Here is a 54751-nt window from a genome sequence, read left to right as displayed (position 1 = left end):
CCGCTGCCGCCCCAGCCCCCCGATCTCCAGCTCGACCACGTCCCCGGCCCGCAGGTACGGCTTCGGCTCGGGCCGCCCCATGGCCACCCCGGCCGGCGTCCCCGTGTTGATGACATCCCCCGGGTACAGGGTCATGAACTGGCTGACGTACCGCACCACTTCCCCCACGGGGAAGATCTGCTCGGCGGTCGTGCCGTCCTGCTGCAGCTCGCCGTTGACCCACAGCCGCAGGGACAGGTCCTGCGGGTCGGGCACCTCGTCCGCGGTCACCAGCCACGGCCCCAGCGGGTTGAACGTCTCGCAGTTCTTGCCCTTGTCCCAGGTACCGCCGCGCTCGATCTGGAACTCGCGCTCCGAGACGTCGTGCGCCACCGCGTACCCCGCGACGTGTCCGAGCGCCTCCTCCGCCGAGCCGAGGTAGCGCGCCGTACGCCCGATGACGACCGCGAGCTCGACCTCCCAGTCGGTCTTCGTCGACCCGCGCGGCACGAGCACCGTGTCGTTCGGTCCGACCACCGTGTCCGCCGCCTTAAAGAAGATCACCGGCTCGGCGGGCGGCTCGGCACCGGTCTCGCGCGCGTGGTCGTGGTAGTTGAGGCCGATACAGACGATCTTGCCGATCCGGGCGAGGGGCGGACCGATCCGCAGCTCCGCGCCGTCGGCACCGTCGGCCCCATGGGCGCCGTCGGCACCGTCGAGCACGGGGAGTTCGCCGGGGGCATCCGCCGCCGCCCGCACCCGCCCGAGCGCCTCCTCGTCCGCGAGCAGCGCCCCGTCGATGTCCGGTACGACGCCCGACAGATCCCGCAGCACCCCGTCGGCGTCGAGCAGCGCGGGCCGCTCCGACCCCGCCGCACCGACTCGCAGCAGCTTCATGATCCCCATCTCTCTCAGTGGCCGGCCAGTGGTCGGAGGACTGGTCGATCGTCCAAGGCGATGGTCCGGTCCGCAAGACCTCACTCACGGACCGGACCCGGACCGGCCCCGCAGCCGCGCGCCCTGCCGTCACGGATGGAGCAGCGCCCGCTCCACCGCGCTCCACGTCGTACTGGTCACCACGTACAGCGCGGCGGCCAGCGGGACGACGGCGACCGTGACCAGGGTCAGGAAGGACATGAACGGCATCACCTTGGTGACCGGGGCGAGGCCGGGCAGCTGCTCACCGCCGCCCCCTGCGGAAGCGGCGGCGGCGCTCGATGCCAGCGACCGCTTCGTACGCCGGTAGGTGAACGCGGCGACCCCCGCGACGATCACGAACAGCCCGGCGTACACGAGCCCGGACGCGCCCAGCACTCCCCCGTCGCCCAGCGCGTCGGTCCAGCGGCCGCCGAGCGGCGCGGCGAACAGCGAGTGCGACAGCAGGGTGTTGCTCTCCCCGCCGATCGTGGAGCTGGAGAAGAGTGAGTAGAGCAGGAAGAACGCCGGGATCTGGCACAGGCTGGGCAGGATGCCGGCCAACGGCGACACCTTCTCCTCGGCGTGCAGTTCGAGCAGCGCCGTACGCAGCCGCTCCGGACTCCTCCCGTGCTTCCTCCTCAGCTCGGCGATCTTCGGCTGCAACGCCGTCCGGGCCCGTTGCCCACGTGCGGCGGCCCGGGACAGCGGGAGGACGAGGAGCCGTACGAGCGCGGTGAACAGGATGATCGCGGCGGCGGCCGCGGAGGCGTGGAAGAGCGGCTGGAGCAGTGCGGCGAGCTGCTCCACCAGGGTGGCGAAGGCGGACAGGACAGCGGACATGGGTGAGCCCTCCGGGGGTCTCGTCGTGCCGGATGAGGTGGCGGCATGACGACCCGCGCGGGGTCACCCACAAGGCCCACGAGTGACCGGCCCGAGACCGGCCCGACGGTGGATGCCCGACGGTGGATGCCTGACGGTGGATGCCCGACGGTGGATGCCCTACGCGGCGGTCGTCCGGAGGACACGCCCGGGCGCCCTGGGCCGCGTCCGGCCCCTGGCGTCGGGATCTCGCTGGGGCAGGAACGCCGTACGGCGCTCGCGGTCGCGCATCGCCGTCCGCACGCGCGTGGGCGCCACGACGGGCGCGCAGCGCGCGGCGATGAGCGCGCAGACGGCGAGTGCCGAACCGGCCGCGGCGGTGGCGGCGAAGGCGACCGCGGCGGAGAGGGAACCGGCGTCGGGGACGGCGCCCTGGAAGAAGAGGGGAAAGAGAAGGAGGGAGCAGAGGACGAGGGGGAACAGCAGCACGGGAACGGGCTGCAGAACGGCGCGGCTACGCATCAAGGCCCCTCCCCTTCTTGCCCCTTGGCCCTTGCCCCTTGCCCCACAGAAACACGTGCAGCAAGCACACGATACCGGGCTACGCCCACCCGATCACCGGTTCACCAAACACCCGTTCAACCGGATCACCCGATCACCGATCGCTCGATCACCTGATCGCCCGGAAAGCGCCGTCACACACCTCGACAACCACACACCTCACCCCCGACCCGGCCGGGTCACCGGCTGCTCCGGCGGCGCGCTCCGCCGCCGGCACACGGCCGCCTCCCCGTCCGGCGACGACCGACGACGACGCACACGCCGCACGTGGTACGGCTCTGACCCCTACCGGTCTACGGCAGTACGGTGTCCGCATGCGCCCCGACACCTCCCCCGAGAACGTCGACCACACCGCCGAAGCCGCCCGTCTGGAACGCACCGCCCGCCTTCACCCCGAGGACGCCGAACACCTGCTCGTCCAGGCCGCGGCCCACCTGGAACTGTCCGGCGCCCGCGCCGAGGCCTCCGCCCTCTACGACCGCCTCCTCTCCGCTCCCGAAGCCCTGGACCACCCCCACCTCGTACGGGCCCTGAAGGCCTCCAACCTGTGGGAGTACGGCCACGAGGCGGAGGCAAGGGCGATCATCGACGGCATCCGCACCGCCGCCCCGCGCGACCCGGCCCCCTGGGTGATCGCGGCGGAGTCCCTGGAGGCCCACGACGAACTGGAGGCGGCGCAGGAGACGTTCACCGAGGGCGCGACCCTGCTGCTGAGCGGCGTCACCGAGCCGCCCTACTCAACCCACCCGCTCCTCTTCGGCCGCCACCGGGTCCGCAGAATGCTGGGCGCGGCGCACGACGACTGGGACGCGCTGGCGGACACGCTGCACGCGGCGTCCGTGTCGTCCGTGCCCCTCGACGAGCTCCACGACCCGAAGCGCGTCTGGTCCCTCGGCTCGGACAACCCGGCGGAACTCAAGGCGGAGATCAGCCGCCTCCGCGCGGAACTGGGCACGTACCGCACGGCCCTCTCCCGCCCCTTCCCGGTCGCGGTCCTGCACTGGCCGGAGGACGAACTGGAGGAGCTGCTGACGGCGTACCCGACCCTGTCCGCGGAGTACCCCTCCCACGACGAGCACCTGACGACGATAGAGCGCAGCCTCCGCGAACTCGCCGCCTCCGGCACCCCGAACCTGGGCATCGTCTCGGGCACGGTCCCGTCGTACGAGGCCTTCGCAGCCTCCGAGTCCTCGTCCCCCTCGGACACCGTCCTCCTGCCCCAGTACGCGACGACGCTCGCGGCGCGGGGACGGGCGGTGGAGTGGCCGCCGCAGAAGGGGGCGGGGTGCTGGTGCGGGTCGGGGCGGGGGTACGGGGAGTGTCACGGGACTCCGGGGACGGCGACGGCCTGACCGGATTCCCGTGATCGATCGGCTTCGGGAACGGGATCGGGATCGACCGAGGAGGACTCCGTGACGCTGCGTACGAGGATGGCCGCTCAGGCTCTGCTCCCCTTGCTCGCGGTCATGCTGTCCGCGGTCACGGCCTGCGGTCCCCAGGAGGACGACCGGTCCCCGGGAACATCGCAGGAGCACCGCCTCCCGGAGGAGCCGCAGCCCGTCATCAGCAGCGGAGAGGCGTACATCCCGGCTGACTGAAAACTCGTCGGCGGTGCCGGTACCAGTACCAGTACCCGTGCGGCTGCACGCCGTCAGCCGGAGTTGTACCCCCACCGGGCCCGGCCGTCCTTGCCCATGAAGCACTTGGCGGGCCGCCCGTCGGCGGTCGTCACGGTGGCTCCCACGGGAGAGCAGAACTGCCCGAACTGAACACCGGCCCCGCCGCCGGTGGAGCCACCGTTGCCGCTGCCGGACGAACCGCCGCCGCTGGCGCTGCCCCGACCGGTACTGCCTCCCGTACTGCTTCCCGTACTGCTTCCTGCGGAGCCTCCCGTGGAACCGTAGGAGGGCTGAGGGTCCGGCTTGGGCTTCGGCTCGGGCTTGGGCTTCGGTTCCGGCTCGGGTTCGGGCTTCGGGGTCGAAGTCGGGCTGGGTTCGGCACAGGCTTCACCGGCACCGATCAGCCACAGTTCGACCTGCGTGTTGATCGAGACCTTGACCCCCGCGTCCGGCTGCTGTCGGCACACCTGCCAGCCGTCCGGATCCATTTGCCCGTCGTCCAGGCGCTTGCCGGTATGCGCATGGAGACGGACCACCCGGTCGAGTCCGAGGTCGTTGAGGGCGCGCGTCGCATCGTCGAACCGCTTGCCGACGAGATCGGGCATCACCACCTGGCGCTGGCCGTACAGCCGCGTTGGGCACTCCTCCTGCTCCGGGACCGCGTACAGCGTCAGCACCCCGCCGGATGGGCGGACCGTCTCGTCGCGGGACGGGGTCTGGAAGCAGACCCGCCAGCCGGTATCAGTGGTCTCCACCGACCGAAAGGCGGACGACGCGTCAGCCGCCGCCACCTTCAGCCAGGGGTCACGGCCGGCCTCTGCAACAGCCGCGGGAAGAGCAGCCCCCTGGAAGTCGGACACGACCACCTCCCGCTGCGCGTCCGCACGACTCTGCGCCACCGCCTCCTTCCCGTTGGACGCCCCGCCGGACGCCCTGGTGGAGGAGTCGTCGGACGGGCCGCCCGCCATGCCGGAGAGAGCCATCGCGACCACGGCCGTGGACATGAGAAGATGGTGCCGACGCACCCACGTGAGCAGCCTTGTTCCCTGCCCGGGGCGCAACGGAGAGTACGGAGGCAGCACTTCCCCCGCGCCTTCGAGCAGCTCCCCCTCCGGATCGAGCTTCGACCCGTGCAACTTGTGCGGCTTCCCGCCGATGAGGATCTCGGTGGACTTCAACAGGCCGTACCCACGCCGGAGAACCAGCAGTGGCCCAGGCACTCGCGTCGCCTTGGGCGCCACCAGGTTCCGGAGGAGAATGAGCCCCTTCTCCGTGAGCACGGCGTAGCCCCAGCCGTTGTGATAGATGGCCCGCACCACTTCACTGCGCCCGAGCTCCTGCAGCAGCACCTTCGCGAAGTCATCGGAGAGGGAGATGGTCTCACCGGCAGCGGCGGTGGCGGTGCGCGGGTCCTTCGCCAGGAGGCGCTGCGCGGCAGTCTCGGACATGCGGGGATATTAACGGCTTCCGGCCTGCGGACGATCATCAGCACGGACCATCCCATATGCCCCACCTGAACCGACTCTGCCGCCCGATACCGCCACGGCCGCGGTCTCAGACCTTCGGCTGGGTGAAGCGGATCCGGTTGCCGAAAGGATCGCGGAGCCCGCAGTCGATCCCGTACGGCCGCTCCGTCGGCTCCTCGGTGAACTCGACGCCCCGTTCCAGCAGCGTCTCGTACGTCTTACGGCAGTCGTCCGTGGTGAGGATGAGCCAGCCGCCCATCGCCCCCTTGGTCACCAGGTCGCGGACCTGCTCCGCCGTCTCCTCGGACATCGCCGGAGCGCCCGGCTTCTCCAGCAGGATCTGCCGCTCGGGGTGACCGGGGACGCTGACCGTCAACCAGCGCATGAAGCCCATGTCGATGTCTGCGGTGACCTCCAGGCCGAGCGTGCCGGCGTAGAAGTCGAGGGCCTCGTCCTGGTCGAGGACGTATATCTGTGACTGCGTGATGGCGTTGAACATGGGGACGACGCTAGTGGGCGGGCAGGACGAAGACTTATCCAGAACTGCTCAGCTCACAGCCTGCTCAGCCCACAGCCGCGGAAAGCGGACGGCCATCAGTCACTCGGCCGCGTCCAGGCCATCGTGAAGCACGTGGGCACCCCCGCCGCCACCGCTGCCCTGCGGTACTCCCTCGGTGACCGGCCGACGATGTCGCGGAACGTCCGGCTGAAGGTCCCCGTGCTGTTGAAGCCGACCTCGAAGCAGATGTCCGTCACGCTCCGGTCGGTCTCCCGCAGCAGGAACATCGCCCGCTCGACCCGCCTCCGCTGCAAGTACCGGTGCGGCGTCTCACCGAACACGGCCCGGAAGGTCCGCGAGAAGTGCGCCTCCGACACATGCGCGATCCGGGCCAGGGCGGGCACGTCCAGCGGCTGCGCGTAGGCCCGGTCCATGGCGTCGCGGGCGCGGAGCATGCGGCGGTTGGTGTCTTCGGTGGAGCGGGGCACGGGGGTATCAGATCACGGCTCAGTGCCGACCGTACTCGGACGACAATGCACGGCTCCCCACCCACGATCCGCTACCAGGCCCCGCTCGTGAACAACCCCCGCCTCCCCCGCCACTCAGGCCCCACCGCTGCCCGGCCCCCAACATCTCAGACCATCACCTCGTCCGTGGCTCCCTGATGGTGCTCCGGTACTGTTCCGTCGATCCACGCCGCATTGTGGTCGTCCGTACGCGGAAGGCGCACACGCCGACGGAGAGCCAGGTGTAGGAGGCGGTGATGTGTGCATTCGGGGTGGCCTTCGCGATGTGATCGTTGATGTGAGGTACGAGCTGGACGGGGAAGGACGTCTGCAACAGCCGACGAACGACCGACAGAATCACTTGCGCCGAGGCAGCTCACAGAGGTCTACCCTGTGAGACGTGTCCGATGATCCACAGTGGGAAGCACCGGCAGGTTCCTGGGCTTCATCCGCGGCCCGCCGCCGAAACATGCAGGCGATCCGCAGCCGTGACACAAAGCCCGAGAGGCTGATTCGGCAGCTAGTCCATGCCCGCGGGCTCCGCTACCGCGTCTCTGCACGCCCCCTGCCACACCTTCGCCGGACAGCAGATCTGGTCTTTCGCCCGGCGAAGGTGGCCGTATTCATCGACGGCTGCTATTGGCATGGTTGCCCCGAGCACTACGTGCCCCCGAAGACGAACTCCGGCTACTGGTCGGAGAAGGTGCTGCGCAACGTAGAACGTGACCGGGACACCGATCGGAGACTCACTGAGGCGGGCTGGCTTGTACTGCGATTCTGGGAGCACGAATCAGCAGAGGAATGCTCCAACGCAGTCTGTAAAGCAGTCACCTCACGGAGAACAGCCCGGTCTGAGCGTTCCTCGAGGTCGAGTGCGGCACGCGTGCATACGAACAACGCCGACTCCGCAGAGCCCTGAGCTTCTGCTTTCGGTATGGGGGCACGTGTCATGAGTGTCCCCTTCTCCCCTACTCTGTCATCTCGAGCGAGCACAGCACCATGAGTCACTCTCGCGAAGCAAGCTGAGTGGCTGACGCATGAGGGCCACAGAGAGTACGGACGATCCATCCAGGTCCGTACGGGAAGGTGGGGGTAAGGGATGGCGGTTGAGCGCACAAACCGGGATGTCCGAACACTTATCTCGCAGATTGCGGCTGGGGAGATCATGCTCCCCGAGATCCAGCGCGGATACGTGTGGAAGGCGTCACAGGTGGCTCGGCTTATCGAGTCGCTGTACCGCGGGTATCCGGCAGGTTCCCTTCTCTTCTGGAAGACCGGGCAACCTGCGGAGACCCGGGAGGCAGCACTTGGGGCTCCCCAAGAGCTACCGAGCGTGATGCCCCTCTACCTGCTGGATGGGCAGCAGCGCCTCACCTCACTATTCCGGGTCCTCACCGACCACCCGGAGGCCCAAGTTGTTTTCAACATTGAAACGGAGGCCTTCCAGAATCAGAGTGCCGCCACGCGCCGTAATGGTAAGTGGATCAAGGTATACGACGTAGTCGGCCCGGACGCTGACATCTTCGCAGTTCACGGCGAACTTAAGAGGGTTGGGCTCGCCATCCCAGACTCGGAGATCGGACGCCGCCTGAACGCGCTGCAGAAGATTACTCAGCGCGACTTTCACATGGAAGTGCTGCACGATTTCGAGTACGAGGAGGTAGCGGACATCTTCGTGCGGGTGAACAGTGGTGGACGGGCGCTTAAGACAACGGACCTTGCCCTCGCGACGCTATCCGCACGCGCTCCTGGCTTCCTTGGGCAGGTGGAAGCCGAATCTGCCCACTGGCACGATCGCGGTTACGGGGCACTGGACGTCAGCTTCCTCATCAAAGCCCTAACTCTTAGTCTGTCAATCTCCGGTAAACGGCTCTCGTCTGTTGCGAAGCTGACGACGGCAAGTAAGGAGTCAGTTGAGTCCGGGTGGGCAAACGTCCGACGTGGGCTTACCCACGTCATACCTCTGCTTCAGGAGAAGCTCCTCATACCGACGACAGCACTGCTTCCGTCACTCGCCGCACTTCACCCCCTGATCGTCTACTACGGGCGTCAGCCAGAAGCAGTAAAGGTCGACAGGGAAGTTGAGGATGGCCTCCTGTACTGGTTTATGGCCGCGACGGCCCGGAACCGGTATGGTGGCTCGACCGACACTGCGCTCACACAGGACATCAAGGTGCTTGACACCGAAGCCCCCGTGAGAGAACTGCTCTCGAATCTCGGCATCGGTGAGAACGGTGTTGCCGTAAGCGCCCGGGATTTGGCCGGACGAAATCACCAAAGTCCCTACCTCATGTTCTGCTATTTGGCCGCTGCTCATGCCCGGGCCACCGACTGGTGGGATGGCCGCCCAATCTCAGACACAGTCGACGAAGCAGGTAAGCCGCAGTACAGCCTTATTCACCCTGCTGCGGAACTGCGCAAGAACGGCAGTAACTATTCCTCGACGGAAATCAATGACCTTGCGAACATTGCTTTCGTCTCTCAGGAAACAGCTAAAAATATCATCGGCAACCGCTCCCCTGCCGCCTACCTGCAGAGTGTCTCCGCTGAGGACCGCAAGGCCCATGCGATTCCGGACGATCCCGCTGTCATGGAAGCCGACGGGTACCGCGGATTCCTCACAGCCCGCAGGACGCTGCTGGCCGCACGAATCACTGAGCTCCTCGACCAGTTCAAGCCCAGCTACCTGACGCGGGATAAGGTGACGGACGACTCGGCCGCGTCACGGTCTCTAGTATTCACTGGGTATGCCGGAGCTGGACGCAAGGTGCTGGTAGCTACAGCGGAAACTGGTGACCGAAGCTGGACCGGATGGATTGATCCCACCGATTTCGAGACGGCGCTTGGCGCTGCCGCCGCAGGACTCGCCAGCGATATCGCCGTTGGTAGCGAAGCAGCACCAGTGCGAGTCGACCAAGAGGGAAGTGTAACCGTATCTCTTGGTCCTTACCTCATTCGCGGCACATTTGACCAGTGGAGGACCGCCGTTGAGGACGCCCTTGAGGAGGCACAGCCTCTCGCGGAATGCCCTGAACCGAATGATGATCAATGGCCCGGTGATCCTGCGGAGTTTCTGCTCTCGGACGCCGGAGTACGGCTGCCTTAAGGCGCATAACCGCCGATCAGCACCTCCTTGAGTAGCTGCGGCGCCGCCTCTCGCAGCATAGGAACAACGCTAGGGATACCTGGCACTGGCACTTCAGAAGGTACCTCCAGCCGGCACGACTCCCAGTGTCCCCGCGAACTTCTATCCGCGGGGACATGTGCCACAATCCACTCCTTCGGCATAACTGCAACAGTTTTAAGTTTCAAATTCGGGCTCAGGCAGACAGTTACGAGCTCCCACGCCTGGTCCCGCAGCATCGTCTCGTATTCATTCCGCGAGAGGTGAAAAGCGAGACGGTGCCGACGAAGGGTGCTCTTCACCTCCAGATGGGCACTGCGCTGTCCAGTGTGCACAACTATGTCGTAGCCATAACCATCGGACCATGCGGCAACGTGTTCCACTCGAGCGTTTACTGAGACTTCAAGCAGTTCGACCAGGGCAAGCTCGCCGGCCGCCCCAATGCGCGTGCGCTCCTCGGTATCGACTTTGCCCCACGTCGCGTGCACCTGCGCGTACGCTTCCTCTGCCGTAAGCCCCAGCGCCTCAGCTGCGCGCAGTGCGTCCTCCGGTAGTTCGTCAGCTTCACGAACGAGGGAATCGGCGTCTTGGAACCAAAATGCTCCGCTGCTAACCATCGCGGCGTCGAAGACCATGTGTGACGCGGGCTTACCGCTGCTTAAGTCGGTGATAAGCCCGGTCTCTTCAAGCCATTCGTAAGCGGCGTCGTACTGAGTCGGCGTGATGTCACTGAAGTCCGGGTGATTCAGGAAGAGAGCACGGATACGCGAAGCGCCGCTGGCGGAAAGCCTGTCCAGCCAGCGGACCGCTGCGCGCAGGACCGGATTAGGCGGTACGGGCACGGAGGTGCCCCATCAGTGCCTGGAGGTCACGTTGGTCCAAGTTGCCGCCCGCTGCCGGCTCTTCGTCAAGGTCGCCGAGCTGCCGGACGGAAGGATCGTCAAGAATGGAGCCCATAAAGTGAAGCTTGTCATTCAACCTCTGGGCGACCACCTCGTCGATGGTTCCTTCAGACGCTAGGACTGTCACCCTAGTCTCCGTCTCGGGCGGCAGACCAAGGCGATGAATTCGGTCGAGACTCTGCAGGAAGCGCCCTGCGGCGAAATCCCGGTCGACATAAACAGCGTCGTGACAGTGATGGTGCAAGCTGATGCCTTCACCAAGCGTGGCGGGATTTGACAGCAGCACCATGCAGTCTGGATCGTTCCGAAACCTATCGATTTCTGCTTCGCGATCCTCTGTGCCTCCGTGGACCATCGCGGGCGAGAATTCCCCGAGTATACCCCTTAGGGTATTGAGACTCCGGATGAAGGTCGACCAAACGAGCGTCTTACGTCCGCAGGCTGCATTCTCGGCAACAATCGCCAGGACCTCGCGATATTTCGGCGACATCTCATAGCTGGGCAGGTCTCGCATCAAGTCGAACAGCGGAGTTCCTTCCGGTACGGGAAGCGGCGGTACCTGGTAGGCCAGCGGTTCGTGCCGTGTCGTTCCAACAGCAAGCAGGGCGGGACTTGTCGCAGCCATTAGCATATAGACGCTAATTTTTCCCAAGGCGAGGAAATCTCCCTCTGCCCCCGCAGCTCGGGCAGAGAATCGCCCAATGAGCGCCTCGTACGCTTCTCGATGGATGGGAGGCATGGGAACGGTTCGCAGGCTCGTGGCTACAGGCGGCAGACTGAGCTCACCTTTGGTGGTGCGGGTGAACAGGGGGCGCAGCACCTGGCTTGCCTTAACGAGATCTCCTCCGGCAACAGCCTGAATAACCTTTTGGCGCCCATGGCCAGGCCATACGAAGCCGAAGAGATTTTCCAGGTCTTTCACGCCGTTTGGAGCCGGAGTACCGGTAAGAATGAGGCGATGCCGACTGCGAGGCCCCAGAGCAAGACACGCCGCCCCATCCGTACCATCGGCTCCACGCTTCATTCGGTGCGCTTCGTCAAGCAAAAGCATCGATGGCCGAGCAGCGAGCCACTGACCTAGCTCATTAACATACCCCTCCTGACGCAAACGCTCGTAGTTCACAATGAGCGACTCCGCAGCGGGATCAGCATCCCGGGCGAATACACTCATGTTCAAGGGATCAGCCAGGCACTGCTGGTTCTCATATTGCCACGACTCATAGCAAGATTTCGGGCCGACAATAAGCAGCCGCTCGATACCTTTGTTACGCCTCAATGCATGGAAGACAGCCAGACCGACGCGGGTCTTGCCAGCACCTGGGACGGAGAAGTTCGCTCCGTGGCGGAGGGATAGAAGCTTGGCGATGTCTCTGCGCTGGAAAGCAGTGAGGCCAGCTATCCAGCCAGGGCCAAGGAGGTCATATACCTGCTGAGGGTCTACCTCTCCATCGGTGTCGGCAGCTGGGTCCAGTCGCTTTGCAACAGCCTGCGCATCGAGTGCGGAGTCCTTCGCCAGTACAGCCAGCTGGGAATCCCAAGCCACACTATTTGGCTCGGGCCATGTGGCGAGCGCGACCAGGTTCGTGAGAAGGTCGTCGATCTCCACCTCCATAGTCCCAGGCGAGCGCTGCACACTGCTATTGAACCGGAGGGCAAGGCGGCGCAGTTCGCTTTCGTACCCAGTGCCGGCCCGGAGGCGCGCACGCGTTACGACATCAGCGAAACCGATCTCCAGGGTAGGCCCGAGGGGCAGCTCCGCCATCAGTTCTCCCGCGTGGCCTCGAGCAGCCAGGCAACGCCGTCGCCAGGGGAGCTGAACGTACGCCCGGCCTGCTTCGCCAACCGGGCTAGGCTGGCTTTGAGAGTGAGTAGCGCGTCATCGAAAGCGTCCTCGTCCAACGCCCGCTTGCTCTTGGCCTCGGCGAACTCCGACGCACACTGGCGTACGTGTTCCGCGGCGTCCGTCAGCCTCTCAGGAACAGCTATCTGGCGTTTACGCAGCTCGGCGTTCGTTCCCGCCAGCTTGACAGCGACATCGAAGGTCTTACGCGCTGTCTTGATGAGAGCGTCAGCCTTTGTTGCAGCGGGCTCATGCTCGCTACCGCTCTGCGCTGCAGCCTTCGCCTGGAGGAGGGTGTCCGTGAGCGCACGGACAGTCTTAACAGCCGAAGTAGCGTCCGGTATCGCAACTCCCGTCAGACCTGGGATGGACACCGCAGTCGACTCCTGAGCAGCAGGCCTCAGCTCATCAGGCAGGCGCTCGTCGAGGTACCGGCTGTGGAAGTTGGCCTCCGCGAGGCGCACTGTCGTCTTGGGGTAATTGAGAAGCACCAGGGCCAGACGCGACTCCTTGAGCTGTTCCGCAGCGTCCGGGTCGGTCTTTGCCAACTTGGCGTGGTCACGCTGGAGCTCGCGGAGCTTCTCCTGCTGCTCCTCGAAATCTACGAAGCGCAGCGCGGTACCGCTCTCGGTCGTGCTGCGCTCGATCGCGTCATTGATCAACTGGTAGACCCAGCGGTCCTGCAGAAGCGTGGACCTCTTGATGTTCCAGTCCCGGGCGACATCCTCTTCACGCCGCCCGGCCTTGAGCTCGTCTTCAATAGCGATGAGACGGTTGATGTAGGAGTACTCACGACGCTGGTCGCGACGCAGCTGCAAGGCCAGTTCGACATTGTTGATGTCGCGCCGCGATGTGTCCGCCGGCAGAACGCCAACCCGGATGTCCGGTATGCCGAGATCCCTGAGCGCCGCGCACCGGGTGTTGCCATCGACGAGGATGCCATCCGGGCTGATGATCCCGGGCTCCTTCTGGCCGAAGTCATCCAGCTCGTCCTGCAGCGCGGTGTACTCAGGGTCGGTCTGGTTCGGGTTTGAGGGCCGTCGGCGCAGAAGGTCATGCAGATACGTTTGCGCAGCTTCGCTCCAAGGCGACTCCTCCAGGATCCGGTTGCGCTTCGGGTCCAGGGTGCGCTGCGCGCGGATGCGGTGAGTGTCCGGGTTGAAGTAGAGCATGTCGACCGGCATCGAGATGACGTGCAGGTGCTTCTGCTCACCGCGCCAGTCCACGGTGATCTTGGCACCGTTCTCGGTCATGGCCTGCTTCAGCCGCTCCTCCACCAACGAGCGGATCCTCTCGCCCTCCGGCGGAACACCGAACTTCCCAGCCATACCAGAACCTCCCAGGCGCCCAACGCGTCTCTCACTCTGCATCATGACAGGGCCTACTGACAGCAAGGGCCCCGTCGATCAACAACCAGCGTCGCAAGAGCGTCTGAGAAACGGAGCACGAGGTGTCACAACCTGCCTGGGATGACCCCAAGCTCAAGGCCGGAACCATGATTCGCGGTGCACTCTGGCTCGTCCAGGTGATCGGTGAGGGCGGCAGTTTCACCAAGGAGGACATCCGCAAGGCGTTTCCGGGCATCTCTCAGGCTGACCGACGCATCCGCGACCTCCGCGACTACGGCTGGGTCATGCTCACGAGTGCCGAAGACGCGACACTCACGGCCGAGGACCAGCGCTTCCTGAAGGCCGGCGTCCCGGTCTGGGATCCTGCCGCCCGACGGGCCGCAGCGCCCCAGAAGACCCTGTCTAACAAGGAGAAGCAGGCCGTTATGGCCCGCGACGACTTCATGTGTACGGTCTGTGGCATATCAGGAGGAGAGTCGTACCTCGACGACTCTAACCAGAGCGCGGTTCTCTCCGTCACCCGCCGACGGACCGTCCTTCCTGACGGCGAAGAGAAGACCCTGCTGGTCACCGAATGCAAGCGCTGCCGTGCCGGCTCTGATGGCACCCCCGCCCGCGCCGACGAAGCGCTCGCAGCGATCAGGAATCTCGACCCCCGTGAGCAGCTCCGCCTTCTCCGGTGGATCGAGCGCGGACGTCGCGGCTCTACCCCGCTGGAGCGCGCCTGGAACACATACCGGCGGCTGCCTGCTGACGCCCGGGACGAGGTCCGGGCTGCCCTCAGAGGCTGACGTATCCACGCACTCCGCCAAGACGCACGAGACGGGTGCTTCTGAAGGGTGTCGGTGGCTGGCCGTAGACTTCACAATCCTGCTCCGGCTTGCCGTATCGATCGCATCCCCGTGGTCAAGGCCTGCGGCTATGGTGCTGCCGCAGGCTTCACCTGCAGCCGGATACCTGTTACGTCTACGGGGCCGAGCATGTGCACTGCTCCCCCCTGCGCTGACCTAGCCAGCGCATTCGGAAGGAGATCGACATGTCGGCGTCGCGGAGCGAGGGACGACTCGAGGTCGTTGAAATCTGCGCCGGCGCCGGCGGCCAGTCGCTTGGGCTGCACCGCGCCGGGTTCACTCACCGGCTTGCGGTCGAGCTGGATCACCAGGCAGCTCAAACACTGGACCACAACCTTCGCAAGCTACTCAAAGAAGATGGCGTAGACCTTCCGGACGATCACAAACTTGTGGCGATCGGTGATGTAGCGAGCCCAGATACCTGGAATCCCGACGAATACAGGAACGTCGAACTTCTAGCAGGTGGCGTGCCCTGCCCACCCTTCAGTATCGCGGGGAAACAGCTGGGAAGCAGTGATGAGCGTGACCTTTTCGCCTGGGCTATCGAGCTTTGCGGCAGGATGAGGCCGAAAGCACTTCTTCTCGAAAACGTGAGGGGTCTGAGCGCCAAGCGATTCTCAGGGTACAGGCAAGCCGTTTTGGATAAGCTACACGACTACGGCTATATCGCCACATGGAAACTGCTCAACGCTTCCGATTTCGGCGTACCACAATTGCGACCCCGGTTCGTGCTCGTCGCACTACTACCCGAGTACGCCAAACACTTTGACTGGCCTAAGGGCTCAGGCGAAGCCCCTACAGTCGGTGAAGTGCTTCGTGACCTTATGTCCTCTAACGGCTGGGGCGACAAGGAAGTAGAGGAATGGTCGGCTAAGGCGAATAGCATCGCACCTACCATTGTCGGAGGGTCGAAAAAGCACGGCGGCGCCGACCTTGGTCCAACCCGCGCCAAGAAGGCATGGGCGGCACTTGGGGTAGACGCCATGGGTATCGCTAATGATGCGCCCGACGCCGGCTTCGCGCCTACTGAAGGTGTCCCAGGCCCGAAACTGACGACTGAGATGGTCGCTCGAATTCAGGGTTGGTACGGCGAAGAATTCGAGGATTGGGAATTCACTGGCCGTAAAACCTCGAAATACCGTCAGATCGGCAACGCCTTCCCTCCGCCTGTCGCGAAGGCGCTAGGAGAAGCTATCAGGGACGCACTTCTTCAGAAGGGCGACCCGAAGCCTCTTATCGAAAACTCCAGCACTGTGCATGACCCTGTGTACAGTCTCCTGCGTCTCGCCAATCGACCCCTTACCGTAGAACAAATCATCATGAAGCTCGCGAAGAGCGGTGTGTCGATGGAGCAGAGCGAGGTTGAACGTCACCTCAATCATCTGGGACACGATTTCGAGCTGAGCAAGACGGAACGTGCGTCAGGCGAACTTGTCTACAGCCTCGGGGAGTTCAAGGCGTTCGTGGGCCAGGACGATCACCAACGCCACGCCTTGTTCACCCAGCACCAGGCTAGGATTAGCTGAGATTTCGAGTTGCAGGGTGCGATCGCCAGTGCAACGCAAGCGGAGCGCATGGCCTTGACTGAGCCCCCGCACCCAACAACAGTTGTGGCTAACTACGCTGCTTGGGCATCTGCCTCGTGCTGCATCTGAGCCCGATCCAGGATGTCGTCCGGATCCAAACCTCGCGCGGCGGTCCAGTGAAGCAGGTCGGCAATCAGCTTGACCGCTGACTCCTCGAGCCCGATTACACGTCGACCACCGGGCAGGCTGACACCGCCGTCGAGGTTCTGGTACCTCTCCAGGACCTCGACCGCCCTCTCAACGCGACGGCAGCCTCGTCGGGGGGGAAGTGCAATCTCGCACCAGACCGCTTTGCCTGCGGCCGTCAGAACCGTGCCCCAGTCGACAGCCAGGGCCGTGAGCAGATGCAGGCCACGGCCGCACTCTTCATCGCAGTGGGCAGCCCTCAGCGACGGAACGGCGCGACTTCTGTCGTGGACCTCGACACGGAGCCGCTGGTCTTGCGCTTCGAGGATGAGGGTCGCCGATGCGCCAGCTCCGACGTGCTTGAACACGTTCGAAGCCAGCTCGGTGACTAGCAGTTCCGCTTCTTCGGCAGCCTTGCAGATACCCCACTGACCGAGCTGCGCGACGGTCGCCTTTCTGAGCAGGCGCACCTCCGCCGGCTCCGCCTCAAAAGGGAAGACGCAGCGGAGCCGGGCATCGGTGACTTCACGACCAGCCATGGTTACTCCTCCTCGTCGGCCACGCGCATGCCTGCGCCAGCCGTATCCGTACGGCTGCACTGCGTAGCGACCTGGTGACGAGCATGGCACAGAGAAGTCTCGCCGTGTAACTTCTCACAAGAACCCATCGGGTGAATCTGCTGGTACGCCAACTCACGGGCCGCCTAGCCTGCTTCAGGTCTCCGGGCAGGCGCCCGGCGCAGGCGTGAAGGAGTCACATGTCCGTACGGGCCACCACACGACGTCGCCAGCTAGGCGCGACGATGCGCAAGCTACGGGCACGCAAGGGGCTGACCCTTGAGGAGGCCGGAAGGCTCGTCGGCGTCTCGAAAGCAACGGTGAGCAGGTACGAGACGCAGGCCGGCCCGGTCAAATGGCTTGTGATCGATGCGCTTTGCCGTGAGTACGGAGCGACCGAAGCTGAGCGGGAAGCTGTCGTTAGCCTGGCCAAGGACGCCAAGCAGCAGGGCTGGTGGAGTCCCTACGCCGACTCCATCTCGGAAAGCCTGAATCTGTTGCTCACCCTGGAGGACGAGGCCGTACGCGAGGATCACTTCTGCTGCGTCTACGTTCCCGGACTTCTGCAGACCCGTGGATATGTCACTGCCCTGCAGCAGGCCAACGAGGTGCGCTTGGAGCCCGCCAAGATCGAGCAGCTCGTGGACATCCGCATGAAGCGGCAGGAGATTCTCGCGCGGGAGAAGCCCCCTCATCTGTGGGCCATCATCGATGAGTCGGTGATCCACAGGGTTGTCGGATCACCGCAGATCATGAAGGAGCAGCTCAGCCGATTGCTTGAAGCCAACGAGTCGCCCCACATCACACTCCAGGTGCTCCCGTTCTCGAAGGGCGCCCACTCCGCCGCTCTCGGCAGCTTCGTCATGCTCGGTGGCCGTGAACCCGCCCTGGACGTTGTCTACGTTGATCTCCATGCTGGATCGCTGTTCCTGGAGAAGGACGAAGAGCTCGAACGGTACCGGCTTGCGTTCGAGTACCTCCGCGCACAAGCGTTGGACATGGAGGCTTCCTCCGCCATGATCCAGCGAGTCCGCAAGGAGCTGTGAATGCCCGCCGTCCCGCAGTCTGTCTCCGATCACGCCTGGTTCAAGTCGTCCTACAGCGGCGGCAACGAGACGGAGTGCGTGGAGGCCGCGCCCGTAGCTGCTGGTGTGCTGATACGGGACTCGAAGCGTCCGGATGGCCCGTGCCTCTCGGTGCCAGCGGAAGCTTGGACCAGCTTCATCGCCAACGCCTTGGATTAGCGCAACTTCCGGTTCAGCGAGAACAGTGAGGCAGCAGACTCGTAGAAGTTCATGCAAGCCAGTGGCGCTGCAGGAGCATCCGACGCAAGTCTGGCCACGTCGCCCTCACTCACGACCTCGGAGGACAACATGACGTTGCACCGGCTGGGCAAAGACCCCGAGAGTCCCAACAACGGGTCCCCGACCGTGTACCTGGACGACGAGACCGGCAACTACATCCTGCAAGGATGGCGGGTGACGGATGCCGAGCGCCTGGCACAGATGGACATCCCGGATCATGAGACGGTGATCGAGTTCCCGCGGCGCATGATGCAGTTCTTCCCGGAGGTGAACGATGGCGGCGGAATCGGCGTTTGAAGGGCTGTTCCGCTCCGCTCGGCGCAGCGCGTACCACCTGGAGATGCGTGACGCGTACGGGCTTGACGCCGACTATCAGGAGTGGGCTTCGGGTAACCGATTCGACCCGGCGGAGCGCTGGCCCTGGTGGATCGAGCTGGTCTCCGCAGCAGTCGGTCGCGGCGTGGCCGTACATCGCGCGCGTATCGTCTCCGAACCGGTCTCCCCGTACGTGCGGTACGAGTACGAGCTGACGAGCGGGCACAACGTCAAGGCCGGCGAAAGCGTGCGCTGGCTGCCTCGTCGGCGGGCTTCCGGGCTGGCGCTGCCCGGTAACGACTTCTGGCTGTTCGACGGCGGGTCGGTGCTCTTCAACCACTTCGCCGGAGACGGGACGATGACCGGTGAGGAGCTGGTGACCGACCCGGGCGTCGTGGCCCTGTGCGTCTCGGCGTTCGACGCCGTGTGGCAACGTGCGACTCCGCATGAGGAGTACCGGCCCTCCTGACCGATCGCACTCGGAACAATCGACGTGACCTCATCGTCAAGCATTCAGCAAGCCCGGGATGCCTTGGGTAAGCGCCTGCGCGAGATCCGAAAGGACTCGGGTCTGACAGCGCGGGAACTGGCCTCTCGGGCAGGCTGGCATGAGAGCAAGTGCAGCCGCATCGAGAACGGCCGCACGGCTCCCGCGGACGACGACTTGCGTGTATACGCGCTGCACTGCGGCGCCGTCGATCAGACAGCCGATTTGATCGCCACGGCCCGCAACATAGAGGGCTCGTATGTCGAGTGGCAGCGCATGGAACGGTCCGGGTTGCGCCGTGCCCAAGAGTCAGTCCTGCCGCTCTGGGAACGCACCCGGCACTTCCGGGCCTACTCGTCATGGCTCGTTCCCGGTCCCCTGCAGACACGCGCCTACATCACAGCGTTACTCAGTTCCATTCGTGACCGGCGGGGGTTGCCGGACGACTTGGAAGCAGCCGTTCAGGTGCGTGTGGGCAAACAACGGGTCCTGTACGAGGGGTCCCGCCGGTTCGCGGTGCTCCTGGAGGAGAGCGCACTGCGGCATCGCATCGGCGGCAGTGAAGCCATGGCAGGGCAACTCGGTCATCTGCTGACCCTGGCCACCTTGCCGAACGTCAGCCTGGGTGTGATTCCACTCGGTACTGACCGGACCGCGCTATGGCCCGTGGAAGACTTCTGGATTTTTGATGGGTCGCAGGTCAACGTCGAGCTGGTCTCTGCCTTCCTCACCATCACGCAACCGAACGAGGTCGGCATGTATCTGCGGACTTTCGCTTCTCTGGCGGATCTGGCGGTTTACGGTGCCGCTGCCCGGACATTGATCACAGCCGCCATCGACTCTGTCGAATGACCGCTTGCAAGTTCGCGCACGTTCGTTGAGGCTGCTTCCCCGCCGCCCCTAGCCTGTTCTCACATACCGCGGCCAATAGAGGGGCGAGCGTATATCTCACCAGCGACATCTACCGATCGGACAGTCATGGCAGGCATCGAATACGAGGCGAAGGCTCTCAACATCGACCCCGCGAAAACCGCGCGCCTCATCGTAGAGGCCGGCGGCATCCAGCAGGCTGAGCCGCGGCTCATGCGCCGCTACGTCTACGACACCATTCCAGCCGTCCCCGGCCGGTGGGTACGTCTGCGCGATACTGGATCCGGCATCACCCTGTGTGTCAAGCAGATCGCCACGGACACCGTCGACGGCACCCACGAGACGGAGGTGTCGGTCGATTCGTTCGAGGAGGCAAGCGCGCTTCTGCGCCTGATCGGCCTGACGCCGCGCAGTTACCAGGAGAACCGGCGTACCTCCTACACCCTCGGTAGTGCGCGTCTGGAGATCGATGAATGGCCTCGAATTCCGCCGTACCTGGAGATCGAGGCCGACGACGAGTCGCAGGTATGGGATACAGCTGCTGTCCTCGGCATTGACCGCGAGCACCTGACGTCCATCAACACGACCAAGGTCTATGCACTGTACGGAATTGACCTCGATGCCATCGCTGACCTGCGGTTCGAGTAGTCGGCGGTTGTTGGACCCGGCCGCAGCACCATGCCCCGGCCGGTACGGAAGGAGGCTTCATGCATGACATCAGAAACCTGCCGGTCGAGGTCAGACCGGACCGCACCTTACGCGTGAAGATTATTGACGCCTGTGGCCTCGCCTGCTCGTTCTGCCACAATGAGGGCACGCCCGTCGCCAGCGATAACGCTGGACGCTCCGCTGGCCAGTTCACCGGAGCCGCGGGCCGCTCCGGCCGTGTGTCGATCTATCTCAAGACCAACGGCGCCAACTTCCTGCCTGCCCGCATACCCGCCGACACCGATTTCGCTGTCGCGCTCGCCGCAGTCTGTGGCAGTCTCCCAACCAACGAGGTGCATTTCACTGGCGGGGAACCAACCCTGCACCCCGATTTGCCCGGCTTGGTCAGTATCGCCCGGCGCCTCGGGCTGACCGTCGGCCTCACCTCGAACGGCGAGAACGGGGCAGCGGTCCTGCCCGAAGCCGCAGCCGCCGGTCTCGACCGAATCAATCTCAGCGTGTTCGGGACCACTCCCGACGAGCTCGCCGCAGTCCAGGGGCCCCGTCTCGCCTCCCCCAAGCTCGCGGCGCGGAAACTGGATGCGCTCGCGAAGACGATTGAGGTCGCCCGCGAGCACGGCATCAAGGTGTCCGCGAACATCGTCATCCCCGACCACCACCACGTCGAGCGAGTGCTTCGTATCATCGAGCAGCACGGCCGGTCCGCCGAGGTGCGCATGCTCGTCTCGCTGGAGGACGACGGCGCATCGCTTGCCGCCATGCAAGAAGTCGTCAACCACCTCGGCGCTATCCCTACCCGGCGGATTGTCACGGCGGGCGCATCGGATCAGCGGGTTCGGTACCGGCTGCCGGACGGGCGAACGCTGTATGCGAAGAGCATCCGGCCCGTACGCCTGCCGGAGACCTGCGCCGACTGCCAGTTCAACAACCCCGACGACTGTCAGGAGGGGTACTACGGAGTCCGCATGTACCGCGCCATCGACGGTCCGTTCATGGTCGGCGTGTGTATCCAACGGATGGACCTCTGCCTACCGCTCGGTGAGTTCGTCATGAGCCAGAGATGCCAAGAGGTCGCCACCTTCCGCGAGGACGAAGCCGCGCGGCTCGCCCGCCTGCATCCCACGAAAGCAACGGTCGGCGGCGCGTAACCAAAGCGCGCTACCGGCCCGCGCCGGTGGACGAGCCGCAGGCGATGAGGGCTGCGACGGCGGTGCTGGTCAGGAAGGCTTGGCGGCGGCGGGAGCGCCGCCGGTCGCCCCCGTGTCAGGCGCCGCACGCGAGTCCGCTCAGGCGCCGCCGCGTCTCGTGGAGTTCGGCCTGCTTTGCTTCCAGGCGGGCGGCCAAGGCGTCCAGTTCCGCCCGCAGGGCCGGGCACATCTCCAGGGACGTGCCGTGGTCGCCGGTGCGGGCGCAGTCCAGGTAGGTGCGGATGGTCGCGGTGTTCAGGCCGGCGGCGATCATCGTTCTGATCTGGGCCACGCGGACCGCGTCCGCCTCCGAGTAGTCGCGGTAGCCGCTGCTGGTGCGGGTCGGGATCAGGAGTCCTCGGTCCTCGTAGTGGCGCAGTGCTCGCGCGCTCACGCCGGTCAGTTCGGCGAAATCGTTGATCAGCACCGGTGACTCCCCTGCCCCTTGTCCGCTCGTTCCTCCGCCGCTTGACCTTCACACGGGCGTGAACCCCTACCGTCCTGCGGCATGACGACTGCGACAACTGCGCGACGTGCCACGATCATCCACGGTTACGGTGCGACTCCTCAGGACCACTGGTTCGGCCGGCTCGCCGAAGAGCTTGGTGCGAGCGGCATACCGGCCGCTGTCCCGGCGCTTCCGGAACCGGCCGACCCGGACCCCGGACAGTGGGCGGAGGCCGTACACGCCGCGGTGGGTGTCCCGGACGGGAGCTCGTTCGTCGTCGCGCACAGCCTGGGGTGTCTGGCCGTGCTGCGTCACCTGCGGTCGCTCTCGGGGCCCTGGCGGCTCGGCACCCTCGTGCTGGTCTCCGGGTTCGTCGACCGGTTGCCCGCGCTGCCGCGTCTGGACCCCTTCGTCGGTGACGGCTGCGACCTGGAAGGACTCGGCGACCGTGTCGACCGGCTCCTGGTCCTCCGGTCCGACGCGGATCCGTACGTTCCGCCGGGTCACACCGACCGTCTCGCCGCGCTGCTCGGGACGTGCGCGGAGGTGATCCCCGGAGCCGGACACTTCCTCGCGTCCGACGGGGTCACTTCGCTGCCCTGGGCTCTCGCAGCTGTCGCTGCGGTGTCGTCGCCAGGGGAGCACGGGGGCGGTGCGCGCTCGCTCCGGCGCGACGGGACGGGGAAGGGTGAGGGTGAGGGAGGCGTCGCCGCCGTGTGATCACTCGGCCGGGGGCGTGCCGGTGAAGGTGACGACGGTCGCACCCATCGGGGTAGCGGTGATCTTGAGTCGGCCGGACAGATCCTGCACCGTCTCCAGGTCCGGTCCGTCCGGGGCTGTTTCCGTGCCGGGCGGCCGGACGGCACCGGTCTCGTCGGCGTGACACGGGGCCTCGCCGGTCACCTGGCAGTGCAAGGCGCCGTGTTGCTCGTACAGGCGGAGCACTCCGGCGCCTCCGCCGCGCAGAACGCTCCTGGACACCACCTCGTGGACGGCCAGTACGAACTCCTCACGGCGTTCCCGGGGCAGGCCCGCGCCGATGGCCCACTCCCCGGCGTGGAGACGCACCTGCGTGAGGAGCGAGGGAGTGAAAGGGATCTCCAGCAGACCGTTCATGGCAGATGTGCGGTTCCCCGAGGTGGCAGTCACTGTGAGCCCCCCACGGAACGGGGCAGTACGAGGTTCTTCAGTGCGCCTCCACCCACTGCGTCCAGCAGGCGCGCCTGGAAAGGCGAACAGCGGACGTCCACCCACCTGACGTCCTGGGCGCTCGCGACCCGGTGAACCAGGGCCCGTGCGCAGGTCACCGACAGGAAGCACATGCGTGTCAGGTTCAGCAACAGGCGGCCCGACGTGGCGGCTCGGGTCAACGCGTCCTCAAGAGCGGCGTCGAGACGTGAGGCTGTTGCCGTGTCCGCGTCACCGATCACATGCAGGCCGTTGACGCTGTGATAGGTGGCCAGGTCACCGAGGCGCTCCAGCAGGACCATCGGATGGCCGACCCTCATGGCCTCCAGCACGCCCGGATCGAAACGGCGGCGGTCGTAGGTGCAGATCTCCGCGTAGCTGCGGTCGGTGAAGAGGGCGTCCGCGTGGGTCTCGCGGAACATCACTCCCTCGACGTCCATGCCCAGATCCTCCACCCAGGCCATGTCGATCACCGAGCGCAGCCCGGCGTAGCCCTCCTGCCGGGCGCGCACGCTCTCCTCCCACAGGCGGCCGATCTGCCGCTGGGCCGTGAAGCGACGATCCGGGTGGATGAGGGCCCGCATGCTGGTGATCTCCAACTGGCCCTTGGAGTACGCCTTCTCGACCGCCGGAGACCACATGGACAACCGCTCGAGCACCTCCTCGTGCTCGACGGCCGGGTCCGCCAGGGCGATGACCTTGTCGCCATTGGTGAGCCCGGACCGGGTGAAGGCCGACAGCACTTCCCAGCGGTCGTCGTCGTCGGCGTAATGGGCGAAAGCATGATCCCCCAGCCCCATGTCCTGTACAGCCCTGGTGCGGGCATCGACCGCGACCGGCATGATGCTTCCTTCCCTGGTCCCGCCTGACGTCGTGCCGCCTTTCGTTGCAGCGGGCGGGACGACGGTTAAGCACGGCAGGCTAGCCAGTCGGGTGGACACGGCGCGGTCGGTACGCGCACTCCGCGGGAAGTTGACACGAGCCTGTCCGAGGCCGACCTCTCGGTGACTGACCGGCAGTACATGGTGACTGACCGGCAGTACATGTGGATCGTTTGCCACGGTCACGGGTGCACGGGTGCACGGGTGCACGGGTGCACGGCGAGGAGCTTCCGGCGCGGCGATCACTGCGCCCGGCGGTCGGTGTGCGCGAGGGTGATGCCGTCGGGGGAGGTGCGGCGGCCAGTGGCGGTGCCGTCGGAAGGTGTGGCCGACACTGGCCGTTCGCCTCCGCCGGGTGTCAGCCGGCCGGGAGCAGCTGCGGCCGGCCGAACAGCAGCGCGTAGCCGGACGGGAGCTCCGCCAGGACGCGGTCGATCAGGGCGTCGTCCACGAAGCGCGGCAGGGCGCTCAGCACGGAGCTCACGTCCCAGCGTGCCGTGGCCGGGGTGGCGCCGTCGATACGGGTCGCGATCCGGTCCACGAACTGGGCGGCGGTCAGCGGCTGGGTCACCGGGAGCTGGGATGCGATGAGCCGGCCCGCCGTCTCGGGCAGCCGCTGGGCCAGCTCGACGCGCTCGTCGCCGACGACGTGCCCGCCCAGCGCGGCCAGGACGATACGGGTGACGTGGGCGGCCTTCTCACTGGTCGGGTACTGGCCCGTCTCGCGAACCGCCTCGACGAGTTGCTCCCAGGTCGGCCTGGTGCCGTGGGGAGAAGCCTCACGGGAGGCCTCGGAGGAGGCGACGGGGCCGGTCGGGGCGAGGGTGGCGGTCGGGATGAGAGGCGTCGTCGGTACGGGGGCGGGGGTGGCGGCGGGGGCGGTGGTGCCGAGGGCGCTCGGGGCGGCGGCGGTCGCGGTGTTCACGGTGCTCCGGGTGGTCGTCGCGCTCTGCGCTTCGATGGCGGGGGTCGCGGTCATGATCGGGGGTTCCTCCGGTTCCGGTCCGGTACCCGTGGGGGCGGCGCGCGGGAACCGCGCATCCGGGTACCCCGATCCGTCGGGATTCGGACCGTTCGTGCACATGCGGGTTCCTGTGTCCCGGCTCACGTATGCCAGTGATCCGGGCCACATGGCCGCGCCCCCGGTCGGCGTACGCGTCCGCGGTGGCGGGGCGTACGCGCTCGCGAGGGCGCGGCGCGGTCGGTGAGCGGGTGGTGGGCGGTCAGCTCCCGCACATGAGCCGACCGGCCCTTCGGCTTCCGAGCCGGCCGGCCGTTCAGCTCTTGAGCTGCTTCGGGCCGCTGCCGCCGGCGATCTGGATGCGGCGCGGCTTGGCCTTCTCGGTCACCGGGATGCGCAGGGTGAGGACGCCGGCGTCGTACGAGGCTTCGATGCGTTCGGTGTCGAGGGTGTCCCCGAGGAACAGCTGACGGCTGAAGCTGCCGGAGGGGCGCTCGGACACGATCAGCTCGGCGCCTTCGGGGGCCGGGTTGCGGCGTTCGGCGCGTACGTTCAGGACGTTGCGCTCGACGTCCAGGTCGATCGACTCCGGGTCGATGCCGGGGAGGTCGAAGTGGACGATGAAGTCGTCGCCGGACCGGTAGGCGTCCATGTGCATCGCCGCCGGACGGGCGGAACCGAAGACCTGCTGCGCGAAACGGTCGAATTCGCGGAAGGGGTCCGTACGCATGAGCATCACAGGCCATCTCCTTTCGGGGTGGGTTCGAGGTGCGATGCCCTTACGTGTTCTTATATAGCTCGGAGACAGAAAGTTGACAAGCTCCGACTCAAGTCAGCCGAATCGAGCCGGGGCCGGACAACTGCAATGGACAACTGCGACGGACGACTGCAGGAGGCAGGGATGGCGAAGGTTCCCACGGCGGCGATGGCCGCCGGCGGGCTCATCGGCGGGTACGGCGTGGCCCGTTGGACGCGGAAGCGCCAGCTCGGCGGGGCCGTTCTGGTCCTCGCCGGGGCCGTGGCCGCCGAGCAGTGGCGGCGGGAAGCGGGAGGGGTGGCCGCCTCGGCGCTGACCGTCGCGTACGGCGCCGCCTTCGCGGGGGCGCATCCGCTGGCCAAGAAGGTGGGGGCGTGGCCCGCGGTGTTCGGGGTCGCGGGGGGTGTGGCGCTGGCGTCCTGGCTCGTGGCCGACCGCCGCTCGTGACACTGCGCGTCGGAGGGCGGTGGCCGGGTGCGGGTGGGTGCGTTGTGGCTGGTCGCGCAGGTCGCACAGTTCCCCGCGCTCGTTGACGGCGCTAGTGGCACCCCTCGCTCTGGTGCGCCCGGAACACCCAGCCCTCCGCCGCCCGGTCGCGTTCCGCCCCGAACGTGAAGCGGCGGGCCACGCTCGCCGCGACCAGCACTCCCGCGCTGATGACCAGCGTGAAGAGCGCCCACGCGAGCGGCCACGCCACCGCCGCGTCCGGGGTCTCGGGGTGGGTGCGGAAGGAGATGTACATCAGCGTCACCGGCGGTGCCGCCACCACCAGCAGGGGCCAGGCCAGCGCGTCCCGGTGGCCGAAGTAGGCGGCCAGGGCGAGCAGGACCACGGCGAGGACGGCCACGCCCGGTCCGGTCACCGGGGTCGTCTCGGTGATCGAACCGGGCGTCTCCGCGCGGTTGCGCAGGTCCCAGGGAAGGCAGAGGCCGTACGCGGCCGCGGCCACGGCGGCGCCGAGCAGGCGGGTCAGCCAGCGTTCCGGCCAGGAACACGTGCGCAGGGGACGGAGCAGCTTGCGGGAGCGGAGCAGCTTCTCGGTCATGCGTAAGAGGGTGTCCGGGCGGACGGCGGGGCGACAGAGTACGCGTACTCAGTCACCCGTACTCAGACGTACTCAGACACGGGGCGTGTCCGCCGTACTCAGACACGGGGCGTGTCCGCCGTCCCCGGACACGGGGCATGTCCGCGCCCTGCCGTCGCCGTCGCCGCTGCCGCACCCTGCAGATCGTCTGCGGGTCCCCTGCAGATCGCCTGCGGGTCCCCTGCAAATCACCTGCGGATCCCCTGCAAATCGCCTGCGAGTCCCCTCAGGATCCCGAGGACCCGGCGAACCGCCCGGCGCCTACGCCGCCGACAGCGGCTGGGCGATGTCCTCCAGCGAACGGCCCTCCGCCCGTACCGCCAGGAACGCCGCCACCAGGCCCGCCGCGCACATCAGGCCCGCGCCGATCTGGAAGGCGAGGACCGTGTCCCCGACGACGCCCGACTCCGTCAGCGTGGAGAAGATGAGCGGGCCGCTGATGCCGCCGGCCGCGGTGCCGATCGCGTAGAAGAAGGCGATGGCCATCGCGCGGGTCTCCATGGGGAAGATCTCCGAGACGGTCAGGTACGCGCTGCTCGCACCCGCCGACGCGAAGAACAGCACCACGCACCAGCAGGCCGTGAGGGTCGTCGCGCTCAGCGAGCCGCGGTCGAAGAGGAAGGCCGTGCCGAACAGCAGCACACCGGAGAGCAGGTACGTGCCGGAGATCATGATCCGGCGGCCGACCGTGTCGAAGAGGTGGCCGAGCAGCAGCGGGCCGAGGAAGTTGCCGGCCGCGATGAACGCGAAGTAGTAGCCGGTGTGCCCCGTCGGCACGTCGAAGAAAGTGGTGAGGATCGCGCCGAAGCCGAACGTGATCGCGTTGTAAAGGAACGCCTGGCCGATGAAGAGGGAGAAGCCGAGGGTGGCGCGCTTCTTGTAGGTGGAGAAGACCGTACGGGCGATCTCGCCGAAGCCGATGCTCCTGCGCTGGTGGATGGTGATCTCCCGGGTGGCCGGCGGCAGCTCCTTGCCGGTCTCCGCGGCGACCTCCTTCTCCACCCCGGACACCAGCTTCTCCGCCTCCTCCGTGTGGCCGTGGATCAGCAGCCAGCGCGGGCTCTCCGGCACGTGCCGCCGCACGAGCAGGATGACCAGACCGAGGATCACGCCCATCGCGAAGGTCAGCCGCCAGCCGACGTTCATCGCGAAGACGTCCGTGTCCAGGGCGACGATCGACAGCAGCGCACCGCCTATGGCGCCCAGCCAGTAGCTGCCGTTGATGATGATGTCGACGCGGCCCCGGTACTTGGAGGGGATCAGCTCGTCGACCGCGGAGTTGATCGCCGCGTACTCACCCCCGATGCCGAAACCGGTCAGGAAGCGGCAGATGAAGAACCACCAGGGCTCGAACGAGATGGCGGTCAGGGCGGTGGCCCCGAGATAGACCATCAGCGTCACCATGAACAGCTTCTTGCGGCCGTAAATGTCCGTGAGGCGGCCGAAGAAGAGTGCCCCCGCGCACGCGCCCGCCACGTACAGAGCCGCCGCGATGCCTGTGACCTGGGCGGACGAGATCGGCAGGCCGCTGCCCTCCTCGGAGAGGCGGCCCGCGATGTTGCCGACGACCGTGACCTCGAGGCCGTCGAGGATCCATACGGTGCCGAGACCGATGACGATCATCCAGTGCCAGCGTGACCAGGGCAGCCGGTCGAGCCTGGCGGGGATGGATGTGGTGACGGTGCCGGCCTCGTGGCCGGCACCGGAAGCTGCCTGTGGTGCGGAAGCGGTCATGGGCTCCCTCCTCGGGTCCTCGGGGTCTCCCCCTCGTTGCTGGGGACCGCGAGCGGCGTGGCCGCGTCCGCGTACTGAGCTGTTCACCGGGACACCGGGACGGTGGTCCTCACTGAAGCAGTACGCGCGGCACGGCCACGGGGCTGGGCGGACACGCCACCGTGTGCCCCGGGAGGCCGAGCATTACGCCCGGGGTGCCCGCGGCGGCGTCACGCCCCGAGCGCCTGCGACAACGTGTAGATCAACAGGCCGGCGAGGGAGCCCACCACCGTGCCGTTGATGCGGATGAACTGGAGGTCGCGCCCGATGTGCGCCTCGATCTTCTTCGTGGTGTGCTCGGCGTCCCAGCCGGCGACCGTGTCCGTGATCAGCGAGGTGATCTCCCCGCGGTAGGTCGTGACGACGTACACCGCCGCGCCCTCGACCCAGCCGTCCACCTTGGACTGGATCTTCGGGTCGGTGGCCATGCGGGCGCCGAGCGACAGGAGCGAGGCCCGGACGCGCAGCCGCAGTTCGCTGCGCTCGTCCTCGGCCGCGGCGACGATCATGGACCGTACGGCCGTCCACGCGGACGCGATCAGGTCCTGTACCTCGCCCCGGCCCAGCACCTCGCCCTTGAGCCGCTCCACGCGCGCGCGGGTCTCGGTGTCGGACTGGAGGTCGGAGGCGAAGTCGGAGAGGAAGCGGTCGAGGGCGCCGCGGGCGGGGTGGGAGGGCGAGTCCCGCATCTCGGTGACGAAACGGAGCAGCTCCTTGTAGACGCGCTCGCCGACCTTCTTGTCCACGAACCGCGGGGTCCAGCCGGGGGCGCCGCCCTGCACCGCCGCCATGACCTGCTCGTCGTGGAGGACCAGCCAGTCGTGGGCGCGGTTGACGACCAGGTCGACGACCCGCCGGTGGCCGCCGTCGGCGACGATCTTCTCCAGCATCTTGCCGACGCCGGGGGCTATCTCCTGGGCGTCGGCGCGCCGGGTGATGGCCTCGCCGACCACGGCCTGCACGTCGGAGTCGCGCAGCACGGTCAGCGCGCCGCGCAGCGCGGTCGCGAGCTCGGCGGTCACCCGGTCGGCGTGCTCCGGTACGGCCAGCCAGGCGCCGAGGCGGCTGCCTATGCCCACGGCGCGCAGCCGCTGCCGTACGACCTCCTGGGAGAGGAAGTTCTCCCCGACGAACTCGCCCAGGGAGACCCCTAGCTGGTCCTTCTTGGTGGGGATGATCGCGGTGTGCGGGATGGGGAGGCCCAGGGGGTGCCGGAAGAGCGCGGTCACCGCGAACCAGTCGGCGAGGGCACCGACCATGCCGGCCTCGGCGGCCGCGGCGACGTATCCGGCCCAGGCGCCGGCGCCCTGGTGCTCCGCGAACGTGGCCAGGACGTAGACGAGCGCCACGAGGACGAGCAGCCCGGTCGCGGTCGCCTTCATCCGCCGGACGCCCCGCCGCTTCTCCTCGTCGGCGGCGCTGAAGGCCGCCATGGAACGACGCGGCACGTCGGCGGGTGCCGCCTTCCCGGCGGGTGCGGCGGGGGGTACGGGACCGGGCGCGCCGACGTGCTCCGTGCGGGTGCGTCCCGCACGGGTGTGCTCCGTGCTGCCGTGGTCCGTGCCGTGGCGGTCCGTGCTGCCGTGGTCCGTGCCGTGGCGGTCCGTGCCGTCGTGCTCCGTGCCGTCGTGGGGGCGGTCGGCCCGGGCGCGGCCGTCAGGGCGGCCGTCAGGGCGGCCGCCGATGGCCTCCGGTCCGGGCCGGAGGCCCTCCGTGTCGGGTTCTTCCGGTTTCCTGCGGTCCATTCACTCCACCCGTTCGCGTCCCCCGTGTCCCATTGTCCCTTCATCTGCCCGCATCGGCCCGGGTCAGCCCCTGTTCCGAATCGTCGCCCCGTCCGCCTTCCCGGCCCTCACCACGCCCCCCTCGCCGAGCCCCCGCGCCCGTTCGTGAAGTCTTCCTACTCCTACTCCCGGAACGGAACAGGAGTTCCCGGTGTCTGTCCGGTCGGGGGAACCCGCGGGGGTCACCGAGGCGCCTCCCGACCTCATGACGCATGATGAGGTGATCACATCGGAGCCTCGGGAGCCTCGGGGCTCCCTACGCCGAGGAGAAGCGCACCGCATGACCAAGCGTCACGGTTATGCCTTGCTCGCCGCGATCTGCGCGCTGATCGTGGCCGTGTCGACCGCGATATACGTCGGTGCCGCCGGTACCGGCCCCGGCGGCAGAACCGACGACGACGGAACCGGCCACCGCCCCCTCGCCGGGAGCCGGCCGCACAACTCCGCCGCCCCCGCCTCCACCGGTACCTGGGTCGGCACCTGGTCCGCCTCCCCGATGGGCGGTGAACCGGGCACCGAGATGCACGGCTGGGCGGGCCGCTCGGTACGCAACGTGGTGCACGCGGGCGCCACCGGTACGAGTGCCCGCGTCACGCTGTCCAATCTCTACGGGCAGCAGCCGCTGACCCTCTCCCACGCCTCGATCGCGGTCGCCGCCGCCGGGGGCGCCCCGGCCGCGGCCGCCGGCACCATGCGCCGCCTCACCTTCGGCGGCAGCACCTCCGTCGTCGTTCCCGCGGGTGAGCAGGTCGTCAGCGACGCCGTACGGCTCACGGTCACGCACGGCACCGACCTGCTGGTGACCACGTACTCCCCCACCCCGTCGGGCCCGGTCACCTACCACCCGCACGCCCGGCAGACCTCGTACACCGCCGAGGGCGACCGCACCGAAGACGTCAGCGGGAAGGCGTACACCACGAAGACCCTGTACTGGCGCTACGTCACCGCGGTCGACGTGCTGAGCAACGAGTCGGACGGCACCGTCGTCGTGTTCGGCGACTCGCTCACCGACGGCTCGACCTCCACCGTGGACGCCAACCGGCGCTGGACGGACGTCCTCGCGGCCCGGCTGCGCGACGCGTCGGGCACCTCGGGCGTGCCCCGCTACACCGTGGTCAACCAGGGCATCAGCGGCAACCAGGTCCTCCGCCACGGCACCGGCCGGCCTGCCGAGAACCCCAGTGGCGTCTCCCGCTTCGCACGCGACGTGCTCGGCCGTACGGGCGTCGAGGCCGTCGTCATCGACCTCGGCATCAACGACATCCTGCGCAGCCGGGGCCGCCCCGACGCGGATGCCGTGCTGAGCGGGCTGCGGAGCATGGTCGCCCAGGCGCACGCGCGTGGGCTGCGCGTCGTCGGCGCGACCCTGATGCCCTTCCGGGGCCACCGCGGCTACCGGGAGGACCGCGAGGCCGCACGGCAGGCGGTCAACGCGGAGATCCGCGCGGGCAGGGTCTTCGACGCGGTGGTCGACTTCGACAAGGCGCTGCGGGACCCGTACGACCCACGCCGGCTGAAGGCCGAGTACGACTGCGGGGACCATCTCCACCCCAGCGACCGGGGGTACGCGCGCATGGCGGAGGTGTTCGACCTGCGGACGCTGAAGGGGGCGGCTCCGGCGGAGCTGTGAGGGCGCGGGGGCGCGGGGGCGGGACGTGGGGGGCGGGACGTGGGGACGCGGAGGCGCTCCCCGTCAGTACTCCCCGTACTTCCCGTCCCGCCGCCGCTCCCGCTCCTCGCGGCGGGCCTCCCGCTCCTCACGGCGGACCTCGCGGCGTTCGCGCTGCCACTCGCGGTGGTCCTCCATGGCCTCCCGGACGGTCTCCATCGCCTCGCGATGGGCCTCGCGGGTGGTCTCCATGGCCTCGCGGTGGACCGCGCGGAAGTCGTGCATGTGGTCACGGCCCGCGGCGGGGAGCTCCTCGCGGTCGCGGGCGGAGCCGTCGAGGTTCTTGCGCGCGGCCCTGCGCTCCAGCTTCTCCTGGCGGCGGGCCTCCTTCTGGCGCTGCCGCTCGGCCCGGGACAGCTTGCGGGTGACGCCGACACCGCCCCAGAACGCGAAACCGGTGATGACCACGCGCGGTGCGCCGGGATCGCCCGGGACACCCTCCTCGCTGTGGTCGAAGCCGCCCATGACGCCTATCCCGCGCACGACGACCTCGACGCCGGGCGGCACGATCACCTCCATGCCGCCCATGACCGCCACACAGTTGAGGACGACCTCACGGTCGGTGAAGTCCGCGTCGCGCAGGTCGATGACCCCGCCGCCCCAGAACGCGAAGGAGTTGAACCGCTTCGGCACGATCCAGCGGCCCTTGCGCTCGAAGCCGGACATGACCGCCACGCCCCACGTGGACGAGCCCTCGCCCCCGACGATGCGCCGGTCCCAACCGCCGCCCGGCTCCGGGGCCTTGGACAGCGACACCACCGGCGGGGCCACGACCCCCGGGCCCGGCAGGTCACGGGTGATCGGCGCCAGCTCGCCGTAGGTGCGCGCCGCGTACGTCGCCTCCAGGCGTTCCTCGAACTCCTGCATGTCGAGCCGGCCCTCGGCCAGGGCGTCCCGCAGTCGCTCGACGACCTGGTCGCGGTCGGCGTCGGAAGCCCGCAGACCGTCCGCGGACGGAGTGCCGCCGGCAGCCGAAGTGCCGTCCGTGGCCCGGAGTTCAGGGAGTTCGTCGGTCATGGAGCCAGCCTACGAGCAAGTAGTGCGCCGGGCTACGAGACCGCCTCCGTCGCCTGACCGCCTCTTCCCACCCCGCCCTCCTCGTTCACCTGTCCGGACCGTTCCGTCCGCTCCGCGTACATCTTGGCGATCACCGCCTCGATGTCCGGTTCCCGCACGGACAGGTCCACCAGCGGGTAGGCCGCCGCGATCCGCGCCACCAGTGGTGCCGCCGACTCCGACGCCGGGAACGCGAGCCACTGCCGGGGCCCCTCCACCCGCACCACGCGCGCGGGTGCCGCCTCGATCGGCGGCAGCTCCCGCTCCAGGTCCACCACCAGCGTCCGCTCGCTCTCCCCCACCTCGTGCAGGGACGCGAGCGGACCGTCGTACATCAGGCGCCCGTGGTCGATGACCATGACCCGCCGGCAGACCTGCTCGATGTCCTGGAGGTCGTGCGTGGTGAGCAGCACGGTCGTGCCGCGCTCGGCGTTCAGGTCCCGCAGGAACTCCCGCACCCTGGCCTTGCTGATCACGTCGAGACCGATGGTCGGCTCGTCCAGGTACAGCACCTCGGGGTCGTGCAGCAGCGCCGCCGCGATGTCGCCGCGCATCCGCTGGCCGAGGGAGAGCTGCCGTACCGGCACCTCCAGCAGGTCGCCCAGGTCGAGGAGCTGGACGCAGCGGTCCAGGTTCTCGCGGTAACGGGCGTCCGGGATGCGGTACATGCGGTGCATCAGCCGGTACGAGTCGATCAGCGGGAGATCCCACCACAGGGTCGTGCGCTGGCCGAAGACGACACCGATGCGGCGCGCGAGGCGGGTCCGCTCACGGGAAGGATCGATGCCCGCGACGCGCAGCCGGCCGCCGCTCGGGGTCAGGATGCCGGTGAGCATCTTGATGGTGGTGGACTTGCCCGCGCCGTTCGGCCCGATGTAGCCGACCATCTCGCCGCGCGCCACGGCGAACGAGATCGAGTCGACCGCCCGCACCTCGTGCCGCTCACGGCGCAGGAACCCGGTCTTCCTGCGGACCTGGAAGACCTTCTCGACCCGGTCGAGCCGGATGAAGTCGTGCGCGTCACTCACCATGTGCGTCCAGCTCCCCTGACTTCCTAACTGCCCGTACTCCGGTAGGTGCGCAGCCCCGCCCGCCAGGCCAGGCCCGCCAGCGCGCAGCAGCCCGCCGCTACCAGGGGCGACGCGAACGCCGTCCAGCCCGGCAGGTCGAGCGGATACGGCCGCTCCAGCACGTACAGCGCGGGCAGCCAGTTGACGAAGGCCAGCGGCAGCACGAAGGTCACCCCGCGCACCAGCTCCTTGGCGAACACCGTCGGCGGGTACTGCGTCAGCGTGGTGCCGCCGTACGTGAAGGCGTTCTGCACCTCGGAGGCGTCCTGCGCCACGAACTGGAAGGCACCGCCCGCCACGAACACCGCCCCGAAGATCAGACCGCCGCTCAGCAGCATCACGGGCACCATCAGCACCTTCAGCGGGGTCCACGCGATGTCGAGCACGGCGACGGCGTACCCGAGGACCAGCAGCCCCTGGGTGACCCGGCCGAGCCTGCGCAGCGCGAACCGGTCCGCGGCCACCTGCGCGAGCACGGGCACGGGACGCACCAGCAGTGTGTCCAGCGTGCCGTCGCGCACCCGCCGCCCGAGCCGCTCCATGGACCCCACCGCCAGGTCGACCAGCCCGAAGGCGGTGCTGGTCAGGCCGTACAGGAAGGCGACCTCGGGCAGCGTGTAGCCGCCCAGCCGGTCGACCTGCGAGAACATCAGCATGATCGCGACGAAGTCGAGCACGGTGCCGGCGAAGTTGCCGAACGTGGTCATCGCGAAGGAGAGCCGGTAGGCCATGGTGGAGCGGATCCACATCGCGGCGATCATCCGATAGGCGCGCAGCCCTTCCCGGAGCCGCCGGTACGGGGTGTACAGGTGGTCCGGGGTGCTCGAGTCGTACGGTCCCGTGGTCGTCGGGCTAGCCACCCTGCACCACCACCCTCCGCGTCGCCGCCGCCTGCAGCAGCCGGCCGGCGGCGAGGAGCGCCGCCGCCCACGCGCCCTGGAAGGCGAACGTGCCCAGCGGATCGGCCTGCCCCAGCAGGACGTCCGCGGGCCGCTGGAGCAGCGACGACCACGGCAGCGCCCGCGCGACCTCGCCCAGCGCCCCCGGGAACACGTTCAGCGGGAGCAGCATCCCGGAGAAGAAGATCCCGCACAGGCCCGCGAGCTGCGCCGCGCCCATGCCGTCCAGGAGCCAGAACGCGCACAGCGCGACCAGGAAACGGATCGCGAAGCCGACGACGAGACCGAGGAGGACGGCGACGAGAAAGAGAAGCCACGTGAACGGATCGCCCGGCAGCGCGAGTTCGAAGACCAGCGCCCCGAACGCCAGCGGCGCCACCCCTCGCCCGAGCAGCTGGAACGCGGCCCGGCCCAGGTCCCCGGACAGCCACCACAGCTGGAGGTCGACGGGCCGGTACAGGTCCACGGCGATGTCCCCGGTGCGGATCCGCTCGATCAGCTCGTCCTCGAAGCCGCCGCCCATGACGGACATCACGATCAGCAGCGCCTGGCCGATCCACACGTAGGTCAGCGCCTGTGCCTGGTCGTACCCGCCGAGTTGGGGCTTCTCGTTCCAGAGGGCGATGTAGGTGTATGCAAGGATGAGCCCGAAGACGGTGTTGGTGAACACCCCTGCCGCGGTGGCCGCCCGATACGTCGCGTACCGCCTGAAGCCACCGGCGGCGACGGCGGCGTACAACCGCCCTGTCCCCACGAGGAACCTCCCACCGCTGCGAAATGTTGTACCGGAAGTAGTCGAACGAGCCGAACGAGCCGGAAGGCCGCCCTCCGGGCCGGTTCGGGCCGAAGCGCAGGAGCCTAGTACGCGAGTGATCGGCGGGCCACAGGTTTTCGGTCGCGAAACGTGCCGGGACCGGCGCAACGGTCGGGGTGGTGCAAGAGTCTTCAGGTGGGGGCCAGAAGGCGTACGACGACGTACGGCGACGTAGGACGCGAAACAGGAGCACGGCAGCTTGAACAGCGACGAGCCGCAGCCGCAGCGGAAGAGTCAGGGCCGGGCGCCCGGGGAACCGGAGCCCGGCACTCGGCCGGCGGCCCGCAAGCAGGGCCCTGCCGGGCCCACCGGCAACCACGGGTCCGCCGGCGCCACGGGGGGTGGCCCTCGCGGAACCCGCGGTGGCCAGGTCCATGGTGGCTTCGGTGACCGGGACCAGGGTGCCTCCGGTGGCCAGGGTGCCTCCGGTGGCCAGGGCCACGGCGCCACTGGAGGCCCGGCCCACGGCGCCTCCGGTGGCCCGGGCGGTCGGGATGGTCGGGGTGGCCGGGACGGCCAGGACAACCGGAACGGCAACGGCCGGAACAACCAGGACAACCGGGACAACCAGGTCGGCCGGACCAGCCGGGACGGCCGGGGTGAGCGGAACGGCCAGGACGGTCCGGGCGGCCAGGACGGCCGGGGTGGCCCCGGTGGGCAGACCCACGGCGCCTCCGGTGGCCAGGGCGGCCGGAACGGCCGAGGTGGCGAGACCGGCCGAAACGGTCAGGACACCTCGGGCGGCCGAGGCGGCCAGGACGGCCGAGGCGGCCGGAACGGCCAGGACGGTCCGGGCGGCCTCGGTGGGCAGACCCACGGCGCCTCCAGTGGCCAGGACGGCCGGACCAGTCGGGGTGGCCAGGGTGACCGAAACGGTCAGGACACCTCGGGCGGCCGAGGCGGCCAGGACGGCCGAGGTGGCCGGAACGGCCAGGACGGTCCGGGCGGCCGGAGTGGCCAGGACGGCCGGAACGGCAGCCCGGCCGGCCCGGACGGCCGCAACGGCCGGGGGAGCCGGAATGGTCAGGACGGCACCGGCTCGGCCGGGGGCCAGGGCTTCGGTGCGGCCGGTCCGGTGAGAGCCCGGGGCGGCGAGCCGGGCGGGGCCCGGGGCGGCGAGCCGGGCAAGGCTCACGGGGCCGGCTCCGGCGGGGCCCGGGGCGGCGACTCCGGCGGAGCCCCGCGGAACGGGTCCGCCACCGGTGCGGGAGCGGGAGCCACGGCTTCGGGGCCGACGGCCCGCGCATCCGGCACGCGCCCGAACGGCGCGCCCGCGGGCACCCGCGGCGGAGCGGGGACCGGTCGTCCCGGCGGCCAGGGTTCGGCTGCGTCGGCCGCATCGGCCAAGGGGGCGAAGCCGGGTGGCGGAGGCGCGAACGGCGCGGGCAAGAAGGGCGACGCGGGCAACGGCTCGAACGCCGGTTCGGACACGCCCACGACCGTCCTCGCCGCCGTCTCCCCCGGTGACGGCGGCGGCAAGAAGGGCACCGCAGGCCCGGGCAAGGGCCCGCGCGGCGGTTCGGGTGACGGTTCCGGCGACGGCTCGGACACGCCGACGACCGTCCTCGCCGCCGTCACTCCCACCCCCGCGAAGCGCACCGCGTCCTCCCCCGGCGGAGCCGGCGGCGCGGCGACCGGCGACACACCGGACACCCCCACCACCGTCCTCGCCGCCGTCACCCCCGCCGCCGCGGCCCGGAACAGCACCACGCCCGGCACCGGGACCGCCACCCAGGTCACCGCGCAGGCCGCCGCCTCCGGCGGCAAGAAGCCCAAGCGCCCCAAGCGCACCGGCTGGCGGCGGCTCCTCCCGACCTGGCGGATGGTGCTCGGCACCTTCCTGGTCGGGGCGCTGCTGGTCATCGGCGGGCTCGTGCTCGGCTACCAGCTCGTGGAGATCCCCGCGGCGAACGCCGCCGCGACCAAGCAGGCCAACGTGTACCTGTACGCGGACGGCAGCCAGCTCGCCCGCGACGCCCGCGACACCGTCAACCGCGAGAACGTGACACTCGCGCAGATCTCCAAGGACGCCCAGCACGCCGTGCTGGCCGCCGAGGACCGCGACTTCTACACCGAGTCGGCCGTCGACCCGACCGCCATGGTCCGCGCGGCCTGGAACACCGCGACCGGCAAGGGCAAGCAGTCCGGCTCGACGATCACCCAGCAGTACGTGAAGAACTACTACCTGGGCCAGGAGCAGACCGTCAGCCGCAAGGCCAAGGAGTTCTTCATCGCGATCAAGCTGGACAACGAGAAGTCCAAGGACGAGATCCTCGAGGGCTACCTCAACACCAGCTTCTTCGGCCGCAACGCGTACGGCATCCAGGCCGCCGCCCAGGCCTACTACGGCATCGACGCGGACGAGCTGACGGCCGCCCAGGGCGCGTACCTGGCGTCCCTGCTCAACGCCCCCAGCATGTACGACGTGATCGCGCACCCCGAGGGCAAGGAAGCGGCCCTGGCGCGCTGGAACTACGTCCTCGACGGCATGGTCAAGGAGGGCTGGCTGTCGCAGGCCGAGCGGGACAAGACGGAGTTCCCGACGCCGAAGCAGACCGTGTCGTCCTCCACCGGCATGTCCGGCCAGCGCGGCTACCTCGTCGAGGCGGTCAAGCAGTACCTGGACGAGAGCGGCGTCCTCGACGAGGAGACCCTCCGGTCCGGCGGCTACCGCATCACGACCACCCTGGAGAAGGACAAGCAGGACGCCTTCACCACGGCCGTGAACGAGCAGGTCATGGACAAGCTGGACAAGGAGAACAACAAGGTCGACAACTACGTCCGCGTCGGCGGCGTCTCCATCGACCCGAAGACCGGCAAGGTGCTCGCCATGTACGGCGGCATCGACTTCACGCAGCAGTACATCAACAACGCGACGCGCCGCGACTACCAGGTCGGTTCGACGTTCAAGCCGTTCGTGTTCACCTCGGCGGTCGAGAACGGCTCGCACACCCAGGGCGGTCAGCCGATCACCCCGAACACGATCTACGACGGCACCAGCCAGCGTCCCGTGGAGGGCTGGAGCGGTGGCCTGTACGCCCCCGAGAACCAGGACGACGTCGACTACGGCGACCTCACCGTCACCGAGGCCACCGACAAGTCCGTGAACTCGGTGTACGCGCAGATGGCGGTCGACGTCGGCCCGGAGCGGGTCGAGAAGACCGCGATCGCCCTGGGCGTGCCGGAGAACACCCCGAACATGGACCCGTACCCGGCCGTCGCCCTCGGCACCGCCACCGCGAGCGTGCTGGACATGACGGAGGCGTACGCGACCCTCGCCAACCACGGCAAGAACACCCCGTACACCCTCGTCGCGAAGATCACCAAGAACGGCCAGGAGATCACGCTCCCCGAGCGGAAGACCCGGCAGGCCGTCGACCGGGAGGCCGCCGACACGACGACGTCCGTGCTGCGGTCGGTCGTCCAGAACGGCAGCGGGACGGCGGCCCAGGCCTCGGGCCACCCGGCGGCCGGCAAGACGGGTACGGCGGAGCAGGACAAGGCGGCCTGGTTCGCCGGCTTCACGCCCGACCTCGCCACCGTGGTCACCGTCATGGGACAGGACCCGGACACCGGCGTGCAGCAGCCGCTGTACGGGGCGATGGGCCTGCCGCGCGTCAGCGGCAGCGGTCCGCCCGCCCAGATCTGGGCCCAGTACACGAAGGCGGCCCTGGAGGGCGAGCCCGTGAACGACTTCGACCTGGAGATCCAGGACGGCGCGGACGTGATCCAGGCCCCGCCCTCCGAGCCCTCCGACGACGCCCCGAGCGCGCCCGGCGAGCAGGAGACCGGCGGGACCGCCACGGGCGGCGACACCGAGGCGCCCGGCGGGGACACCGGCAGCCAGACCCCGCCCAGCACGGACCCCGGCACCGGCCCCGGCGGCGGGGACGGCGGCACCGGCACCCCGGGCTCGGGCGACTCGACCGGCTCGGACGGTGACTGGTCGGGCCCGGGAGGCGTCCCGGGCCCCGGCGGTGACACGACCGGCTCAGAGGGCGGCGGTTCGGCGGGAACCGGCGAAACCGGCGGACCCGGCGGCCCGGCGGACGGCGGCTCGGCCGGCACCGGGGACACGGCGGGCACGGGCCTCACGGCGGGCGCGTTCATGCGCATGCCCGAGGACTACTGACCCGACCACGCCGTAGGGACACGGGAGGGGCCCGCACCGGAGCGATCCGGTGCGGGCCCCTCCCGTACTCGGGTGAGCGCGGCGGCCCGGCTCAGACGCCCAGATCCTTGATGATCTTCGCGACGTGCCCGGTCGCCTTCACGTTGTACAGCGCCCGCTCCACCTTGCCGTCCTCGTCCACGACGACCGTGGAGCGGATCACACCGGTGACGACCTTCCCGTACAGCTTCTTCTCGCCGAAGGCGCCGTACGCCGTGAGGACCGCCTTCTCGGGGTCGGCGAGCAGCGTGACCTTCAGGTCCTCCTTCTCGCGGAACTTCGCGAGCTTCTCCGGCTTGTCCGGGGAGATGCCGATCACGTCGTAGCCGGCGCCCGCCAGGAGCTCCAGGTTGTCCGTGAAGTCGCAGGCCTGCTTGGTGCAGCCCGGGGTCAGGGCGGCCGGGTAGAAGTAGACGATGACCTTGCGGCCCTTGTGGTCGGCCAGCGAGACCTCGTTGCCGTCGGCGTCCGGCAGGGTGAAGGCGGGGGCGGTGTCGCCGGGCTGAAGTCGCTCGCTCATCGGCTGGTCTCCTCGGTCGTGCGTGTTCGGTCGGGAATCGTGCGGAAAGAATGCCGTCCCCGAGCGTAATCGGGGGTCCTGACGGTGCGCCGTCGCGCCGAGCTGACAAACTGTCGTCAACAGGCTTCGACGACGGACCACGGAGGCAGCGCGGTGGCGGACACCCCGGACACCAGAACACCTGCTCAGATCGAGGCGGACATCAGGCGGCGCCGCGAGCGGCTCGCCGAGACGCTCGACGAGATCGGCGTCCGGGTCCACCCGAAGACCATCGTCGGCGACGCCAAGGCCAGGGTCGCGTCCAACATCGACCACACCCTCGGCCGGGCGTACGTAGGCGTGAACCGGGTGGTGACCGACGTGAGGGGCCAGCTGGTGGGAGAGGACGGCGCGCCCCGGCTGGAGCGCATCGTGCCGGTCGCCCTGGTGGTCGTCGGGGTCGTCGGGCTGCTCGCGCTGAGCGCCCGCCGCCGCAAGGACTGACACTCCCTGCGGGAACCGACCTCCCTGCGTGCGACGAGTCACGGGAAGGCAGGTAAATTCGGGGCGTGAGCGAGAAGACCAACGACGACAAGCTGCCCATCCGCATGCTGCACGACCGTGTGCTCGTGCGGCAGGACACCTCCGAGGGCGAACGCCGCTCCGGCGGAGGCATCCTGATCCCGGCGACGGCGGCCGTCGGCCGACGCCTCGCCTGGGCCGAGGTCGTCGCGGTCGGCCAGAACGTCCGCACGGTGGAGCCCGGCGACCGCGTGCTGTACGACCCCGAGGACCGTGCGGAGGTGGAGGTGCGGGGCACCGCGTACGTCCTGATGCGCGAACGGGACCTGCACGCGGTGGCGGCGGACCGCTTCGAGGGCTCGGAGGACTCGACGGGCCTGTACCTGTAGCAGCGCACGTGAAGAAGTCGAGGGGCCGGTGACCGTGGTCACCGGCCCCTCGCACAGCCGTACGCACCAGGCGTTGCTACTCTGAAGAGACACCCCGACGAGACGCGCCGTACCGGGTCACAGGAAAAGACGACGCACCACGAGAAGCCCGTCTCGTTTCCCGGAGGTGCCTGTCATGGCCTGGATTCTGCTGATCATCGCCGGTCTGCTCGAAGTCGGCTGGTCGATCGGGATGAAGTACACCGACGGTTTCACCCGCCTCTGGCCGAGCCTCGCCACCGGCGCGGGCATCGTCGCCAGCATGCTCCTGCTCTCCTACGCCGCCCGCACCCTGCCCATCGGCACGGCGTACGGCGTCTGGGTCGGCATAGGCGCCGCAGGCGCCGCCGTCCTCGGCATGGTCGTCCTCGGCGAACCGGCCACCGCCGCCCGGATCTTCTTCGTGTGCCTGCTGGTGGTGGCGGTGGTGGGGCTGAAGCTCACTTCGGGTCACTGACGCCCCTCGGCAGCCGGCGCGGTCGCGGCCGGCTCGCGCACCGCGCCGGCGATGGCCGGACACAGCGCGGCGGGGAGATCGTGGCCCACACCGGGGAAGGTCACCAGCCGTGCGCCGTCGACGGCACGGGCGGTGGCGCGCGCCGCGGTGACACGCAGGATCGGATCCCGCTCACCGTGCAGCACCAGCAGCGGACGGCGTAACGCGCCCAGCTCCGGACCGTGCCACTGGGCGCCGATCTGACGGCTCTGCGCCCTGGTGTCCCGGGGCCCGCTGTCGACCTCGACCTCGGCCTCGGCCCAGGCCCGGGCGGCGGCCTCGGCGAAGGGGTGACCGGGAGAGGCGATGCCGCACCGGACCGCCAGGCTCGCCTCGACGTCCCCCTCCCGCCCCTCGGGGAACCCGGTGCGGGCGAGCCTGGCCAGCAGGCCGAACCGCAGGTGGCGCGCCGCCCCGAACCCCGAGACATCGCTGGGCAGCGCTGCCGAGGACGTCACGCTGAGCACCCGGTCCGGGTGGCGCAGGGCGAGCCCTGAGCACCCGGTCCGGGTGGCGCAGGGCGAGCCGTTGGGCGATCACCCCGCCGAGCGAGTGCCCGAAGACGTGCGCCCGGTCCCAGCCGAGCGCTCCCAGCACCGCGACGGCGTCGTCCGTCATGTCCTCGGAGGTGCAGTACACCCGAGAACGATTGGTCGAGGCCGCCGGCAGCTGCTCCGGCCTCGATGAGGTCATCGCCTTCTTCGGCGCTGAGCCGTACGACAAGCTCGGCCGCTACCTCCTGAAGCGCTTCGCGCACTTCGGGATCGACATCTCGCACTTCGATAACCGCGGTCGGCCGCCCCGTCCCACGACGGAGGAGCTGAGGAAGGCGGTCGCCGAGTCGATCTCGTTCACAGGGGTACTGCGCCTCCTCGGCCGCCCCGACAGCGGTAATCAGCGGGTGCTCCTGCGGCGGTGGATGGCCGAGGACCGCCTCACGACCGCTCACTTCCTGGGGCAGGCGCATCAGCGAGGCAGACCAAGTCCGACCCGGGTCAGGCGCCACGAGAGCATCCTGGTCAAGCACGACCGCAGTCACCGCACAAGGACTCATATGCTCCGCCGCGCGCTGCAGGAGGCAGGCGCACCGGAGACGTGCGACGAATGCGGTATCGGCGCGTCGCGGCTCGGGAAGCCGATGACCTTGGTGACCGATCACATCAACGGTGACTGGAGTGACGATCGGCAGGGGAACCTGCGCTTGCCCTGCCCCAACTGCCATGCAACGACCAGTACCTGGTGTCGAGGCGGGAACAGAGACCGCGCATGGACACTGTTCCCGTCACGGGTAGCATGGCCTGGCACGCGGCCGTGGCGAAATCAGGCAGTACGCGAGGGTTTTAGGTGCCCTTGGGAGAAATCCCGTGTGGGTTCGAATCCCACCGGCCGCACTGACCATGCAATAGAAGGCCCGGGGCGTCACACGACGACCTGGGCCTTCGACATGCGCTCAGCCCAACAGCTCCCGCACCACCGGCACCAACGCCCGGAACGCCTTCCCCCGATGGCTGATCGCGTTCTTCTCCTCGGCGGTCAGTTCGGCGCAGGTCCGGGTGTCGCCCTCGACCTGGAGGATCGGGTCGTAGCCGAAGCCGCCCGTGCCGGCGGGGGCGAAGCGCAGGGTGCCGCGCAGCTGGCCCTCCACCACCCGTTCCGTGCCGTCCGGCAGGGCGAGGGCCGCCGCGCAGGCGAAGTGGGCGCCTCGGTGCTCGTCCGCGATGTCGGAGAGCTGGGCCAACAGGAGATCCAGGTTGGCCCTGTCGTCGCCGTGGCGGCCGGCCCAGCGGGCGGAGAAGATGCCGGGGGCACCGCCCAGGACGTCCACGCAGAGGCCCGAGTCGTCGGCGACGGCCGGGAGGCCGGTGGCCTGCGCGAGGGCGTGGGCCTTGAGGAGGGCGTTCTCGGCGAAGGTGACGCCGGTCTCCTTGACGTCGGGGACGTCGGGGTAGGCGTCCGCGCCGACGAGGTCGTGCGGCAGACCTGCGTCGGCGAGGATGGCCTTGAGTTCGGTGATCTTTCCGGCGTTGCGGGTGGCGAGGATCAGGCGGGTCATGGCCGTAAGTATTCCGGCTCGGTCTCCCGGGCGCCGCCCGGCCCTCGCATCACGCCGCGTTACGGCGTGCACACCTTCGTCAGCTCCCCCGCCGCGTCCGTGATCGGGCTGACGTCCGGGGTCGCGTCGCCGTTCTCGACGGACTGGCGGACGTTGGTCACGGCCTGCTGGAGGTCGTCGACGGCCTTGTTGACGTCGGCGTCGTCGGTCTTGTCGCCGAGTTCGGTGAGGTTCTTGTCGATCGAGGTGAGGGACTCCTCGATCCGGGTGGGGTCGTCGGAGACCGCCTCCACGGCCTGCTGGAGCTCGGTGACGCTGTCGGCGACGGCCTCGGCGGTCTGCACGCAGTCCAGGGCCTTGTCGACGGCGTCGCAGCCCGTGGCGAAGCCGACCGTGAGCGCGGCTGCGGCCACGGCTGCGGCGATGGTCGTACGGCGTCGGCGACGGCTCGCGGCCATGTGAAGTGTCCTCCTGCCCCTTCGGGCCTCACGGCCCCCGTTCGGTGTGGCCGGGCGTGCGGTGGTGTGCCGCACGCCCGTACCGGTGAGGACGCCGGGACGGTGCGTCACGGTTGCCCGCGACGCCCGCCTTTCTTGGTGCGTCCTTTACCTTTCGAGGACGGTATCAAGCGCCTTGCGCTGAAGGGCGGCCAGCTCTCCGCATCCGGCCACGGCCAGATCGAGCAGCGCGTTCAGCTCCTCGCGGGCGAACGGCTCGGCCTCGGCGGTGCCCTGGACCTCGACGAAGCGGTCGTCGCCGGTGCAGACCACGTTCATGTCGGTCTCGGCCCTGACGTCCTCCTCGTAGCGGAGGTCCAGCAGCGGCACGCCGTCCACGATGCCGACCGAGACCGCGCTGACCGTGCCGGTCAGCGGCTGGCGGTTCGCCTTGATGAGCTTCTTGCCCTGTGCCCAGGCGACCGCGTCGGCCAGGGCGACGTACGCGCCGGTGATGGCGGCGGTGCGGGTGCCGCCGTCGGCCTGGAGCACGTCGCAGTCGAGGACGATGGTGTTCTCGCCGAGGGCCTTGTAGTCGATGACCGCGCGGAGCGAGCGTCCGATGAGGCGGGAGATCTCGTGGGTACGGCCCCCGATCTTGCCCCGGACGGACTCGCGGTCGCCGCGGGTGTTGGTGGCGCGCGGCAGCATCGCGTACTCGGCGGTGACCCAGCCCTCGCCGCTGCCCTTGCGCCAGCGGGGGACGCCCTCCGTGACGGAGGCGGTGCAGAGGACCTTCGTGTCACCGAAGGAGACGAGGACGGAGCCCTCGGCGTGCTTGCTCCAGCCGCGTTCGATGGTGACGGGGCGGAGCTGTTCGGGCGTACGGCCGTCGATTCGAGACATGGCGCCGAGCCTAGCCGCACATACGGAAGGGGCTCCTCCCGCGGCGGTGCCCGGACGTGCCCGGACGGTGTCCGGACCAAGAAGGTCCCCCGGGACCAGGACAGGTGGTACCGGGGGCTTTCCAGCGTACGCGGCTCCGGGCCCCGGGCGACAGCCGGGCTTCCCGTACCGGGGTCACACCGGCGTTCCGCCGGGGTCCTGCCGGGGTCAGATCTCGTACGAGGTCCGCGGTGCCGCCACCTCGACCGGGCCGTCGTACACCGTGCGGGCGTCGGCGAGGTTGACCCGGGGGTCGGTCCACGGCGGGATGTGGGTGAGGACGAGGCGGCGGGCGCCGGCGCGGGCGGCCGTCTCGCCGGCCTCCCGGCCGTTGAGGTGGAGGTCGGGGATGTTCTCCTTGCCGTCCGTGAACGCGGCCTCGCACAGGAACAGGTCGGTGTCGCGGGCGAGTTCGTCCAGGGCGGGGGTGACACCCGTGTCCCCGGAGTAGGTCAGGGCGCGGCCGCCGTGCTCGACGCGGATGCCGTACGCCTCCACGGGGTGGGCGACCCGCTCGGTGTGCACGGTGAAGGGGCCGATCTCGAAGGTGCCCGGCTTGACCGTGTGGAAGTCGAAGACCTCGCTCATCGAGGAGGCGGACGGGGTGTCGGCGTAGGCGGTGGTCAGGCGCTGTTCGGTGCCTTCGGGGCCATAGACCGGTATGGGGTCGCAGCGGCCGCCGTCGTGGCGGTAGTAGCGCGCGACGAAGTACGCGCACATGTCGATGCAGTGGTCGGCGTGCAGATGGCTGAGGAAGATCGCGTCGAGGTCGTAGAGACCGCAGTGGCGCTGCAGCTCGCCGAGGGCGCCGTTGCCCATGTCGAGAAGCAGCCGGTAGCCGTCGGCCTCTACGAGGTAGCTCGAGCAGGCCGATTCCGCGGACGGGAACGACCCCGAGCAGCCGACGACGGTGAGCTTCATAGAGCTGGAACCTCCGCGCTGGCGAGTTGGCGACGGGAACGGGGGTCGGGAAAAGGGGGTCGTGCGGTCCGTCGAGCGTAAGGCGCAAAAGGTCGGGTGGCTCCTCCGGCAGGGGCCGTTGTGGGCGAACTCACCTGTGGTGTCACCGGTTCGGCTGGAAGTGGGGCGCGCGAGGTCGAGGGGGGCGTGCGGGGGGCGTGTACCCGGTGGCCGAAGGGCCGGAAGGACGGGTGCGCGGCAGCGCGGAGCGCGGGGTGCGCCGGTACCGTCGTGCGTATGGACACGTCCTGGTGGCCGGCGCTCGCGGCGGTGGTGCTGTTGGGTCTGGTGGCGACGTTGGTCGACGGCTGGGGCCGGCGGGGCCGCCGCCCGGCCCGGCGGACGCGTCCGGCTCCATGGCCCGGGCGGCCGGAGGGAGCGGGGCGGGCGGTGCGGCGGCCCCGGCCGCGGCCCGCGGAGATCTGGTGGACGCGGGTGCCGCACGGCGACGGGCCGGACGGTTCCCCGGGCGGGGACGACCGGCCGTGTCTGGTGCTGTCGGTGCGCGGGGACCGGGCGCGGATCGCCCGGATCAGCACGAAGTTCCGGGAGGAGCGGGCGGGGGTGATCCCGTTGCCGCCGGGTTCGGTGGGCGAGGCCCGCGGCCGCACGAGCTTCCTGGAGACGGACGAGCCGAGGGACGTCCCGGTACAGGACTTCCGGCGGCGGGTGGGCGTGGCGGACCCGCTGGTGTGGGACCAGGTCCGGCACCTGGCGGACTGAGGGGACCGCCGGCCGGGGAGCGGTGGACGGACGCTTTCCCGGCCGGCGTGCGCGTCGCCGGCGCTACGCCCAGAGCTGGCCGTGCAGGGTCTCGATCGCTTCCTCCGTCGTGGCCGCCGTGTAGACGCCCGTCGAGAGGTACTTCCAGCCGCCGTCGGCGACGACGAACACGATGTCGGCCTGTTCGCCGGCCTTGACCGCCTTCTGCCCCACGCCGATCGCGGCGTGCAGGGCGGCGCCCGTGGAGACGCCCGCGAAGATGCCCTCCTGCTGGAGCAGCTCGCGGGTGCGGGTGACCGCGTCGGCCGAGCCGACCGAGAAGCGGGTGGTGAGGACGGAGGCGTCGTAGAGCTCGGGGACGAAGCCCTCGTCGAGGTTGCGCAGGCCGTAGACCAGGTCGTCGTAGCGCGGTTCGGCGGCGACGATGCGCACGTCCGGCTTGTGCTCGCGCAGGTAGCGGCCGACGCCCATGAGGGTGCCGGTGGTGCCGAGGCCGGCGACGAAGTGGGTGAGGGAGGGGAGGTCGGTGAGGATCTCGGGGCCCGTCGTGGCGTAGTGGGCGCCCGCGTTGTCCGGGTTGCCGTACTGGTAGAGCATCACCCAGTCGGGGTGCTCGGCGGAGAGTTCCTTGGCGACCCGTACGGCGGTGTTGGAGCCGCCCGCGGCCGGGGAGGAGATGATCTCCGCGCCCCACATGCCGAGCAGGTCGCGGCGCTCCTGCGAGGTGTTCTCGGGCATCACGCACACCATGCGGTAGCCCTTGAGCTTGGCGGCCATGGCCAGCGAGATGCCGGTGTTGCCGGAGGTGGGCTCCAGGATGGTGCAGCCCGGGGTCAGGCGGCCGTCCTTCTCCGCCTGTTCGATCATGTGGAGGGCCGGGCGGTCCTTGATCGAACCGGTCGGGTTGCGGTCCTCCAGCTTGGCCCAGATGCTGACGTCGGCGGACGGCGAGAGCCGCGGCAGGCGCACCAGGGGGGTGTTGCCCACCGCGGCCAGCGGGGAGTCGTAACGCATGGGTCCCGGTGGCCGATCAGGCCATGCCACCGGCGACCGCCGGCAGGATCGTCACGTTGTCGCCGTCGGACAGCTTGGTCTTGATGCCGTCGAGGAAGCGGACGTCCTCGTCGTTCAGGTACACGTTGACGAAGCGGCGCAGCTGGCCGCCGTCGACGATGCGGGCCTCGATGCCGGTGTGCCGGGTCTCGAGGTCGGCGAAGAGCTCGGCGAGGGTGTCCCCGTTGCCCTCCACCGTCTTCTGGCCGTCGGTGTACTGGCGGAGGATGGTCGGGATGCGGACCTCGATGGCCATGGCTGAGCTCCTGTCGGGACTTCGTGGGTACGTCGGGTCGGTGTGCGCGCGGCGGCGCGGGAGCGTGTCGGTGCGCGGTGCGGGACGCCGCGGCGCACGGCCGTACGGCGGCGGGGACCGGTGTCAACAGATGGCGCTGGCGAGCCTGCACAGGTCGACGTGCAGCCGCGCCACGAGCAGTGCGCCCGGCGTCGTTTCGCTCACGTCGTACAGAACCATGCGGTCATCGTAACGATTCCCGGTCCGGTGTCCGGAAGCGCATCTCGCATGGTGGATGAATAGCGACCGAACTCCGGGACAGGTGGCTCGTCCGCTGGTCAGTACGTCTCCACCACCTCGACCTCCTCCTCGGTGACCACGCCGTCCACGATGCGGTAGGAGCGGAACTGGAAGTCGCCGAGGCCGTCGGTGTCCGCGGTGGAGACGAGGACGTAGTGGGCGCCGGGTTCGTTGGCGTAGCTGATGTCCGTGCGGGAGGGGTACGCCTCGGTGGCCGTGTGGGAGTGATAGATCACGACCGGTTCCTCGTCACGGTCGTCCATCTCGCGGTAGAGCTTGAGCAGGTCGCCGGAGTCGAACTCGTAGAACGTGGGCGAGCGGGCCGCGTTCAGCATGGGGATGAAGCGCTCGGGGCGGTCCGTGCCCGCGGGTCCCGCGACGACGCCGCACGCCTCGTCGGGGTGGTCCTTGCGCGCGTGCTCGACGATCCGGTCGACGAGGGCCTGGGTGATGGTCAGCATGCCGGTCAGGATAAGCAGAGGGGCAGGGACGCAGAACGGCCCCGTACCGAGGAGTGGTACGGGGCCGTCCGCATGCCGGTCCGTGGTGCCGGCCGGCGCTCGCGGGTCAGCCGGTCTTCTCGAGCTCCGGTCCGCTGCGGCGCGCCGTGACCTCGGGGTTCCGCTGCTTCAGCACGAGCCAGCCGATCCCCAGCGCGACCGCCCAGCCCGCCATCACGTACAGGCAGATGCGGGCGTCGGCGTCGTAGGCGATCATGCCGGTGACGCCGAGCAGGAAGACGATGGCGATCCAGCTGCACACCGAGCCGCCCGGGGCCGGGAAGGAGGAGGCGGGCAGCCGGCCCGCGACCACCTCGCGGCGGTACCTGACGTGGCTGATCAGGATCATCAGCCAGGTCCAGATGCCGGCCGCGGTGGCCACCGAGGTGACGTAGCCGAAGGCCTTCTCCGGGACGGTGTAGTTCAGGACCACGCCGATGCCCATGAAGAGCACGGAGACGGCGATGCCGAGGGCGGGCGTCTTGGTGCTGGAGAGCTTGTTGAAGACCCGCGGGGCCTCGCCGCTGTCGGCGAGGTTGCGCAGCATGCGGCCCGTGGAGTACATGCCGGAGTTGCAGGACGACAGGGCCGCGGTGAGGACCACGAAGTTGACGATGCCGGCGCCGGCCGGGATGCCGATCTGCGCGAAGGCCGCGACGAAGGGGCTCACGTCGGGCCCGAACTCGGTCCACTTGACCACGCAGAGGATGACGGTGAGGGCACCGACGTAGAACAGCGCGATGCGCCAGGGCAGAGTGTTGATCGCCTTGGGAAGGGTCTTCTCCGGGTTCTCCGACTCACCGGCGGTGACGCCGACCAGCTCGACGGCGAGGTAGGCGAACATGACGCCCTGGAGGGTCATCAGGGACGAGCCGATGCCCTTGGGGAAGAAGCCGTCGAACGCCCAGAGGTTGGAGACGGAGGCGGTGTCGCCGGCCGCGCTGAAACCGAAGGTGAGGACGCCGAGACCGATGACGATCATGCCGATGATCGCGGTGACCTTGATCATCGAGAACCAGAACTCGATCTCGCCGAACAGCTTCACCGAGATGAGGTTGGCCCCGAACAGGACCACCAGGAAGACCAGTGCCGAGACCCACTGCGGGATCTGCGGGAACCAGTAGTTGATGTAGATCGCGGCGGCCGTGAGCTCGGCCATGCCGGTGACGATCCACATCAGCCAGTACGTCCAGCCGGTGAAGTACCCGAAGAACGGGCCGAGGAACTCCCGGGAGTACTCCGCGAAGGAGCCCGAGACCGGCCGGTAGAGCAGGAGCTCGCCGAGCGCCCGCATGATGAAGAAGATGATCACGCCGGCGAGGGCGTACATCACGATGAGGCTGGGGCCCGCCTTGGCGATGTTCGCCCCGGCCCCGAGGAAGAGCCCGACACCGATGGCGCCGCCGATCGCGATCATCTGGACCTGGCGGCTGTTGAGGCCGCGCTCGTACCCCTCTTCGGGGGCGTCGCCGCCCACGGCCCCGCTGCCGTCGTGACTCTTTCCGACCTGCGCTGAGGTCATGTGTGGTGCGCCTTTCTCCACGTCGATCCGGGCCGTCGGCGGCCACGGATCGGGTCCCGATCCCCCCGGATGTGATGGAGCTGGTGCCTGGCCGGCGGTCGGCCGGCTCGGTGGCGCACCCGACAGGGCATGGGTGGTGTCCCGCGGGCGATCGTGAAGATTTATCACGCTCGTCATCCGCGGGACAGGAGACCGGTGTGGCGTGCGCCACGAGGAGAGGCTCACAGAAGGGCACCAAAGGGGGCGCATCGGCCCCCCGCGGTGACAGGATCGTTATCCGGATTTGAGTGTTCGTTGAGCGAACGCCGAATGCGTGCGAAACGGCGTGCAATACGGAGGAAACGTGACCGTGGACACCACCGGGGCCGTCAGGGCATCAGCGTCTCGACGAGCGTCTCCTGGAGACCGCCCAGCCACAGGTACGCCATCACCATCGGCTTGCGCGGGTCCTCGTCCGGCAGCCGGAAGAGGAGGTCGGTGTCCTCCTCGTCGGTGACGTCCAGCCGGGCGCCGATCGCCAGGCGCAGGTCGTTGAGCGTGCCGAGCCACTGCCGGGAGTCGTCCGGCGTCAGCTCCAGCACGGCGCCGCCGTCGCCCGCGGCGTCCAGGCGGTCCAGGGAGCGGATCACCGCGAGGGCGTTGTGGCGCTTGCCCGCCCGCAGGTCGTTCTCGGTGAAGCGGCGGAACTCCGCCGAGTACGCGCGCTGCTCCGCCGCCTCCTCCGGCGAGGCCGCGTCCGCGCCGGGGCCGCCGTAGGCGTCCGGGAGGAGGCGCTGGAGGACGGGGTCCTTGGGCGGTTCGCTCGGCCCCTCGGCGAACAGCTCGGCGAGCGGGTCGTCGCCTGCCTCCTCGGCGGGGCCGGGGCCGATGAGCTCCAGGAGCTGCACGGCCAGCGAGCGGATGATGGAGATCTCGACCTCGTCGAGCGCGACGGCCGCGCCGCCGCCGGAGATCGGTTCGAAGTGTCCTGGCATGGAGTCGGTTCGCTGCTTCCGGCGTGCTGGAGGGTGGTGCTCTGTCCGGTCCTGCCGGGGGTCCGCCGGGTGCGGTCCCGCCGGGTGGCCCGCTAGTTGCGGTCCTGCTGAAGGGTGGCCCACAGACCGTAGCCGTGCATGGCCTGCACGTCGCGTTCCATCTCCTCGCGCGTGCCGCTGGAGACCACCGCACGGCCCTTGTGGTGCACGTCCATCATGAGCTTGGTGGCCTTGTCCTTGGGGTAGCCGAAGTACGTCTGGAAGACGTACGTCACGTAGCTCATGAGGTTGACCGGGTCGTTGTGCACGATCGTCACCCAGGGAACGTCGGGCTCGGGTACGGCGAAGGTCTCCTCCGCCGACTCGGTCTGGTCGATCTCTAGGGGTGCGGGCGCCGTCACACCGCCCATGCTGCCACCACAACGGGGCACCCGCACAAACGGACCCCATAAATCCGAACGGAGCCATAAATCGTCAGACTGACGAAATCCGAGTACGATCGTCATACGAGGCCGTGTCGTCCAGCAGGATCGACCGACGGCCGGATCAGTCGCACAGTCGGACGAGGAGAGCTTTGGTGGGCGTAGCGGATCTGGGGCTGCCGGTGGACGTGCCCTCGACGGCGCTCTTCACGGACCATTACGAGCTGACGATGGTGCAGGCCGCCCTGGCGGCGGGCACGGCGGAGCGGCGCTCGGTGTTCGAGGTCTTCACCCGGCGGCTGCCCGAGGGGCGGCGCTACGGCGTGGTGGCGGGCACCGGGCGCGTGCTGGACGCGGTGGAGAACTTCCGCTTCGACGCGGACGTGCTGAACTTCCTGCGCGAGCGGGCCGCCGTGGACGAGGCGACGCTGGAGTGGCTCGCCTCGTACCGGTTCAGCGGTGACATCTGGGGCTATCCCGAGGGCGAGGTGTACTTCCCGGGGTCGCCGATCCTGCGCGTGGAGGGCTCCTTCGCGGAGTGCGTGCTGCTGGAGACCGTGATCCTGTCGATCCTGAACCACGACTCGGCGATCGCGGCGGCCGCCTCCCGGATGGCCTCCGCCGCCGGGGACCGGCCGCTGATCGAGATGGGTGCCCGGCGCACCCACGAGCTGGCGGCGGTGGCCGCGTCCCGCGCGGCGTACGTCGGGGGCTTCACCTCCACCTCCGACCTGGCGGCCGGCTTCCGGTACAACATCCCGACCGTGGGCACCTCGGCGCACGCCTTCACCCTGCTGTTCGACACCGAGCGCGAGGCCTTCCGGGCCCAGGTGAACACGCTGGGCGGCGGCACCACGCTGCTCGTGGACACCTACGACGTCACCGAGGCCGTACGGGCGGCCGTGGAGGTCGCCGGGCCCGAGCTGGGCGCCGTGCGGATCGACTCGGGCGACCTGCTGCTGGTCGCGCACCGGGTGCGGCAGCAACTGGACGAGCTGGGCGCGACGAACACCAGGATCACCGTGACCTCGGACCTCGACGAGTACGCCATCGCCTCGCTGCGCGCGGCGCCCGTGGACGCGTACGGGGTGGGCACCCAGCTGGTGACCGGGTCCGGCCACCCGACGGCCTCGATGGTCTACAAGCTGGTCGCCCGCGCCGGGTCGGCGGACGCCGACGCGCCGCTGGTGCCGGTGGCGAAGAAGTCGAGCGGGGGCAAGACCTCCGTCGGCGGCCGGAAGTGGGCGGCCCGCCGGCTGGACGACCACGGAGTGGCCGAGGCCGAGGTGATCGGCACCGGGCGGGTGCCGCAGGAACTGCAGGACCGGCTGCTGCAGGTGCAGCTGGTCAAGGGCGGCGAGGTCGTCGCCCGGGAACCACTGGACGTCGTACGGGACCGGCACGCGGCCGCACGGGCCGGGCTGCCGCTCTCGGCGACGCAGCTCTCGCGTGGGGAGGCGGTCATTCCGACGGAATACGTGTGAGCCGACCCCGCCACGGAGGACGACGGCGTACAGGGGGCGCATCCCGGCCTCCGGCCGCCCCGGTCAGCTGACCGGCGCCCCTGTACGACCGTGCCGCGACGGACGGCCCGCGGGCCCGCACGGCGGCGCGACCAGCGCACGGTCCGGCCGCCGCATGCTCCCTTCCCGTTCCGTCCGCCGCATCCCTAGGCTCGGTGGTCCGTGCCGCGTCCCGCCGTCCGAAGCGGTCCGTGACATGCCCGCCGGGCCCCGCCCCGCACCATCTCAGCCGAAGGACACCGACCATGCGCCGCGCCTTGATCGTCGTCGATGTGCAGAACGACTTCTGCGAGGGAGGCAGTCTCGCGGTCTCCGGGGGTGCCGACGTGGCCGCCGCGATCACCGAACTGATCGGCCAGGCGACCGCCGGCTACCGCCACGTCGTGGCGACCCGTGACCTCCACATCGCGCCCGGCGGGCACTTCGCCGACAACCCCGACTACGTCCACTCCTGGCCCGCGCACTGCGTGGCGGGCACCGAGGGCGTGGGCTTCCACCCGAACTTCGCGCCGGCCGTCGCCTCCGGCGCCGTCGAGGCCGTCTTCGACAAGGGGGCGTACGAGGCGGCGTACAGCGGTTTCCAGGGCGCGGACGAGAACGGCGTCTCCCTGGCCGACTGGCTGCGCGCCCGTGAGGTCGACGAGGTGGACGTGGTGGGCATCGCCACGGACCACTGTGTGAAGGCCACCGCGCTGGACGCCGCGCGGGAGGGCTTCCGCACCCAGGTGCTGCTGGACCTGACCGCGGGAGTCGCCGAGGAGACCACCGAGCGGGCCCTGGAGGAGCTCCGCGAGGCGGGTGTGGAACTGGCGGGCAAGCCGGTGGTCTGAGGGGCCTCGGGAACTACGCCCGCGCCGCCCCGCGGGCGCCGGGAGGCCGCCCCGCCGGTGCCGGGGGCCGTTACGCCGGTGCCGGAAGGCCGCCCCGCGGGTGCCGGGGGCCGTTACGCCGGTGCCGGAAGGCCGCCCCGCGGGTGCCGGGGGCCGTTACGCCGGTGCCGGAAGGCCGCCCCGCGGGTGCCGGGGGCCGTTACGCCGGTGCCGGAAGGCCGCCCCGCGGGTGCCGGGGGG

The 54751-nt window shown here is 69.0% G+C and carries 58 protein-coding genes, 1 tRNA gene, 1 pseudogene and 1 riboswitch (1 of these 61 only partly in view); of the genes and pseudogenes, 24 read left to right on the top strand and 36 right to left on the bottom strand.

Annotation, left to right across the window (positions count from 1 at the left end):
• The 3 genes from IEZ04_RS12205 to IEZ04_RS12195 all read right to left on the bottom strand — a co-directional run.
• A protein-coding gene (locus tag IEZ04_RS12205) for a fumarylacetoacetate hydrolase family protein (protein ID WP_189216815.1) crosses the window boundary here: on the bottom strand, positions 1 to 876 show its 5' portion. 21 nt of this gene lie to the left of the window's left edge; only the first 876 of its 897 coding nucleotides appear in the window; its start codon is at positions 874 to 876; its stop codon lies beyond the left edge, outside the window.
• Between the two features lie 129 nt (positions 877 to 1005).
• On the bottom strand, positions 1006 to 1725 hold the full coding sequence (locus IEZ04_RS12200; RefSeq protein WP_189217134.1) for a YidC/Oxa1 family membrane protein insertase: 720 nt from the start codon (positions 1723 to 1725) through the stop codon (positions 1006 to 1008).
• Positions 1726 to 1896: 171 nt separating this feature from the next.
• Positions 1897 to 2241 carry a DUF6412 domain-containing protein gene (locus IEZ04_RS12195; protein WP_373296291.1) on the bottom strand — a complete coding sequence of 115 codons (345 nt, stop codon included), beginning with the start codon at positions 2239 to 2241 and terminating at the stop codon, positions 1897 to 1899.
• 350 nt (positions 2242 to 2591) lie between these two features.
• Here IEZ04_RS12195 and IEZ04_RS12190 point away from each other — a divergent pair, with 350 nt between their 5' ends.
• Both IEZ04_RS12190 and IEZ04_RS12185 read left to right on the top strand, forming a co-directional pair.
• A complete protein-coding gene (locus IEZ04_RS12190) occupies positions 2592 to 3629 on the top strand; it encodes an SEC-C metal-binding domain-containing protein (RefSeq protein ID WP_189216813.1) in 1038 nt (345 codons plus the stop codon).
• A 60-nt stretch (positions 3630 to 3689) separates the two neighbouring features.
• Entirely contained in the window at positions 3690 to 3875 is a 186-nt protein-coding gene (locus IEZ04_RS12185; RefSeq protein ID WP_189216812.1) for a hypothetical protein, read from the top strand.
• 53 nt (positions 3876 to 3928) lie between these two features.
• Here the strand turns inward: IEZ04_RS12185 and IEZ04_RS12180 are convergent, their stop codons facing one another.
• The 3 genes from IEZ04_RS12180 to IEZ04_RS12170 form a co-directional block, all read right to left on the bottom strand.
• The gene (locus IEZ04_RS12180; RefSeq protein WP_189216811.1) at positions 3929 to 5245 is read right to left on the bottom strand and encodes a PASTA domain-containing protein; all 1317 of its coding nucleotides are present in this window, start codon (positions 5243 to 5245) and stop codon (positions 3929 to 3931) included.
• Positions 5246 to 5450: 205 nt separating this feature from the next.
• A complete protein-coding gene (locus IEZ04_RS12175; RefSeq protein ID WP_189216810.1) occupies positions 5451 to 5861 on the bottom strand; it encodes a VOC family protein in 411 nt (136 codons plus the stop codon).
• A gap of 95 nt (positions 5862 to 5956) precedes the next feature.
• On the bottom strand, positions 5957 to 6316 hold the full coding sequence (locus IEZ04_RS12170; RefSeq protein ID WP_373296304.1) for a helix-turn-helix domain-containing protein: 360 nt from the start codon (positions 6314 to 6316) through the stop codon (positions 5957 to 5959).
• A gap of 451 nt (positions 6317 to 6767) precedes the next feature.
• Between IEZ04_RS12170 and IEZ04_RS12165 the strand changes: the two genes are divergently transcribed.
• Positions 6768 to 7286 (top strand): very short patch repair endonuclease, encoded by a 519-nt coding sequence (locus tag IEZ04_RS12165; RefSeq protein ID WP_189216808.1) that lies wholly within the window; start codon positions 6768 to 6770, stop codon positions 7284 to 7286.
• Between the two features lie 180 nt (positions 7287 to 7466).
• Entirely contained in the window at positions 7467 to 9473 is a 2007-nt protein-coding gene (locus tag IEZ04_RS12160; RefSeq protein ID WP_189216807.1) for a DUF262 domain-containing protein, read from the top strand.
• Here the strand turns inward: IEZ04_RS12160 and IEZ04_RS12155 are convergent.
• From IEZ04_RS12155 to IEZ04_RS12145, 3 genes are read right to left on the bottom strand one after another with little or no spacing between them, the layout of a single operon-like run.
• Entirely contained in the window at positions 9470 to 10333 is an 864-nt protein-coding gene (locus IEZ04_RS12155; RefSeq protein WP_189216806.1) for a protein NO VEIN domain-containing protein, read from the bottom strand. The genes IEZ04_RS12160 and IEZ04_RS12155 overlap by 4 nt on opposite strands.
• Positions 10317 to 12155 (bottom strand): DEAD/DEAH box helicase, encoded by a 1839-nt coding sequence (locus IEZ04_RS12150; protein WP_189216805.1) that lies wholly within the window; start codon positions 12153 to 12155, stop codon positions 10317 to 10319. Before IEZ04_RS12150 ends, IEZ04_RS12155 begins: the two co-directional genes overlap by 17 nt.
• On the bottom strand, positions 12155 to 13561 hold the full coding sequence (locus IEZ04_RS12145) for a ParB N-terminal domain-containing protein (protein WP_189216804.1): 1407 nt from the start codon (positions 13559 to 13561) through the stop codon (positions 12155 to 12157). Before IEZ04_RS12145 ends, IEZ04_RS12150 begins: the two co-directional genes overlap by 1 nt.
• A 122-nt stretch (positions 13562 to 13683) precedes the next feature.
• On the opposite strand from IEZ04_RS12145, the gene IEZ04_RS12140 reads away from it, so the two are divergent.
• Entirely contained in the window at positions 13684 to 14373 is a 690-nt protein-coding gene (locus tag IEZ04_RS12140; RefSeq protein ID WP_229820994.1) for a hypothetical protein, read from the top strand.
• 245 nt (positions 14374 to 14618) lie between these two features.
• A complete protein-coding gene (locus tag IEZ04_RS12135) occupies positions 14619 to 15959 on the top strand; it encodes a DNA cytosine methyltransferase (RefSeq protein WP_189216803.1) in 1341 nt (446 codons plus the stop codon).
• A gap of 92 nt (positions 15960 to 16051) precedes the next feature.
• Here IEZ04_RS12135 and IEZ04_RS12130 read toward each other — a convergent pair whose 3' ends face one another.
• Positions 16052 to 16684, bottom strand: coding sequence for an ATP-binding protein (locus tag IEZ04_RS12130; RefSeq protein ID WP_189216802.1), 633 nt, complete (start codon positions 16682 to 16684; stop codon positions 16052 to 16054).
• A gap of 218 nt (positions 16685 to 16902) precedes the next feature.
• Here IEZ04_RS12130 and IEZ04_RS12125 point away from each other — a divergent pair, with 218 nt between their 5' ends.
• The 7 genes from IEZ04_RS12125 (at position 16903) to IEZ04_RS12095 (ending at position 21495) form a co-directional block, all read left to right on the top strand.
• On the top strand, positions 16903 to 17748 hold the full coding sequence (locus tag IEZ04_RS12125; protein ID WP_189216801.1) for a helix-turn-helix domain-containing protein: 846 nt from the start codon (positions 16903 to 16905) through the stop codon (positions 17746 to 17748).
• Positions 17749 to 17946 (top strand): DUF397 domain-containing protein, encoded by a 198-nt coding sequence (locus tag IEZ04_RS12120; protein ID WP_189216800.1) that lies wholly within the window; start codon positions 17749 to 17751, stop codon positions 17944 to 17946. It abuts the gene before it with no gap.
• A 129-nt stretch (positions 17947 to 18075) separates the two neighbouring features.
• Complete coding sequence (locus IEZ04_RS12115) at positions 18076 to 18303, top strand: hypothetical protein (protein ID WP_189216799.1); 228 nt, start codon at positions 18076 to 18078, stop codon at positions 18301 to 18303.
• Positions 18281 to 18790, top strand: a complete 510-nt coding sequence (locus IEZ04_RS12110) for a DUF6879 family protein (RefSeq protein WP_189216798.1) — start codon at positions 18281 to 18283, stop codon at positions 18788 to 18790. The genes IEZ04_RS12115 and IEZ04_RS12110 overlap by 23 nt, the downstream gene beginning before the upstream one ends.
• 24 nt (positions 18791 to 18814) lie before the next feature.
• Positions 18815 to 19660, top strand: a complete 846-nt coding sequence (locus IEZ04_RS12105; RefSeq protein ID WP_189216797.1) for a helix-turn-helix domain-containing protein — start codon at positions 18815 to 18817, stop codon at positions 19658 to 19660.
• Positions 19661 to 19786: 126 nt separating this feature from the next.
• Positions 19787 to 20326, top strand: coding sequence for a class IV adenylate cyclase (locus IEZ04_RS12100; RefSeq protein ID WP_189216796.1), 540 nt, complete (start codon positions 19787 to 19789; stop codon positions 20324 to 20326).
• A gap of 59 nt (positions 20327 to 20385) precedes the next feature.
• Entirely contained in the window at positions 20386 to 21495 is a 1110-nt protein-coding gene (locus IEZ04_RS12095; protein WP_189216795.1) for a radical SAM protein, read from the top strand.
• 115 nt (positions 21496 to 21610) lie between these two features.
• Here the strand turns inward: IEZ04_RS12095 and IEZ04_RS12090 are convergent, their stop codons facing one another.
• Positions 21611 to 21961, bottom strand: coding sequence for a MerR family transcriptional regulator (locus IEZ04_RS12090; RefSeq protein WP_189216794.1), 351 nt, complete (start codon positions 21959 to 21961; stop codon positions 21611 to 21613).
• 81 nt (positions 21962 to 22042) lie between these two features.
• Between IEZ04_RS12090 and IEZ04_RS12085 the strand changes: the two genes are divergently transcribed.
• Positions 22043 to 22702, top strand: coding sequence for an RBBP9/YdeN family alpha/beta hydrolase (locus IEZ04_RS12085; protein WP_189216793.1), 660 nt, complete (start codon positions 22043 to 22045; stop codon positions 22700 to 22702).
• Here IEZ04_RS12085 and IEZ04_RS12080 read toward each other — a convergent pair whose 3' ends face one another.
• The 4 genes from IEZ04_RS12080 to IEZ04_RS12065 form a co-directional block, all read right to left on the bottom strand.
• On the bottom strand, positions 22703 to 23098 hold the full coding sequence (locus IEZ04_RS12080; RefSeq protein WP_189216792.1) for a sensor histidine kinase family protein: 396 nt from the start codon (positions 23096 to 23098) through the stop codon (positions 22703 to 22705).
• 29 nt (positions 23099 to 23127) lie between these two features.
• Positions 23128 to 24012 (bottom strand): MEDS domain-containing protein, encoded by an 885-nt coding sequence (locus tag IEZ04_RS12075; protein ID WP_189216791.1) that lies wholly within the window; start codon positions 24010 to 24012, stop codon positions 23128 to 23130.
• A 397-nt stretch (positions 24013 to 24409) separates the two neighbouring features.
• On the bottom strand, positions 24410 to 25030 hold the full coding sequence (locus IEZ04_RS12070; protein WP_229820993.1) for a DUF2267 domain-containing protein: 621 nt from the start codon (positions 25028 to 25030) through the stop codon (positions 24410 to 24412).
• Between the two features lie 298 nt (positions 25031 to 25328).
• Positions 25329 to 25748, bottom strand: a complete 420-nt coding sequence (locus IEZ04_RS12065) for an Hsp20/alpha crystallin family protein (protein WP_189216790.1) — start codon at positions 25746 to 25748, stop codon at positions 25329 to 25331.
• Positions 25749 to 25913: 165 nt separating this feature from the next.
• Between IEZ04_RS12065 and IEZ04_RS12060 the strand changes: the two genes are divergently transcribed.
• Positions 25914 to 26216, top strand: a complete 303-nt coding sequence (locus IEZ04_RS12060; protein WP_189216789.1) for a hypothetical protein — start codon at positions 25914 to 25916, stop codon at positions 26214 to 26216.
• Between the two features lie 91 nt (positions 26217 to 26307).
• Here IEZ04_RS12060 and IEZ04_RS12055 read toward each other — a convergent pair whose 3' ends face one another.
• From IEZ04_RS12055 to IEZ04_RS12045, 3 genes are all read right to left on the bottom strand, one after another.
• A complete protein-coding gene (locus tag IEZ04_RS12055; protein ID WP_189216788.1) occupies positions 26308 to 26814 on the bottom strand; it encodes a hypothetical protein in 507 nt (168 codons plus the stop codon).
• Positions 26815 to 27114: 300 nt separating this feature from the next.
• Complete coding sequence (locus IEZ04_RS12050) at positions 27115 to 28587, bottom strand: MFS transporter (protein WP_189216787.1); 1473 nt, start codon at positions 28585 to 28587, stop codon at positions 27115 to 27117.
• A 209-nt stretch (positions 28588 to 28796) separates the two neighbouring features.
• The gene (locus IEZ04_RS12045; protein ID WP_229820992.1) at positions 28797 to 30371 is read right to left on the bottom strand and encodes a DUF445 domain-containing protein; all 1575 of its coding nucleotides are present in this window, start codon (positions 30369 to 30371) and stop codon (positions 28797 to 28799) included.
• A gap of 319 nt (positions 30372 to 30690) precedes the next feature.
• Here IEZ04_RS12045 and IEZ04_RS12040 point away from each other — a divergent pair, with 319 nt between their 5' ends.
• Positions 30691 to 32040 (top strand): SGNH/GDSL hydrolase family protein, encoded by a 1350-nt coding sequence (locus tag IEZ04_RS12040; RefSeq protein ID WP_189216786.1) that lies wholly within the window; start codon positions 30691 to 30693, stop codon positions 32038 to 32040.
• A gap of 63 nt (positions 32041 to 32103) precedes the next feature.
• Here the strand turns inward: IEZ04_RS12040 and IEZ04_RS12035 are convergent, their stop codons facing one another.
• From IEZ04_RS12035 to IEZ04_RS12020, 4 genes are read right to left on the bottom strand one after another with little or no spacing between them, the layout of a single operon-like run.
• On the bottom strand, positions 32104 to 33096 hold the full coding sequence (locus IEZ04_RS12035) for a DUF1707 SHOCT-like domain-containing protein (RefSeq protein ID WP_189216785.1): 993 nt from the start codon (positions 33094 to 33096) through the stop codon (positions 32104 to 32106).
• A gap of 32 nt (positions 33097 to 33128) precedes the next feature.
• A complete protein-coding gene (locus IEZ04_RS12030; RefSeq protein WP_189216784.1) occupies positions 33129 to 34166 on the bottom strand; it encodes an ABC transporter ATP-binding protein in 1038 nt (345 codons plus the stop codon).
• Positions 34167 to 34189: 23 nt separating this feature from the next.
• Positions 34190 to 35014 carry an ABC transporter permease gene (locus IEZ04_RS12025; RefSeq protein WP_229821027.1) on the bottom strand — a complete coding sequence of 275 codons (825 nt, stop codon included), beginning with the start codon at positions 35012 to 35014 and terminating at the stop codon, positions 34190 to 34192.
• Between the two features lie 43 nt (positions 35015 to 35057).
• Complete coding sequence (locus tag IEZ04_RS12020) at positions 35058 to 35858, bottom strand: ABC transporter permease (RefSeq protein WP_189216783.1); 801 nt, start codon at positions 35856 to 35858, stop codon at positions 35058 to 35060.
• Positions 35859 to 36993: 1135 nt separating this feature from the next.
• Between IEZ04_RS12020 and IEZ04_RS12015 the strand changes: the two genes are divergently transcribed.
• Complete coding sequence (locus IEZ04_RS12015) at positions 36994 to 40050, top strand: transglycosylase domain-containing protein (protein WP_229820991.1); 3057 nt, start codon at positions 36994 to 36996, stop codon at positions 40048 to 40050.
• Positions 40051 to 40141: 91 nt separating this feature from the next.
• Here IEZ04_RS12015 and bcp read toward each other — a convergent pair whose 3' ends face one another.
• Positions 40142 to 40609, bottom strand: a complete 468-nt coding sequence (gene bcp, locus IEZ04_RS12010; protein ID WP_189216782.1) for a thioredoxin-dependent thiol peroxidase — start codon at positions 40607 to 40609, stop codon at positions 40142 to 40144.
• A 153-nt stretch (positions 40610 to 40762) separates the two neighbouring features.
• Between bcp and IEZ04_RS12005 the strand changes: the two genes are divergently transcribed.
• The 3 genes from IEZ04_RS12005 to sugE all read left to right on the top strand — a co-directional run bounded on the left by IEZ04_RS12005 (position 40763) and on the right by sugE (position 41995).
• Entirely contained in the window at positions 40763 to 41092 is a 330-nt protein-coding gene (locus tag IEZ04_RS12005; RefSeq protein ID WP_189216781.1) for a DUF3618 domain-containing protein, read from the top strand.
• A gap of 65 nt (positions 41093 to 41157) precedes the next feature.
• Complete coding sequence (locus IEZ04_RS12000; RefSeq protein ID WP_189216780.1) at positions 41158 to 41499, top strand: GroES family chaperonin; 342 nt, start codon at positions 41158 to 41160, stop codon at positions 41497 to 41499.
• 70 nt (positions 41500 to 41569) lie between these two features.
• A riboswitch (guanidine-III (ykkC-III) riboswitch) is annotated at positions 41570 to 41638 on the top strand.
• Between the two features lie 36 nt (positions 41639 to 41674).
• Entirely contained in the window at positions 41675 to 41995 is a 321-nt protein-coding gene (gene sugE / locus IEZ04_RS11995) for a quaternary ammonium compound efflux SMR transporter SugE (RefSeq protein ID WP_189216779.1), read from the top strand.
• On the opposite strand, the gene IEZ04_RS11985 is transcribed toward sugE, so the two are convergent.
• Both IEZ04_RS11985 and IEZ04_RS35780 read right to left on the bottom strand, forming a co-directional pair.
• Positions 41989 to 42492, bottom strand: a complete 504-nt coding sequence (locus tag IEZ04_RS11985) for an alpha/beta fold hydrolase (RefSeq protein ID WP_308429796.1) — start codon at positions 42490 to 42492, stop codon at positions 41989 to 41991. The two genes, sugE and IEZ04_RS11985, sit on opposite strands and share 7 nt — an antisense overlap.
• Positions 42493 to 42607: 115 nt before the next feature.
• A pseudogene (locus tag IEZ04_RS35780) lies at positions 42608 to 42652 on the bottom strand (hypothetical protein); the annotation flags it as partial.
• A gap of 687 nt (positions 42653 to 43339) precedes the next feature.
• On the opposite strand from IEZ04_RS35780, the gene IEZ04_RS11980 reads away from it, so the two are divergent.
• Positions 43340 to 43425: transfer RNA gene (locus IEZ04_RS11980), tRNA-Leu, on the top strand.
• 59 nt (positions 43426 to 43484) lie between these two features.
• Here IEZ04_RS11980 and rdgB read toward each other — a convergent pair.
• The 4 genes from rdgB to IEZ04_RS11960 all read right to left on the bottom strand — a co-directional run bounded on the left by rdgB (position 43485) and on the right by IEZ04_RS11960 (position 46390).
• Positions 43485 to 44087 (bottom strand): RdgB/HAM1 family non-canonical purine NTP pyrophosphatase, encoded by a 603-nt coding sequence (gene rdgB, locus IEZ04_RS11975; RefSeq protein WP_189216776.1) that lies wholly within the window; start codon positions 44085 to 44087, stop codon positions 43485 to 43487.
• A 59-nt stretch (positions 44088 to 44146) separates the two neighbouring features.
• Entirely contained in the window at positions 44147 to 44545 is a 399-nt protein-coding gene (locus IEZ04_RS11970) for a hypothetical protein (RefSeq protein WP_189216775.1), read from the bottom strand.
• Between the two features lie 147 nt (positions 44546 to 44692).
• A complete protein-coding gene (rph, locus tag IEZ04_RS11965) occupies positions 44693 to 45430 on the bottom strand; it encodes a ribonuclease PH (RefSeq protein ID WP_189216774.1) in 738 nt (245 codons plus the stop codon).
• 207 nt (positions 45431 to 45637) lie between these two features.
• Complete coding sequence (locus IEZ04_RS11960; RefSeq protein ID WP_189216773.1) at positions 45638 to 46390, bottom strand: MBL fold metallo-hydrolase; 753 nt, start codon at positions 46388 to 46390, stop codon at positions 45638 to 45640.
• Positions 46391 to 46666: 276 nt separating this feature from the next.
• Between IEZ04_RS11960 and IEZ04_RS11955 the strand changes: the two genes are divergently transcribed.
• Positions 46667 to 47152, top strand: a complete 486-nt coding sequence (locus IEZ04_RS11955; protein ID WP_189216772.1) for a type II toxin-antitoxin system PemK/MazF family toxin — start codon at positions 46667 to 46669, stop codon at positions 47150 to 47152.
• 63 nt (positions 47153 to 47215) lie between these two features.
• Here IEZ04_RS11955 and IEZ04_RS11950 read toward each other — a convergent pair whose 3' ends face one another.
• The 7 genes from IEZ04_RS11950 to clpS form a co-directional block, all read right to left on the bottom strand.
• On the bottom strand, positions 47216 to 48166 hold the full coding sequence (locus IEZ04_RS11950) for a PLP-dependent cysteine synthase family protein (RefSeq protein ID WP_189216771.1): 951 nt from the start codon (positions 48164 to 48166) through the stop codon (positions 47216 to 47218).
• Positions 48167 to 48182: 16 nt separating this feature from the next.
• The gene (locus IEZ04_RS11945; protein ID WP_189216770.1) at positions 48183 to 48461 is read right to left on the bottom strand and encodes a MoaD/ThiS family protein; all 279 of its coding nucleotides are present in this window, start codon (positions 48459 to 48461) and stop codon (positions 48183 to 48185) included.
• Positions 48462 to 48584: 123 nt separating this feature from the next.
• Complete coding sequence (locus IEZ04_RS35950) at positions 48585 to 48680, bottom strand: putative leader peptide (protein ID WP_346158622.1); 96 nt, start codon at positions 48678 to 48680, stop codon at positions 48585 to 48587.
• Positions 48681 to 48778: 98 nt separating this feature from the next.
• Positions 48779 to 49201 carry a M67 family metallopeptidase gene (locus IEZ04_RS11940; RefSeq protein WP_189216769.1) on the bottom strand — a complete coding sequence of 141 codons (423 nt, stop codon included), beginning with the start codon at positions 49199 to 49201 and terminating at the stop codon, positions 48779 to 48781.
• Positions 49202 to 49307: 106 nt separating this feature from the next.
• Positions 49308 to 50762 (bottom strand): amino acid permease, encoded by a 1455-nt coding sequence (locus IEZ04_RS11935; RefSeq protein ID WP_189216768.1) that lies wholly within the window; start codon positions 50760 to 50762, stop codon positions 49308 to 49310.
• 368 nt (positions 50763 to 51130) lie between these two features.
• A complete protein-coding gene (locus IEZ04_RS11930) occupies positions 51131 to 51736 on the bottom strand; it encodes a DUF2017 domain-containing protein (RefSeq protein ID WP_189216767.1) in 606 nt (201 codons plus the stop codon).
• 92 nt (positions 51737 to 51828) lie between these two features.
• Entirely contained in the window at positions 51829 to 52146 is a 318-nt protein-coding gene (clpS, locus tag IEZ04_RS11925; protein ID WP_189216766.1) for an ATP-dependent Clp protease adapter ClpS, read from the bottom strand.
• 167 nt (positions 52147 to 52313) lie between these two features.
• Between clpS and IEZ04_RS11920 the strand changes: the two genes are divergently transcribed.
• Positions 52314 to 53642, top strand: a complete 1329-nt coding sequence (locus tag IEZ04_RS11920; protein ID WP_189216765.1) for a nicotinate phosphoribosyltransferase — start codon at positions 52314 to 52316, stop codon at positions 53640 to 53642.
• Between the two features lie 284 nt (positions 53643 to 53926).
• Positions 53927 to 54511 (top strand): nicotinamidase, encoded by a 585-nt coding sequence (locus IEZ04_RS11915; RefSeq protein WP_189216764.1) that lies wholly within the window; start codon positions 53927 to 53929, stop codon positions 54509 to 54511.
• The last annotated feature ends 240 nt before the right edge of the window (positions 54512 to 54751 follow it).

The sequence above is a fragment of the Streptomyces ruber genome (assembly GCF_014648075.1).
GTDB classification, from domain to species: Bacteria; Actinomycetota; Actinomycetes; order Streptomycetales; family Streptomycetaceae; genus Streptomyces; species Streptomyces ruber.
This window is presented reverse-complemented; position numbering and strand designations above follow the sequence as displayed.

Bases quoted from the DNA above. Each gene is read 5' to 3' on its own strand.
- IEZ04_RS12190 (WP_189216813.1), top strand. From the start codon at position 2,592: ATGCGCCCCGACACCTCCCCCGAGAACGTCGACCACACCGCCGAAGCC.
- IEZ04_RS12175 (WP_189216810.1), bottom strand. From the start codon at position 5,861: ATGTTCAACGCCATCACGCAGTCACAGATATACGTCCTCGACCAGGAC.
- IEZ04_RS12170 (WP_373296304.1), bottom strand. From the start codon at position 6,316: ATGCTCCGCGCCCGCGACGCCATGGACCGGGCCTACGCGCAGCCGCTG.
- IEZ04_RS12160 (WP_189216807.1), top strand. From the start codon at position 7,467: ATGGCGGTTGAGCGCACAAACCGGGATGTCCGAACACTTATCTCGCAG.
- IEZ04_RS12150 (WP_189216805.1), bottom strand. From the start codon at position 12,155: ATGGCGGAGCTGCCCCTCGGGCCTACCCTGGAGATCGGTTTCGCTGAT.
- IEZ04_RS12145 (WP_189216804.1), bottom strand. From the start codon at position 13,561: ATGGCTGGGAAGTTCGGTGTTCCGCCGGAGGGCGAGAGGATCCGCTCG.
- IEZ04_RS12135 (WP_189216803.1), top strand. From the start codon at position 14,619: ATGTCGGCGTCGCGGAGCGAGGGACGACTCGAGGTCGTTGAAATCTGC.
- IEZ04_RS12130 (WP_189216802.1), bottom strand. From the start codon at position 16,684: ATGGCTGGTCGTGAAGTCACCGATGCCCGGCTCCGCTGCGTCTTCCCT.
- IEZ04_RS12125 (WP_189216801.1), top strand. From the start codon at position 16,903: ATGTCCGTACGGGCCACCACACGACGTCGCCAGCTAGGCGCGACGATG.
- IEZ04_RS12120 (WP_189216800.1), top strand. From the start codon at position 17,749: ATGCCCGCCGTCCCGCAGTCTGTCTCCGATCACGCCTGGTTCAAGTCG.
- IEZ04_RS12115 (WP_189216799.1), top strand. From the start codon at position 18,076: ATGACGTTGCACCGGCTGGGCAAAGACCCCGAGAGTCCCAACAACGGG.
- IEZ04_RS12110 (WP_189216798.1), top strand. From the start codon at position 18,281: ATGGCGGCGGAATCGGCGTTTGAAGGGCTGTTCCGCTCCGCTCGGCGC.
- IEZ04_RS12100 (WP_189216796.1), top strand. From the start codon at position 19,787: ATGGCAGGCATCGAATACGAGGCGAAGGCTCTCAACATCGACCCCGCG.
- IEZ04_RS12095 (WP_189216795.1), top strand. From the start codon at position 20,386: ATGCATGACATCAGAAACCTGCCGGTCGAGGTCAGACCGGACCGCACC.
- IEZ04_RS12085 (WP_189216793.1), top strand. From the start codon at position 22,043: ATGACGACTGCGACAACTGCGCGACGTGCCACGATCATCCACGGTTAC.
- IEZ04_RS12080 (WP_189216792.1), bottom strand. From the start codon at position 23,098: ATGAACGGTCTGCTGGAGATCCCTTTCACTCCCTCGCTCCTCACGCAG.
- IEZ04_RS12075 (WP_189216791.1), bottom strand. From the start codon at position 24,012: ATGCCGGTCGCGGTCGATGCCCGCACCAGGGCTGTACAGGACATGGGG.
- IEZ04_RS12070 (WP_229820993.1), bottom strand. From the start codon at position 25,030: ATGACCGCGACCCCCGCCATCGAAGCGCAGAGCGCGACGACCACCCGG.
- IEZ04_RS12065 (WP_189216790.1), bottom strand. From the start codon at position 25,748: ATGCTCATGCGTACGGACCCCTTCCGCGAATTCGACCGTTTCGCGCAG.
- IEZ04_RS12060 (WP_189216789.1), top strand. From the start codon at position 25,914: ATGGCGAAGGTTCCCACGGCGGCGATGGCCGCCGGCGGGCTCATCGGC.
- IEZ04_RS12055 (WP_189216788.1), bottom strand. From the start codon at position 26,814: ATGACCGAGAAGCTGCTCCGCTCCCGCAAGCTGCTCCGTCCCCTGCGC.
- IEZ04_RS12050 (WP_189216787.1), bottom strand. From the start codon at position 28,587: ATGACCGCTTCCGCACCACAGGCAGCTTCCGGTGCCGGCCACGAGGCC.
- IEZ04_RS12045 (WP_229820992.1), bottom strand. From the start codon at position 30,371: ATGGACCGCAGGAAACCGGAAGAACCCGACACGGAGGGCCTCCGGCCC.
- IEZ04_RS12040 (WP_189216786.1), top strand. From the start codon at position 30,691: ATGACCAAGCGTCACGGTTATGCCTTGCTCGCCGCGATCTGCGCGCTG.
- IEZ04_RS12035 (WP_189216785.1), bottom strand. From the start codon at position 33,096: ATGACCGACGAACTCCCTGAACTCCGGGCCACGGACGGCACTTCGGCT.
- IEZ04_RS12030 (WP_189216784.1), bottom strand. From the start codon at position 34,166: ATGGTGAGTGACGCGCACGACTTCATCCGGCTCGACCGGGTCGAGAAG.
- bcp (WP_189216782.1), bottom strand. From the start codon at position 40,609: ATGAGCGAGCGACTTCAGCCCGGCGACACCGCCCCCGCCTTCACCCTG.
- sugE (WP_189216779.1), top strand. From the start codon at position 41,675: ATGGCCTGGATTCTGCTGATCATCGCCGGTCTGCTCGAAGTCGGCTGG.
- rdgB (WP_189216776.1), bottom strand. From the start codon at position 44,087: ATGACCCGCCTGATCCTCGCCACCCGCAACGCCGGAAAGATCACCGAA.
- IEZ04_RS11970 (WP_189216775.1), bottom strand. From the start codon at position 44,545: ATGGCCGCGAGCCGTCGCCGACGCCGTACGACCATCGCCGCAGCCGTG.
- rph (WP_189216774.1), bottom strand. From the start codon at position 45,430: ATGTCTCGAATCGACGGCCGTACGCCCGAACAGCTCCGCCCCGTCACC.
- IEZ04_RS11960 (WP_189216773.1), bottom strand. From the start codon at position 46,390: ATGAAGCTCACCGTCGTCGGCTGCTCGGGGTCGTTCCCGTCCGCGGAA.
- IEZ04_RS11955 (WP_189216772.1), top strand. From the start codon at position 46,667: ATGGACACGTCCTGGTGGCCGGCGCTCGCGGCGGTGGTGCTGTTGGGT.
- IEZ04_RS11950 (WP_189216771.1), bottom strand. From the start codon at position 48,166: ATGCGTTACGACTCCCCGCTGGCCGCGGTGGGCAACACCCCCCTGGTG.
- IEZ04_RS11945 (WP_189216770.1), bottom strand. From the start codon at position 48,461: ATGGCCATCGAGGTCCGCATCCCGACCATCCTCCGCCAGTACACCGAC.
- IEZ04_RS35950 (WP_346158622.1), bottom strand. From the start codon at position 48,680: ATGGTTCTGTACGACGTGAGCGAAACGACGCCGGGCGCACTGCTCGTG.
- IEZ04_RS11940 (WP_189216769.1), bottom strand. From the start codon at position 49,201: ATGCTGACCATCACCCAGGCCCTCGTCGACCGGATCGTCGAGCACGCG.
- IEZ04_RS11935 (WP_189216768.1), bottom strand. From the start codon at position 50,762: ATGACCTCAGCGCAGGTCGGAAAGAGTCACGACGGCAGCGGGGCCGTG.
- IEZ04_RS11930 (WP_189216767.1), bottom strand. From the start codon at position 51,736: ATGCCAGGACACTTCGAACCGATCTCCGGCGGCGGCGCGGCCGTCGCG.
- clpS (WP_189216766.1), bottom strand. From the start codon at position 52,146: ATGGGCGGTGTGACGGCGCCCGCACCCCTAGAGATCGACCAGACCGAG.
- IEZ04_RS11915 (WP_189216764.1), top strand. From the start codon at position 53,927: ATGCGCCGCGCCTTGATCGTCGTCGATGTGCAGAACGACTTCTGCGAG.